This window comes from Parasulfitobacter algicola, assembly GCF_013315265.1.
Classification (GTDB): Bacteria; Pseudomonadota; Alphaproteobacteria; order Rhodobacterales; family Rhodobacteraceae; genus Parasulfitobacter; species Parasulfitobacter algicola.
The window spans coordinates 1-54,213 of sequence record NZ_JABUFE010000003.1; the positions used below are offsets into that span (position 1 = coordinate 1).

Sequence of the window (54,213 nt, forward strand, 5' to 3'; positions counted from 1 at the left end):
GCCGAGCTTTGAGAGTTCCCGTGCCCAATGATGGCTGGACCCGCATGCTTCCATCCCAACCAAACATGGTTCTAGTTCATCAAAGAAGGCGACAAGCTGGGAGCGCCGGATCGCTTGATTGAAAACGACGGTGCCATCCGCAGTAATCCCGTGGACTTGAAAAACATGCTTGGCCAGATCGATGCCAACTGTTGTAACTTGCATTTGGTAGCTCCTTTCCTAGCAGTGATACACAACTGCACTATGGCGCATTGTGACGCCGGTTGGAGCAGGAGCTATCCACCACATCGGGTTCGACAGGCCGCACTGCGCTCATCACCAAGCACCAGCAGAGATTTTCATGCCGTGGGCGCGCGCAGCGAGAGTTTGAGAGCTCTCCTATGGGCTCGTTCCAGACCTTCGTCGCGATCTGTGTGAAGGCCAACTTTTCCGATTTTTCAAAATGCGGGTCAATGCTTTGACGTGAAGGTCAAAATCATCTGACGTTCGGCACTAGGGGGCTATTGGCGGAAGGCAGAGGTGTCGAACCCCATCCTTTTCAGGACTCACTGTTTTCGAAACAGGACGCAAGGCCGCTTGCGTTTACCTTCCATGGCGGTAAGCCGAGGTGTCGATCCCCAACGCTTGCGCGTCCAATTGCTTTCAAAACAACGCCCGAGGCCGCTCGGGGTACCCATCCTTGGCGGAGGGCGGTGGTCTCGATCCACATTCCTGATTATGGGAACAGAACGATTAGCAGTCGCCTGCGGTGCCTTACCGCTTCACCCTCCGGGGTGATGATGAACAACTACTTGATGACATTTTATCGTCTCCATTCTGTGCGTTGCTTTTAGAAATCCAATCACTTCCGGTCAACATATTATTTTAGTGAAAGTTTATGGGTTATCATTTCAGCAGGAATAATGATGGCGCATCGTAACGCTTGAGACCCACGCTTGCCCCCGCTATGTGCATGGGCAAGAGGAAAAGACATGCCGCAGTTTTTTGATATTGATGATGCAGAGTTCGAAGCGCGATTTGAAACGCTTTTGAATGCCAAACGTGAAGACAGCCCAGATGTGGATGCAATCGTGGCTGATATTATTGCGGATGTGCGAGCGCGCGGGGACCGGGCGGTTCTTGAATTGACAGCGAAGTTTGATCGCTTGGATCTGACGGCTGACAGGCTTGCATTTTCCGCCGATGAGATCGCGGCAGAATGTGCCAAAGTTAGCGACAAGGATCGTGAGGCGCTGGAACTGGCCGCGGCGCGCATCCGGGCCTATCATGAAAAGCAGATGCCCGATGATCGCAGTTGGATCGATGATATCGGGGCCACGCTGGGCTGGCGCTGGACGCCTGTGTCGGCGGCCGGGCTTTATGTGCCGGGCGGTTTGGCCAGCTATCCGTCATCGGTTTTGATGAATGCCATTCCTGCACAGGTGGCCGGGGTCAAGCGTTTGGCAATCTGCGTGCCCACGCCGGATGGTGTGATAAACCCCCTGGTTTTATTTGCGGCCCGGCTGTCTGGTGTTGATACGATCTATCGGATTGGAGGGGCACAGGCGGTCGCTGCGATGGCTTATGGCACTGAAACGATTCAAGCGGTGGACAAGATCACCGGTCCCGGTAATGCGTTCGTCGCGGCGGCCAAGCGGCGGGTTTTCGGTAAGGTGGGCATCGACATGATCGCTGGCCCGTCCGAGATTTTGGTGATCGCGGATCGCCATAACGATCCCGATTGGATTGCGGTTGATCTGCTAAGTCAGGCCGAACATGACAAAAGTGCGCAATCGGTTTTGATCACGGATGATGCAGATTTCGGACGCGCCGTGGCGACAGCTGTGGACAAGCGTCTTGAAACGCTGGAACGCCGCGCGATTGCCGGGCCAAGCTGGCGCGATTATGGCGCAGTGATCACTGTGCGCGACCTGGATCAGGCGGCCGCGCTGTCAAACCGCATGGCGCCGGAACATCTTGAGCTGTGCGTCGATGATCCCGATGCCCTGTCCGAAAAGATCACCCATGCAGGCGCGATTTTTCTGGGTAAATGGACGCCTGAAGCCATTGGCGATTATATCGGCGGGCCAAACCATGTATTGCCCACCGCGCGCTCTGCCCGGTTTTCCAGCGGGTTGAGCGTGATGGATTTTGTAAAGCGGACAACCCTTGCTAAAATGACCCCTGCGGCACTTCGCGCGATTGGTCCTGCGGCGGAACGGCTGGCACAGTCCGAAAGTCTTGAGGCGCACGGGCTTTCCGTTCGCGCACGCCTTGATCATTTAAACGAAAGCTGAAGCGATGACACGCATAGCCCATATCGAACTGGACGACAGCAATCTGCCGCCCCCCACGCCCGAGATTGATCAGGAACGCAAAGTGGCGATTTTTGATCTGCTTGAGGATAATTCATTCACGCTGCCCAAGCGGGATGATCGGATTGTGGCAGATGGACCCTATCACGTGGGACTGTCGATCAAGGAAAAGCGGCTGGTCTTTGATGTGACGACCGAAGCGCATGGAAAAGCGGCGGAATTTCATCTGTCGCTTGGTCCTTTTAAGCAGGTTGTCAAAGACTATTTCCAAATCTGCGAAAGCTATTTTGAAGCTGTGAAAACTATGCCGCCCAGTCAGATCGAAACGATCGATATGGCCCGTCGTGGCATCCACAACGAAGGCGCGCGGATTTTGCAGGAACGGCTGGATGGCAAGGCCGATGTTGATATCGACACCGCACGACGGCTGTTCACATTGATCTGCGTATTGCACTTCGGATCATAACGCGTGAGCACGGAACTTCCCCATTCGATCCTGTTTTGTTGTGATCATAACGCTGTACGGTCCCCTATGGCCGAAGGGTTGATGAAGAAATTCTATGGTCAACAAAGCTATGTCCAATCGGCTGGTGTGAAGGGAGAGATGGAGATTGACGGCTTTTCCATCGCGGTCTGTCAGGAAATGGATGTTGAGCTGTCACGCCATCGTACGCGGTCTTTTGATGAGATGAAAGAATGGGGCGACGATCTGGGATCATTCGATTTGATCGTGGCTCTGTCGCCTGCCAGTCAACGTCGCGCGCTTGAGCTGACGCGGTACTATCACATGAATGTGGAATACTGGCCGATCCTGGATCCGACGGGGCTGGGTGACAGCCGCGCGGCCAAGCTGGACAGCTATCGACAGGCGCGCGATCAGATTATCCAGCGGATGACAGAAAAATGGGGTGCGCCAACCCAATCGGATGTTCAAATCTAAGGCCTGTGTATTTGTAACATCATAGCGCCAGCCCGAGTGTGCAAAGGATACGAGATAAAAGCGGCGCCGCGCAGATGCGCAGCCCCGCTAAATCACAGCATATCTATTGGCACAGAACTTCGTATTTCCAGGCGCCGGTTCTAAGTTGGGCTTCGTTTAACGTAATTTCATCCGGTGAACGGCTTAGAAAATACGTGTCCTGATGCGGCATGCGTAGGCCATGGGTTTCGCCGGGTGGGATGCTATAGCCCACATATTCTTCACCGGGCGGTGAGATCAGGCTCACGGTTTCAGGCGCGGTATAGGATATGGCATCCACGTACAGCGTGCGCGGGCTGTTATTTTCCACGATCACCCAGAAACGTTTGGTGGTGTCATCATTTGTGGCCATGTGGCCTTTGTTGATCTTCATTGGTTGCTGTTCACCTATTGGTAGACGAAAGGATTTAGTTCCCACGCTGCAATCATTTGTGCTGTAAACCGCCAGTGTTTCTGCTGCGATATTCAAGTCGAAATACATATAGTACCCCACAGCGCCGATAGATCCGATGATCAGGCAAAGCACGCGTACAAACTGTGCCCGCAATATTTTTGCAAAAAGCAGAAAGATCAGAAAAATTCCAACGGGCACCGCGTAAAACAATGCGTAATATGTATAATCCTCAACAATCATCTGGAAAGCCTTTTGGTATCTTTTAACAAGGCTTTAAATCATGGCTGAATATTTCCAGAAACTCTATCGGTATCAGGTCAAACCGCGTTAGACTGTTGCCGATCTGTCAATTTCGTCCTGACGAAGCGCATATTTGGCGGCAAATTTTCGGCGCGCAGACACAAGGCGCGGATCGTCAGGCGACAGGCCAAGCGTTCGGATGAACTCAATCCTTTGTTGCGTCTTCAAAGCGTCACGATCGATCGCAGTACCGAACGCGCGATCAATAATCTCGCCCCCGGGTGACACGTGAAACCAGCGCCCGAAATCGCGAAAATGATGTTGATTGTGCAAGGTGGTCACGTGCCGCTCGATCTGTGTTTTGGGCACGGTCAGATGGGCTGTCATATGAAACCATTCATAGCCAAGAAAGGTCAGCACACCACCGACAACAACAGTGGCCACCGCGATCTGAAGCGGCAAAGGCAGGCCGGCGGTCGCAAGGGCGATGTAGACAAAGCTAAGATTCAGCGCCAGCACAGGCAACGCGATCCAGATCGGAACAAAGAACAACCCTTTGTTTGTGGGAAAATCATGGTGGCCATAGTGGGCCTGATACAGCAGATCAAACGCCCATTGCCTGCGTGGCGGGGGCAGATGAAAGATAAAGCGGTGCAATGCATATTCGTTGATCATCTGCATGCCAACGCCAAGGGGCACCAGCATCCACACCCACCATGGTGCGGTCATGCCCAGAAAGATCAGCCCCGCACCCAATGCGAGCATCATCGCAATGATTGATTTGTGTGACAGCATAAGGGCGATACGTTGCATTCGTTTTCTTTTCTATCTGTGTGTTTTGAACAGCGTATCAGCAGCAGCACCTGCCATAAAGATAACGTTGCGGAATGTTTATATTGGCCAGCCCGTAAGGTCCTTGTTGCCAAACAATGGTCTGTTGACCCTTGACCTTCTGGGCGGGGCTGTCAAAACGCTGAAATGGGAACGGGTATACTGACCATTGATCTTGGCGCGGTGACTGAAAACTGGCGCGCGCTGGACCGGATGACCGGGACCGGTACGGAAACGGCTGCGGTGGTTAAGGCGGACGGCTATGGGTTGGGTGCGGGCCGTGTGGCGCGTGCTTTGGCGCAAAGTGGTGCGCGGCGTTTCTTTGTTGCTGTGGCCGAAGAAGGGGCCGCCGTGCGGCAAGCCCTGGGCCCTGGGCCCGAGATTTGCATTTTTTCCGGCCATATGCGCGGTGATACCGATATGATCGGTGATCTGATGCTGACGCCGATGTTGAATTCGATGGATCAGCTGACCCGCCATTTTGAGGCATTGCCGGGCCATCCTTTTGGTCTGCAGCTGGACAGCGGTATGAATCGTCTGGGGATGGAGCCTGCTGAATGGGCCGCCGTTCGTGATGTTGCGATGTCGCAAGCCCCGTCCATGGTGATCAGCCATCTTGCCTGTGCTGATGATCCCAACCATCCGATGAATGGCTTTCAGCTGGGGGCGTTTCGCGAAATGACAGCTGATCTCACATGCACCAGATCGCTGGCGGCAACAGGCGGCTGTCTGTTGGGCAAGGCGTATCATTTCGACCTGACGCGTCCTGGTATCGGTCTTTATGGTGGTGCACCGTTTTCGGACGCGGCTGCCGTGGCACATCTGGCGCTGCCCATCATCCAGATACGCGATTTGATGTCGGGCGAAGCTGTGGGATATGGCAACACCTGGATTGCCGATGACCCTGCACGTATCGCCACTGTGGCGGCAGGCTATGCCGATGGGTTGATCCGGGCGATGGGCAACAAAGGGTTTTTATATGCTGGTGATGTGGCCTGTCCGATTGTGGGGCGGGTGTCGATGGACCTGATCACCGTGGATATCACTGAATTGCGGGAAATCCCTTCGCATTTGGATATTTTAGGTCCATATCAAAGTGTGGATGATCTTGCGACACAGGCCGGGACGATAGGATATGAGATCCTGACTTCGCTTGGGGCGCGGTATAACAGGCGGTATGTCGGATGAACTTGGTACTTTCCCCCTTGGCGACGGTGGGCCGGAAAACACTTGGCATGCTGGCAGGCATCGGGCGGTTCATTATGTTCCTGTTCGAAACCATCAGCCATTTCTTTCGCCCGCCATTTTATGTGGGTGAATTTTTTCAGGCGCTTTTGTCGATTGGCTATTTCTCACTTCCGGTTGTGGGTATGACGGCGCTGTTTACAGGGGGCGCCTTGGCCTTGCAAATTTATGCAGGTGGTGCGCGTTTCAACGCCGAGGCCGTCGTGCCACAGATCGTTGCCATTGGTATGGTGCGCGAATTGGGACCTGTCATGGTGGGTCTGATGATTGCTGCGCGCGTCACGTCGTCTGTGGCTGCAGAAATTGCCACGATGCGCGTGACAGAACAGATCGATGCACTGGTGACACTGTCGACCAACCCGATGAAATATCTGACCGCGCCGCGTGTCCTGGCTGCTGTGATCGTAGTGCCGATCCTGGTGGGCATTGGCGATATCATCGGGATCGCAGGCGGGTTTTTGGTTAGTACCGAAACGCTAGGCTTTAACTCCGCCACGTATTTGCGCAACACGGCTGATTTTCTGGAAACGACCGATATCGTGTCATCGTTGATAAAAGGGGCCGTATTCGGTGGGATTGCCGCTTTGATGGGCTGCTATTATGGCATGAATTCCGGTCGGGGTGCCCAAGGTGTGGGTCGTGCCACCAAATCATCCGTCGAAGCGGCGGCCGTGTTGATACTGGCCGCCAACTTCGCCCTGACAGCATTGTTGTTTTCCGCATGATCAAACTGGATAAAATTCACAAAGCCTTTGGTGACAATCAGGTTCTGCGCGGTGCAACGCTGCATATTCCAAAAGGCGAAAGCATGGTGATTATCGGCGGGTCCGGTACGGGCAAGTCTGTGGCGCTGAAATGTGTTCTGGGCCTTGTGACGCCTGATGCAGGCACGATTATGGTGGATGGTCAGGATGTGACGACGGCAGATCGCGATGCGTTTCTGGCGAGATTCGGGATGCTGTTTCAGGGGGCTGCCCTTTTCGACAGTTTGCCGGTTTGGCAGAACGTTGCTTTTCGCCTGCTGCGCGGCAGTCTGAAACGGCCAAAGGCCGAAGCGCGTGAGATCGCCATTGAGAAACTGCGCCGCGTTGGCCTGAAAGCTGATGTAGCAGATCGGTTGCCGGCTGAATTGTCTGGCGGTATGCAAAAGCGTGTTGGTCTGGCCCGCGCAATTGCTGCAGACCCCGAAATTATCTTTTTCGATGAACCCACAACGGGCCTTGATCCGATCATGGCGGGTGTGATCAACGACCTGATCCGCGAGATTGTGGTTGAAATGGGTGCTACGGCGATGACGATCACCCATGATATGACGTCGGTGCGTGCGATTGCTGACCGTGTGGCGATGCTGCATGACGGGGTGATCCAATGGACGGGTACCGTGGCCGAGATGGACCAGACCGCTGACCCCTATGTCCAGCAATTTATACATGGTAAAGCCGATGGTCCGATTGAGGCGGTTCGCTAGGGCCGCTTGTCGCACCCTTGCGGGCGCTTCTCGCGAAGAAAACCCGACCAGGGTTTGATAAGCGTTGCGTTAATCGGATGGAAAATCTTGACACAGTTCAGACCGCCTGCCACTTGAGCCGATATGTATATTCAAACCACACTGCAGGGATGGATCCTGCGTATAATGAACCTGTCATTGCTTATCCTTTTCCCCGTCGCCTGGTTCGCACCATTGATGCGTGCGGGTCTTTTGCCGTTGTTTGGATTGTCTGAAATCAGCGTGATATCGGGGCTTCAGACGCTATGGGACAGTGATGTGTTTCTGGCGCTTATGGTCACGGCGTTCGCGCTGTTCGCCCCTTATCTGAAAACCATCGGTCTTGGCTTGATCCAGTTCCGGTTACTGGACCGGCGCGCTTTGCCGTTTGTCAGTTATCTGGGTAAACTGGCAATGGCTGATATCTTTCTGGTCGCCCTTTATGTAGTCGTTTTCAAAGGTGTTGGCGTTGGTAAAATCGAAATCGCATGGGGGCTTTATTTGTTCACATCCTGCATTGTGATATCGGTTGTTCTGTCGATCTTGCAGGATCGGATGGATAAAAAAGCGGCCCCTTTGGACACAGATACATAAATGGCGAAATCCCCCAGCTTTACCTGCACCGCTTGCGCGGCCAGCTATACCAAATGGTCAGGGCGGTGTGAAAATTGTGGCGAATGGAATTCAATCGTTGAAGAAAAGCCGCTGACGGCGGGACCGTCGTCAAAGTCTTTGGGCAAGGCACGTGGTCGTACGATTGAGTTGACAGATTTATCCACCAAAGAAACACCGCCCGAACGCACTTTGGCGGGCGTGGATGAACTGGACCGCGTGTTGGGCGGCGGTCTTGTTCAGGCATCGGCCATACTTGTGGGGGGTGATCCAGGCATCGGTAAATCAACGCTTTTGTTACAGGCCGCCGCCCGGTTTGCGCGGAATGGACTGAAGGTCATTTATGTTTCAGGCGAAGAAGCCGCTGCACAGGTTCGCATGCGCGCGGATCGACTGGGGCTGACGGAAAGCCCGGTCAAGCTGGCCGCAGAAACCAATTTGCGTGATATCCTGACCACACTGGATGCTGAACGCCCTGATTTGGCGATCATCGACTCGATCCAGACCATGTGGGCCGATCACGTTGAGGCCGCACCGGGATCGGTCAGCCAGGTGCGCACCGCAGCCCATGAGCTGACGACATTCGCCAAACAGCGCGGGATCGCGGTTGTGATGGTGGGGCATGTCACCAAGGACGGTCAGATCGCAGGCCCCCGTGTCGTGGAACATATGGTTGATACGGTTTTGTATTTCGAAGGCGAACGGGGCCATCAGTTCCGTATCCTGCGTGCCGTCAAGAACCGCTTTGGGCCTGCCGATGAAATCGGTGTGTTCGAAATGACAGGCAAAGGTCTGGCCGAGGTCAAGAATCCATCGGCTTTATTTTTGTCAGAACGGGGCAATCCCGCGCCTGGATCAGTGGTTTTTGCCGGGATCGAAGGCACGCGACCTGTATTGTGCGAATTTCAGGCCCTTGTGGCGCCATCACCGCATTCGCAAGCACGTCGGACAGTCGTTGGTTGGGATGGTGGACGGTTGGCCATGATACTGGCGGTTCTTGAATCCCGGTGCGGCATTCCTTTTACTGGCTTGGATGTTTATCTGAACGTGGCAGGTGGGTTGCGTATTGGTGAACCGGCGGCAGATCTGGCTGTTGCGGCTGCTTTGCTGTCTGCGCGAGAAGACGCCACTTTACCGGCTGAGTGTGTCCTTTTTGGCGAAATTAGCCTGTCAGGGGCCCTAAGACCCGCGGTTCAAACCGAAAATCGGTTGAAAGAGGCGCAAAAACTTGGTTTCACATCTGCTATAGCGCCTACCAGTGCCAAACCGGTGGCTTTGTCCGGCATCGCTGTTCGACAGTTTGATGATTTGACAGGTTTTGTAAGTGACGTATTTGGCGCACGGTAGCGCAGGGGCGAAGGAGCGAGGGGCATGGAAGGTTTTACATTAGTGGACGGCGGCGTTGCCGTTGTGATCATATTATCCGCCATTTTGGCGTATTCGCGTGGTTTTGTGCGCGAAACCATGGCTATCTTGGGGTGGATCGGTGCGGCCATTGCTGCGTTTATCTTTGCGCCGGATGTTGAACCCCTGATCAAGGAAGCCCCGATTGTCGGTAGTTTTATTGGCGATAGCTGCGAATTGGCAATCACAGTCGCTTTCGCGACAGTTTTTGCGGTGGCGCTTGTGATCTTTTCGCTGTTCACGCCGCTTCTGTCCGGCATGATACAGCGGTCAGCATTGGGCGGGTTGGACCAAGGGCTTGGTTTTCTGTTCGGTGCACTTCGCGGTGCACTTCTTGTTGCGATTGCGTTTTTTATCTATGATGTTGCCTTGCCCAATCAAGAGATTGCAATGATTGATGAATCCCGGTCTGCGCAGGTTTTTGCATCGGTAACAGGCCGCATTGAAGATCGTGATCCGGAACAGGCATTGGGTTGGGTTACACAGCAAGTTCAGCAGCTTGTCGGTGATTGTGGTGCCGGATCAGATCCTGTTGTCACACCAGAACCAGTACCAGCCGAGGTTATACCGCAAAATACACCTGAGCCAGCGCCAGAACAACCGGCCGAAGAAAACCCAGTTATTATTATTGAATAATCCGGATGCTTGAAAAGCCAAAGGCCGATGCATATCGCATTGGCCTTTGTCTTAAAACACCATGAAAAGGGTTGGGACCATCGCCACACCAAAAGCAGGTGGCACGACCTTTTTCAGATAGAGGCGATAGGGCAACGCGGCTTGCCCCGGACCTGGATACCAGCGGATCAGCTGAATAACGGTCACGACGAACAAGCTCCAACCCGTTACGGCGTACCACGATAAGACTGTGCTTTTTCCTATGGCTCCGGGCGAAATATCAGGCGTCTGCGTCAGATATTCCTGAAAAAAGCCAAGCCCCAGAAAACAAGCGGCAATGCACCATAAAAATAGTGTGGGCCAACGGAATGGCATAAGGGCCAGCAACAGAAAAAAGATCGTTTGAAGAAGAATGGGCATGGAAAATATATATCTATGATGTGCAGTTCTTTATGGATTATCAGTCAAAATATGTTTTCTCTAGGCAAAACAACAATCTTACGGCATATTAATAAAGATTAATAAGGCCGTTTGCTTTTGATCCTGCTGTCTTGCGACTTTGATTACATAAAAGAAAACGGTCTATGCTGTCATCGACGACTTATGCCTATGCATGTGGGGGGTGCAGGTCGTTGTGTAAAAATGGGCTATGAAAAGAAATGACCATCGGAAGACTTATCCTGAATTGTCTCGCGGCACCTTTTGGCGCGTTCCTTATTCTTTTTTATGCGGTACCTTACGTACTGCTTTTGTTGGCGGCGATATATTTCGCCCCTGTGCTGCAACTGCCGGAAAGTACCAGCCTTGCAATGGCTGATATGGCGGCAGGACCGGTTGCATCTGTTGTGGGCAACGAAGCCCCGGTTGTGACTGCAAGTGTTATCCAAACGGCGATAACAGCGTTGATCCTTGGGTTTTTAACGCTTTTGCTGGTGTTCCAACTGCACAGGCTTGCTGGTCGGATTGTGGATATCGGCGGCTATTCCATGATGTCGAATTATATCGTTCCGGCACGGTCTTGGATGGCGACATCGGGTTTGATGTTGATCATTCTGGGCGCTGTGGTTGCTGTTGTACTGAGCGTTGATACCGAGATTTTGGCGATTAATGAATTGCAGCAGCAGATAACGGTCGTGCCGCAAACGCTGGTGGCGTATCTGATATCAGGTCCGGTACAGGGGCTTTTTCTGATTACGGCGTTGTTTTTCGGACTGACAGGTGTGTCAGGTATCAAGCGGGCTGGATATCTTGAAGGGATACGAACCTTTTCGCGTGGATTTTCGGCACTTTTGATCATGTCATTTGTCTTTACGGTCCTAATTGCAACGGCTGGTTTTTTCTTTCAGACCTATGTGCTGCCAGCCTTGGGCTTTACGTCTGTTCCGCGGACTTGGGTGCTGATGGGTGAGGTTGCGCTGTTATGGGCGACGATGTCGTTTGTCAGTGCGGCTTGGTTCAAGCGGATGAGTGTTCGGGTCTATAACAACACCGGATCTGACATGAAACGCCGCCTGTATCAGGGGTATGTTGGCTGATTTTTGTTATGAAGCAACCAAGTGGCTGGGCCATTTGCTGAGTGCGAAGTGCAACACCAGCATCATCCCCGCCCATAGCAAAAGGGTCAGCGGATAACTGAACAACGCGTCCGCAACGGCAATCATACCCATCAAAGTGCCATATCCAGGCGCGAATAAACTGCCTCCGACGGCGGCCCCAATGATGGTTGCCAGAACGGCACCCATAGCAGATATCAACAGGGCATGACGACTATTGCGCCCAAAAGCCCATGCCGAGGCCAGCCCACCTGTGCAGCCACCGACGAACGCAGCCAGTAGAAAGCGCGATGTCTCAGGCAGATAAAATGCTGACCAAACTTCATGCAGCACATACATGATTAATCCGAAACACAGCCCGATCAGGCCCATAGCCAGACTAATGGTAAACGTGCGCATTTGTTTGAAATAGGTCGTCATGATCTGTCCCCTTTTGCAGAAAGACTGCCCCTAGGGTTTGCAGAGACCCGCCAGCATTTGTGCAGGGTTTGTGCAAATTCATTACTCATTTTAACCCATCGTACATCCGTGACTTGTGTGTGCGGGGCTGTGAAGCTAATGGTGAAAAGTCTGGATCCAAACCCCCAGACGACGGAGATTTTATGTTTACGATTGCGGGCAACCGCTAGTTCCTGAAAACTGGAACACCTGAAACCAAAGACCGTTCACGCAATTGGCTGAACGGCCTTTCGTCTTGTTCGTATAAAATCGAGACATTCAATGAACATCTCAAAACATGAGCAGCGTGTTTTGCATGTTTTGGCGCAAGGTGGTGCAATCCATTATGAACGCGCCAAGAACGGTAAAATACGCAAAATTATATGCTTCACTCGCGACGGTCATGTGCTGACCGACTGCACGATGAACATATTCCAACGTTTGCGAAAACGGCGTTTTGTCAGGTCTGAAAACAGCAAACCTTACCGTGTGACACGGCTGGGGATCGTTTGTGTTCGATCACAGGCCGACAATCGCTGAAAATGAAATCAAAGAAAGAAAAGCAATGATAATTAGATTAACCACATCGAATGATATTCCAGCCTTGCAACAGGTTTTGGATGGTACGGAACTGTTTCCCAGTGATATGCTGCCCGATATGCTTGCCGGTTTTTTGACGGTTGCGGACAGCCCCAATATTTGGCTGACGTGTGAAGACGCAGGTCAGCCAGTGGGCTTTTGTTATGCTGTTCCGGAAGATCTGGCTGATGGCACATGGAACATGCTTGCGATTGCTGTTTTACCGTCGTGCCAAGGGCGCGGTTTCGGGGGTGCTGTTGTTCAGCATCTTGAAGACGTATTGCGGGGCCGCCGCGCGCGCATTCTGATCGCAGACACATCTGGAACCGATGAGTTTGCGCAGACACGCGCGTTTTATCAAAAGAGCGGTTATGCCGAAGAAGCGCGCATTCGCGATTTTTGGGCCGCTGGTGATGATAAAGTTGTCTTCTGGAAATCGTTGACAGACTAAACCATACGAATGCGCCTTGCCCGAACGTCGTGGGCAAGGCGCGCTTTTAGGCTATTGTGTTTGCATGTTCTTTCAGCACTGATTTCAAATCAAAGGCAGCGCGCATCAGGTGGCGTGTGTAATCGCTGGTGGGGGCATTAAAGATATTTGCAGTGCTACCATGTTCGACGACTTCGCCATTCTTCATGACCATAACGGTGTCAGACAGGGCGCGAACGACAGACAGATCATGACTGATAAAGATATAAGACAGCTCAAGTTCGGTCTGAATATCGCGTAAAAGGGTGATGATCTGTTTTTGCACAGACCGATCAAGGGCTGAGGTCGGTTCATCCAGCACCATCACAGTAGGCCGCAGGATTACTGCGCGCGCGATGGCGATGCGCTGGCGTTGGCCGCCAGAAAATTCATGTGGAAAGCGGCGGCGCACGGCAGGGTCCAGATCGACGGCGCGCAGGGCCTCGGTCGCGCGGCGATCACGGTCTTTGGCGCTGATGCCCGGTTCATGCACCAGCAAACCTTCGGTGACGATTTCGCCCACGGTCATGCGGGGGCTGAGCGATCCGTAGGGATCCTGGAACACCATCTGCAGATCACGGCGATAGGCTTGCATCTGGTGGCGGCTTAGCCCGCTGATGACATTATCTGCAAACACCACACGGCCATCGGATGGTAAAAGCTGCAGGATTGCGCGGCCCAGGGTGGATTTTCCAGAACCCGATTCCCCAACGATACCAAGGGTTTGTCCCTTTTGCAGCGACAGACTGACATCTTTAACTGCTTTCACTTCGCGCAGTTTGCCCCCCAGAAACCCGCCGCCACTGGAAAAGGTCACAACCATATCGTTGGCACTTAGAACCATCGGGGCTGTTTCAGGAACGGGATCTTTCGTACCGTCGGGCTCTGCGCCTAACAGCAGTTTTGTATAGTCCTCGCGGGGGGCATTGAAAATCTGTTCGGCTGGCCCTTCTTCAACCACCTGGCCGGCGCGCATAACGTAAACGCGGTCGGCAAAGGCGTCCACAATCCCAAGATCATGGGTGATAAACAGGATCGACATGCCCAGACGCTTTTGTAGGTCCGCCAAAAGCGCCAGAATTTCGGCTTGAATGGTCACATCCAGGGCCGTTGTTGGTTCATCGGCGATCAACAGGTCGGGGTTATTAGCCAGTGCCATTGCGATCATCACACGTTGGCGCTGTCCGCCGGACAGTTCGTGCGGATAAGCCTTCAGCCGATCTTTCGCATTCGGGATCTGAACCAGTTCCAGAAGTTCCAGCGCACGGTCGCGGGCGGCTTGTTTGGATAGCCCACCATGCACGCGCAAGGGTTCGCAGATCTGAAATTCGATCGAATACAACGGATCAAGTGATGTCATGGGTTCCTGAAAGATCATCGTAATCTTGGCACCGCGAATTTTGTTCAAATCGGATTTTGACATTCCGATCAGCTGTGTGCCGCGATAAATGGCGGATCCGCGTACAGTACCATTATCAGCCAGAAGTCCCATGGTGGCCATCATCGCCTGGCTTTTGCCCGAGCCGCTTTCGCCAACGATGGCGACTGTTTCGCCAGGTATCACTTTCATGTTCACACCGCGCACTGCATCGACCGGCCCATCGGGGGTGTCAAAACTGACATGGATGTCTTTGATGTCTAAAATCGGATCGGTCACGTCAACGGTCCTTTGGGTCAAGTGCATCGCGCAGGCCGTCACCCAGAAAGTTCAAGGCAAACAGCAGAATGGTTAGGGCAAGCGACGGGTAAATCAGCAGATAAGGCGTGCCCTGAATATCGCGTGATCCGTTTGAAATCAGCACACCAAGCGATGTCAGCGGGTTCTGCACGCCAAGTCCCAGAAACGACAGGAACGATTCCAGCAAGATCACCTTGGGCACCATCAGTGTCGTGTAGACGATCACAGGACCAAGTGTATTGGGGATAATGTGGCGTTTGACGATTGAGACGGGTTTGACGCCCAACGCTTCGGCCGCGCTGACAAATTCCCTGCGGCGCAATGACAAGGTCTGGCCGCGCACGATCCTGGCCATATCCAGCCATTCAATGGCGCCCACAGCAATGAACATCAGGAATATGTTATTACCGAAAAAGACGACCAGCAGAATGACGAAAAAGATAAACGGCAGGGAATACAGGATATCAACCACGCGCATCATCACACTATCGACCATGCCGCCGATAAAGCCAGCAATGGCCCCGTAAAGCACACCGATCAAAAGTGCTACGGCCGTGGCGGCCGCCCCAATTAGCAAGGATATTCGAATAGCAATTACAATACGTGCCAGCTGATCACGCCCATTGCTGTCGGTTCCAAAGATAAAGCGGTATCGCTGCACATCCGATTGCATTGTGACGGTCAAATTGTCTGGCGATATCTCGATCACGCGTGTGTTTGCAAACAGATCCGACCGGTCCATATAGCGCGTCACGCGTTCGTCGATTTCGCGGGATGACGTTGCGGTGACAGTCAGGATATCGCCGTCCAATTCGACGCTCTGTGGCTGCAGACGCGCGCGGGTGATCACGCGTTCAGCCGATGGCAGGATATCTTCGGTGGGGGGATAAAGCTGCAGACTGGCCGGTTCGCGGGTAAAGTCGCGATAGCTGTTGTCATAGTCATGCGTGGTCAGCATTGGGCCGAACGTACCGATCAGGATATAGATGATCAGGATGGCCAATGATGCCATTGCGGCTTTGTTCTTTCGCAGACGCAGCCAAGCGGTCGCCCAAAGTGATCGGCTGGTGCCAAGGTCAAGTTCGTCTATCTGGATGTCTGTTTGTGTGTCTGACATTGGGTCACTCATAGCGAACACGCGGATCAAGGGCCGCGTAAAGGATATCGACGATCAGATTGAAGATCAGAACGAAGACGGCGATGACAATCACGGTACCCATCACCAGCGTATAGTCACGGCTAAGGGCGGCGTTCACGAATTCACGGCCAATACCGGGCAGCCCAAACACTTGTTCGATGACGATTGAGCCGGTCAAAAGGCCCGCAGCGGCAGGTCCCAGATAGGACACAGCAGGCAGGCAGGCGGCACGCAGTGAATGGGTCACGACAATCATGCGTGTGGGCAGACCATATGCGCGGGCTGTGCGAACGTGGTCTGATCTAAGGGCCTCGATCATGGCGCCGCGAATTAGCCGGGCGATCACGGCCACTTGTGGCAGGCCCAGGGCGATGACTGGCATCACAAGGTTTGCGGGATGCCCGCCGCCCCACCCCCCTGTTGGCAAAAGGTTCAAGGCCACACCGAAGATCAGCGCAAGGATGGGGGCTACGACAAAATTCGGAACTGTGATGCCAAAGGTTGCGATGGCAATCACGGTATAATCAATCCAACTGTTCTGGCGCAGGGCTGCGATGCATCCTAGAATGCTGCCAAAGACCACGGCCATCAACAGCGCCAAACTGCCCAGAAGCATCGACACCGGCAAACCGTCAGCCAGAAGTTCATGAACCGAAAAGTCACGGCGGAAAAAACTGGGGCCCATGTCGCCTTGCAACAGATTACCCAGATATCGGAAATACTGTTCGTAAAGCGGCTTATCCAGATGGAAGTAAGCGTTCAGGTTAGCCAGAACGGTAGGTTCCAGCGCGCGTTCCGCGTCAAACGGGCCACCCGGTGCGATGCGGATCAGAAAGAACGCAACGGTCACGACCAGAAATAACGTCGGTATCGCGCCCAATAGGCGGCGAAGAATATAGCGTATCATGGGGTTTTGTCCGAAAAAATGGTCCGGGCAAGGGCTGCCCGGACCGGGTTATAGGGGTTATTCAGTGATGCTCATGAAGCGTGTTGGGTGAACATTCTGGATATTGTCTTCCCATCCCTGAAGCTTGTCGGACACAAGCGATAGCGAGGAATAATAAAGAAGCGGCATTTGTGGCATATCGCGCAGAAGCATGGTTTCGGCCTCGGCCAGAATTTGCGCGCGTTCTTCCAGATCAACCGTATTCGCGGCCTTGTCCAGCAGTGCGTCATGTTCCGGATTGTTATAGTTGCCGTAGTTAAAGCCGGGATTGTCCGCGCGGTTCAAAAACAAGAAGTTCTGCGGATCAGAGTAATCGCCGATCCAACCAGCCCGCGCCACATCGTGGATCTTTTCATCGCGCAGCATAGCATAGTGGGCGGATGCATCGCGCTGCTGATAGGTCACGTTGATACCAATCGCTGACCACATATCGGCAATCGCATTGGCCGTATTTTCGTGATTTTCCGAGGTGTTATAGGAGATTTCAACCTCAAGCGGGTTATCAGGGCCATATCCGGCCTCAATCATCAGTTCAAGCGCGCGATCTTCGCGGTCCAGCATAGGCAGATCCGCATATTCCATCGACGGCTGTGGGTCGACATAGTTGCCGATGCCCGGTGGGACCCAGCCTGTCGCAGGAATCATGGCGCCCGCCCATATTGATTCGGCCAGGAATTCGCGATCGATGGACATGCTCATCGCTTGTCGGATGCGCACGTCATCAAACGGTTCACGTGCTGTGTTGATGCCATAGTAATACACGCCAAGATACGGGGCCACACGCACCGCATCGCCAAGGCGCGATTTAAGGTCGTCGATTTGTTCGGCGGCAATGTCGGAACAGCTGTGCACTTCGCCCGCTTCAAAACGACGGGCGCAGTTGGCGCGATCCTCAAACGGGATGTAATTGATCGTTTCGATCGCGACATTTTCTGCGTCATGGAAGTTTTCATTTTTCTGCATAACGATCATATCGTTTGGCCGGAAAGAAACCAATGTGTAAGCACCGTTTGAGATCATGTTACCGGGGCGTACAAAATCATCGCCATGCTGTTCAACACTGGCCTGATGCAAAGGCAGGGCGGTTTGGTGGGTCAGCAGTTCGATAAAGAACGGCGTCGGGCGTTCCAGTGTGATTTCCAGCGTTTTGTCATCAATGGCTTTTGCGCCCAGTTCGACCCCTTCGCCTTCGCCTTTGTTGATCGCCTCGGATCCTTTGATTGGATAAAGAATATTGGCATATTTCGCAGCTGTCGCAGGCTGCATGATGCGGTTGAACGAAAAGACGAAATCACCAGCTGTGACCGGGTCACCGTTGGACCATTGGGCATCTTCGCGAATGTTGAATGTATAAACCAGACCATCGTCTGAGATTGTCCAATCGCTTGCCACACCGGGAATGGTTTCCGCCTTGGTGTTGTAGATTACCAGACCCTCGTACAAATCGCGCAACAAATTCGCTTCAACCACGGTTGAGGTTTTATGCTGGTCCAGTGTTTCAGGGTCGCTGTCATTGCCGCGCATATAGGTCTGCGCTGATATCGCACCAGCGCACGCAACCATGATCGTGGTGACCAGCAGGGTTTTTCTAAGGGGTTGGAAAAGCATTCAAGACATCTCCTCTGTCGGTGTTCTTTTTGCTTGGATTGCACAAGTCGAATGCGAATGGCGGGGATCGTCAATAGCAACATTAACTTTACTTAAGGGAAAGTTGGCGAAATATTGATCAACTGGTGGAATAATGTGCAATTAAGGCGCTTTTGATCCGATGTTCAGCACTTTATGGATTTATCTATCTATATGAAATTAAAAGATATTATGTAAGATTAGCTAGGGGCGCTGTTGGATGCTTAAAGGTTTTCGAGGTTTTGCGACATATTCTTTCGCAACAGCGTAAAGTGCAAAATCGGCAATAATCCGCTTATCATTGATGCTATGGACCTTGGATCAGTCTTTGTGCATCAACAAGGGATGTCACCAGAACTTTCACAGATGCGTCATATTGCGTTAACGGTTTTTCAAGCGGGTGTTGATCGGGCTGATCCGTTCCGTGCCGTGCAAGTAGCGCTGCATTCGCATCCCGCGGCCGAACATCATCTGCAGATTATCGCTGTTGGCAAAGCAGCGATGCGGATGACCCAGGCTGCATTATCCAGAATACCCGCGCCCCTAGGTGTGATCGTTGTTACAAATTATGAAAATGCAGGCGAATTATCCGGTGCTCGGGTGTTCGCGGCGGGTCACCCCGTGCCTGATGAAAACGGTGTAATGGCTGCGGATGCAGTGTGTGATGCATTGCAAAAGGCGCAGGGCAATATTCTGGCTTTAATCAGCGGGGGCGGATCTGCGCTTTTACCTGCACCGGTTCCGGGGATCACCTTGGCTGATAAGCAGGCCGTTAACAGCAGTCTTTTATCGTCGGGTGCTGATATCGAAACAATGAATTTGGTTCGCCAGAACATTTCTCGGTTAAAGGGCGGGGGGTTTTTGCGGCTTGCGGCACCTGCGCAGGTCAGGGCGCTGATTCTGTCAGATGTGGTCAGTGACGATCTGCGTGCGATTGCCAGTGGCCCAACAGCATCGCCGCTTGGCAACCGCATGCAGGCGCGTGCCGCGCTTGAAGAGCTGGAAATCTGGGGTGATATGCCCCCATCAGTACGCGATCACCTATCACAGCCCGATGACATGCAGCCCAATTTGATTGCTGAGAATGATATTATAGGATCCAACCAGATCAGTCTGGATGCGATGGCTGCCCAAGTGCCTGATGCTAGGGTGCTTGCAACGCCATTGACTGGTGATGTCAGGGATGCTGCGGCGCAAATTATTCAGTTTGCAAATGGTCCGGGGGCTTATCTGTTTGGTGGTGAAACGACCGTACGTATCACTGGGCAGGGAAAAGGTGGACGAAATCAAGAGCTTGCCTTGCGTGTGGCCATGCTTGCCGAACAAGCGGGTTGGGATAATTGGGTTTATCTGCAAGGCGGTACAGATGGGCGCGATGGACCGACTGATGCGGCAGGGGGGGTGGTTGATGCAGGCACACTGGACCGTGCACGGACCAATGGGATCGATCCGAACGCTATTTTAGTGAAGAATGACAGCTATCATTTGCTGTCAGCGACAGGCGATCTTTTGATCACCGGGGCCACAGGCACCAATGTCGCCGATCTTGGCGTTTTGATCCGCTGGTAGCTAGACCAGTAATTTCACGGCAATAGCAGGCAGATCTTTGTAATCATGCAGCAGCGCTTCGGGTTCAAGGTCACGAACAGTATCACCCGACGGACCAAATGTGACCAAGACTGACGGAACACCGGCCGCGCGTGCGGTTTTGCGATCCGTATCCGTATCACCAATCAAACAGGATCTTGAAACTGTCCCGCCTGCCTGTTCGACAGCTGCGATAAAAGGCGCAGGATCGGGTTTGCGCACAGGCAAGGTATCTGCCCCGATCATGGATGCAAATTCATTGCGCACGCCAAGCCGCGTCAGCAGCTTTTCGGCCAATCCTGCCGGTTTGTTGGTGCAGATGCCCACAGCAAAGCCGTTTGATTTCAGGGTTTCCACGGCCTGCATTGCGTAAGGGTAAAGGGTCGTGTGGGTATCGATATTATTGTCATAGGCTTTCACAAAAAGCGGTTGTTGACGGTCAATGTCGTCTTCGCCAAATCCGTCGACTCGTGAAAACCCAAGCGCCAGCATGGCGCGACCACCGCGAAAGGCGGTCGCTGCATCATCAACAGGATCCAACAGATTGCCAAGGCCCAAATCCTGAAAACAGGTGTTTGCCGCGGCAATCAGGTCGCGGCTTGTATCGGCCAATGTGCCGTCGAGGTCAAAAATCACTGTGCGCATGGGGCTCCGATCTGTCACGTATGGTAAACAACTGTGATGGCGTGCCCTCTTGCGGGCGGCCCCGGAACCGATAGAACGGCGCAGAGCAGAAAGAAAGAGGCCAATATGTCCACAGCCCTTATTATTCTTGCGGCCGGACAGGGTACGCGGATGAATTCCGATCTTCCCAAAGTGCTGCATCAGGTGGCTGGCGCGCCGCTTTTGGTACACGCGATGAAGTCAGGCGCGTCAGTTGAACCGGAACGTACGGTGATTGTTGCGGGCCATGGAGCTGACGCGGTCAAGGCTGCGGCCAAAAATTGGGACGCGGACGTACGCGTTGTGATGCAAGACGAACAATTGGGCACGGGCCATGCGGTCTTACAGGCGCGTGAGGCCTTGCAGGGCTTTCAGGGCGATGTGATCGTCCTTTTTGGCGACACGCCCTTTATCGCGCCAAACACTTTGGAACAGATGATCAAGACCCGCAGAGATCATGCCGTGGTTGTTTTGGGATTTCAGGCTGCCGATCCGGGTCGATATGGTCGTCTGATTATGGTCGGTGATCAATTAGACCGGATCGTCGAATACAAAGACGCAAGCGATGATCAGCGCGCAGTAACCCTTTGTAATTCAGGGGTTATGGCAGCAGATGCAACGGTTTTATTTGATCTGCTGGATGCGGTAAAAAACGATAACGCAGCGGGCGAATATTATTTGACAGATATCCCTGCCATTGCACGCAGTCGCGATCTGACAACGACTATCGTCACCTGTGACGAGGCTGAAACCCTAGGTATAAATACGCGCGCTCAGTTAGCTGAAGCCGAAGCTGCATTTCAGGCCCGCGCCCGGGCCGACGCGATGGACAACGGCGTAACACTGCAGGCGCCCGATACTGTGATCTTTGCGCATGACACGGTGGTTGGCCGCGATACTATGATCGAGCCCAACGTGGTTTTCGGGCCCGATGTGACAGTGGAAAGCGCGGCGACGATCCGTGCATTTTCACATCTTGAAGGCTGCCATGTATCGCGCGGTGCGATTGTTGGGCCTTATGCACGTCTGCGTCCTGGCACCGAATTGGCCGAAGGCGTGCGTGTTGGAAATTTTGTTGAAGTGAAAAACGCTGAACTGGCGGCAGGGGCCAAGGTTAATCACCTGTCTTATATCGGGGACGCCGAGATTGGCGCAGACACGAACGTTGGCGCAGGCACGATCACCTGCAACTATGACGGTGTTATGAAGCATCGCACAGTGATTGGTGAACGCGCTTTTATTGGATCAAATACCATGCTGGTAGCCCCAGTTGATATCGGGGACGAGGCGATGACAGGCAGTGGATCGGTTATCACTGAAGACGTGGCAGCCGGTGATTTGGCATTGGGGCGCAGCCGTCAAGTGAACAAAACAGGGCTTGCGCGGCGAATGATGAATCGGCTGCGTGCGATTAAAGCAAAGGGATTGAACTGATGTGCGGGATTGTTGGTGTTCTGGGCACGCATGAGGTCGCCCCGATTATTGTCGAAGCATTGAAACGTCTGGAATATCGCGGTTATGACAGTGCGGGCATCGCGACTGTGAATGACGGCGTGCTGGATCGCCGCCGTGCTGTGGGCAAACTGGTGAATCTGTCAGATCTTCTAGTGCATGATCCCTTACCGGGTAAATCCGGGATTGGTCATACACGTTGGGCAACGCATGGCGCACCATCGGTGGGGAACGCGCATCCGCACAAAGCCGGACCGGTTGCAGTGGTACATAACGGCATTGTCGAAAATTTTCGCGAATTACGGTCTGAGTTGGCAGAACATGGCATCGGCTTTGAAACGGAAACCGATACAGAAACAGTGGCCCTGCTGACCCATCATCACATGACACAAGGCATGTCTACGCAGGACGCAGCACTGAAAACAATCGCCCGGCTTGAGGGCGCCTTTGCCCTTTGTTTTCTGTTTGATGGCGAAGATGATCTGATGATTGCCGCGCGCAAGGGGTCGCCCTTGGCCATTGGGCACGGCGAGGGCGAGATGTTCGTGGGATCAGACGCGCTGGCCTTGTCACCGATGACGAACCGCGTGACATATCTTGAGGAAGGCGATTGCGTGATTCTGACACGCACATCGCTCCAGATACGTGATGCCAAAGGCAAACTGGCCAATCGTCCAATCAAGACAATCCAGATTGATGCAGCCCAGGTCGAAAAGGGCGGTCATAAGCATTTTATGGCAAAAGAGATCGCTGAACAGCCCGCCGTAATTGGCGATGCCTTGGGGCACCATATCCAAAACGGTCAGATCGCGCTGCCGGATGTGGATTTCACCAAGATCGACAGGCTGGTGATGGTGGCGTGCGGAACAGCGTTTTATGCTTGCCTGACTGCGAAATACTGGTTTGAACAACTGGCTGGTATCCCGGTTGAGGTCGATATCGCATCCGAATTCCGATACCGTGAACCGCCGATCCCGACGGGCACGGTGGCGTTGTTTGTCAGTCAGTCGGGCGAAACGGCCGACACGCTGGCAGCATTGCAATACTGCGAAGGCCGTGCAGATCAGATCTTGTCGGTGGTTAACGTACCAGAAAGTTCAATCGCGCGGGGCAGTGATGTGGTGCTGCCGATTTATGCGGGAACCGAAATTGGTGTTGCATCGACCAAAGCATTTACCTGTCAGTTGGTGGTTCTGGTTCTGATGGCGTTGAAAGCTGCCCAGGACAAAGGGCGGATGGACGCAGAAACGCTTAACGGTCATTTGACTGATCTGCGTAATCTGCCTGGGCTGATGAACCATGCATTGTCAGGCAACACTGTCATGAAAAAGCTAGCCCGCAAATTGGCCGAGGCGACGGATATCCTGTTTCTGGGTCGCGGACAGATGTACCCATTGGCGATGGAAGGTGCACTGAAGTTAAAGGAAATCAGCTATATTCATGCCGAAGGTTATGCCTCGGGCGAATTGAAACATGGCCCTATCGCGCTGGTCGATAAAAAGACGCCAATTGTTGTCATGGCGCCCAGTGATCGGCTGTTCGACAAAACCGTGTCGAACATGCAGGAAGTCATGGCGCGTGGTGGAAAGGTACTGTTGATCACAGATGCCAAGGGCGCAGAAGAAGCGGGCGACGGAATGTGGGAAACCTTGATCATGCCAGAGGTGCCTGATCTATTTGCGCCCATCCTGTATGCGATCCCCGCGCAACTGTTGGCTTATCATACCGCTGTTGCCAAGGGGACGGATGTTGACCAGCCGCGCAATTTGGCAAAGTCTGTAACAGTTGAGTAAATATCGGAAGTGTTTTTGACCAAATGACATATAACAATATCAGGTGGCTGGTCTTTGCTGGGTTGACCTTTTTTGGATTGATCTTCGCGGTGATCGGGGCCGTGTTTCTTTATAATCAAAATCAGTTCATGAAAGATGCCCGTCTTGTGGAGGCAACTGTTATTGATGTTGAAGTCAGCTATAGCGACGGCACAGAAATGTATCGCCCAACCGTTCGCTATCTTGATGAAACAGGCACGCCGCATGAAGCGGAAACATGGTGGTCTTCGAACCTTTATGATTTCGACATAGGTGAGACAGTCGAAGTCTATTACAATCACGATCACAGCGATAATATTCAGTTTGACAGCTTTTTCGCACTTTGGGGGTTTGGATTGATTTTTCTGATTGTGGGACTTGTTCCTATTCTCATTGGGCTAGGGATTTTTATTGCTATGGGAATTGCTGAAAAACGCCGGATACCCAACCATGGCTAAGCAGTTTGATCAGATTGAAGATACGCATCAGCGCTTTATTGAAGACCAGTATCTGTTTTTTGTGGGCACTGCGGCAACGGATGGACGCGTGAATGTGTCGCCCAAAGGCATGGACAGTTTGCGAGTTCTTGCGCCTAACCGCATAATCTGGCTGAACCTTACGGGCAGCGGGAATGAAACGGCGGGGCATTTGCTGAACAATCCACGCATGACCTTGATGTGGTGTTCGTTCGCGAAACGCCCGATGATCCTGCGGCTGTATGGAACCGCGCGGGCGGTTCATCATTTGGATGATGACTGGCACGCGCTTTACGATCATTTTCCCAAATCTGTTGGCGCAAGGCAGATTTATGATCTGACGGTCGATCTGGTGCAAACATCGTGCGGATATTCCATTCCGTTTTTAGATTATGTGGGCGAGCGGCATGTTTTGCAAAAATGGGGCGAGGATAAGGGCCAAGAAGGCGTGCGTGCACATTGGGCCACGCGGAATACTGAGACGATTGATGGGATGCCGACACATATTATTGAGAAAAATCTAGGCGTTGATGACGCGTGATCCGAATGAACGCGCAGGGCGCGTATTTTTTCTGGCACTTCGTGCGATTTGCCTTCGGCGAGAATATTTTTGCCAAGAAGAAGGTGCTTGGCGCTATTGACCGTAAAGGTGGAAACACTGCGTTTTGACATATTATATCAGCAAGCTGCCCTTGCTGATATGTGTTGTGATTGCTATTTGATTTCGAATTCCGATTAAATTGATCGGATAACGGGCAGGATAATTTGGATACGTCACCCCCTAGATTAGAGATCAAGGATATCACGCGCAGCTTTGGGGGCCGTGCCGTGGTGGATCACGTGTCTTTGACGGTTCAGCCAGGTCAGGTGACCTGTTTGCTGGGCCCATCAGGGTGCGGCAAATCGACAACTCTGCGCATCATTGCGGGGGTTGAGATGCAAGACAGTGGTACAATTCATGTGGATGGTGAGTTGGTTTGCGACACGATATTCCGCATTCCCCCGGAAAATCGTTCTATCGGTTTGATGTTTCAGGACTTTTCCTTATTTCCACATTTAACCGTTGCGGAAAACGTAGCGTTTGGGCTGCGTGGTGCCAAGGCAGAAAAGCGTTCTCGGGTGATCCAGCTTTTGCGGCGGGTAGATCTGGAACGATATATTGATGATTATCCACATCAGTTATCAGGTGGTGAACAGCAGCGCGTCGCTTTGGTGCGTGCTTTGGCGCCGAGCCCAAAGATTATGTTGATGGATGAGCCGTTTTCAGGTCTTGATAATCGTCTGCGCGATGACATTCGTGATGACACGCTTGCCGTTCTGAAAGAAGAAGGCACTGCTGTTTTGCTGGTCACACACGAGCCTGATGAGGCAATGCGAATGGCTGATGAAATTGCATTGATGCGGGATGGTAAAATCGTACAGCAGGGCGCGCCCTATAATCTGTATAATGCCCCAAAAGATCGTGAAGCTGCTGCCTTTTTTAGCGATATCAATGTGATACGTGGTAAGGTGCAGGGTGCATTGACAGAAACGGCATTTGGTCAGTTTCTGGCCCCTGGTGTCGCGGATGGTGCATCGGTTGATATCGTTATTCGGCCCCAACACATCAAAATCGACTTTGATCGTCAGGGGCGCGGTCCAAATCCGACACCACAAGATGGAACGCCAGCCCGGGGTGTCGTTGAACGCGCCCGGTTCATGGGCAATGAAAGTCTGGTCGAGTTTCGGATGGACTTTGATCAGTCCATTTTGCGGGCCACGATTCCATCTGTTTTCTTGCCCAAAACGGGCACGCCACTGTGGTTAATGATCCGCCGGGATCGCTGCTTTGTGTTTCCGGCAAAAGGCTGACGATACGACACATCGGTGTGAAGATGCGGTTTCAGCTTTATCAGACAGTAAAACTGTCGTATTCCAATCATGAACAAGAATCTGCGAGAATAATGCGTTCAAAGCGCATCAAAACATAAATAAATCCCATTTAGTTGCTTTTAACCCAGGTGCCCTGGACCTAAATGTGGACAAGTTGGATAGGTGCGAACATCGCATCTGATACATATTCGGAGGAATAAAGATGATTACACCGCTGTTTATTACCAACATCCCACCCGTGGGTTGGCTGTTGATTGCGGTCGTCATTCTGGTGTTGTTTGGCCGTGGCAAGATTTCATCACTTATGGGCGAAGTGGGCAAAGGCATCACATCTTTTCGCAAAGGGGTAAAAGAAGGCACACAAGAGCTTGAGCAAGCCGATGCGGATGCTGCTAAAGATGTCACCCCTGCTGAAGCTGAGAAAGAAAAGTCCTAAGGCGCTTGGCCCGGACCGGAGAACCCAATGGGGTGGAGTGAACTTATCCTGATCGGGATTGTTGCCCTGATCGTCGTGGGTCCCAAGGATTTGCCCGTGATGTTTCGTGCAATGGGCAAGATGATGGCCAAGGTGCGCAGGATGGCTGGTGAATTCCAGTCAGCCATGAGTGAAGCGGCAGAACAGTCTGGCGCAAATGATATATCGCGTGATTTACGGGGCATGACATCTGCTAAGTCGATGGGATTGGATGCATTGAATGATGCAGCAGACCGGTTCGATAAATGGGAACCCGGTAAACCTAAGCCAACCCAAGATAAACCTGCCGTCAAAACGGAAACAGAAAAGCTGGCTGAAAAACGTGCAACCGCTGCCCAGAAAGCCAAAGAGGTTGCTGCAACTAAAGCATCAGCCAAGGCCGATGCTGACAAGCCAGCGGATGCTGGCGGATCGTCTGAGACAAAATAATGAGCAGCACAGAAGATGAGATTGACGATAGCAGCGCGCCGCTGATCGAACATTTGGCAGAACTTCGCAGCCGGCTGATCCGTGCGGCGATTGCTTTTATTATTTGCGTTTTTGCGTGTTTTTACGTCTGGAACCCGATTTTTAATTTTCTGACGACGCCGATTTGTGCCGCACTTGCAGACCGTGGCCAGGATTGCAGCCTTGTATTGATCAAGTTGCAAGAAGGCTTTTTTGTCGCCATCCGGATATCGCTTTTGGGCGGCTTTGCATTGGCGTTCCCGGTGATCAGTTATCAGCTATGGCGCTTCATTGCGCCGGGGCTTTATAAGTCTGAACGTGGGGCGTTCTTGCCATTCTTGCTGGCGTCACCGTTCATGTTTTTTACGGGGGCATCCTTTGCATTCTTTTTGGTCATTCCGCTGGCCTTTGACTTCTTTCTGAATTTCCAACAACTGACCGCAACCGGCGATGCTGTTGCAGGAACTGATGCTCCAAGCGTATTGTTCCAGGGTTCGATAGCAGAATATCTGTCACTGACGATTACCTTCATCATGGCCTTTGGCTTATGTTTCCAGCTGCCGGTTTTACTAAGTCTTTTGGGCAAAGCAGGTCTGGTGACGGCTAAAGGATTGGCTGTGATGCGCAAATATGCGGTTGTGGCGATCCTTATTTTGGCAGGCATTGTGACACCCCCAGACATTATCACGCAGGTTATTCTGTTTGTGGCAGTCTATGGTTTGTATGAAATATCAATCTGGCTTGTCTCGGGTATCGAAAAACGCCGAAATGCAAGGTTGCGCGAACAGGGTCTATTGGATGACGAAGAAGATCTGGCCGGGGATGAACTTTGAGTGACCCGCTGGACCGGATCGCCGCCGCGTTAGAACGGATCTGCCCGCCCACGGTGGATGTTCCGGATTTTGATGCAGCAGACGCATTTGTTTGGCATGTCGATCCGGACCGGCTGGAGCCTGTACCAAGTGTAAACCGCGTGGCGCTGGATCTGCTGGTGGGTATCAACAGATCGCGTGACACGTTGCTGGCCAATACGCTACAGTTTGCTAAAGGTCTGCCTGCCAATAATGCGTTGCTTTGGGGCGCGCGGGGCATGGGGAAATCGTCGCTGGTCAAAGCAATCCATGCATCAATCGTGGACCAGGGACAGCCTTTAAAAATGGTTGAAGTGCAGCGCGAAGATTTACCATCGATCGGGCGCTTGCTAAACCTGCTACGTGGGACCGAAAGGCAGTTTGTTCTGTTCTGCGATGATCTAAGTTTCAGCCACGATGATCAGCATTACAAATCGCTAAAAGCCGTTTTGGATGGCGGGATTGAAGGACGGCCAGATAACGTCGTGTTGTATGCCACATCGAACAGACGTCATCTGATGCCCCGCGATATGATCGAAAACGAACGCGGGTCGGCTATTAATCCCGCCGAGGCGGTTGAGGAAAAAGTATCCCTGTCAGATCGCTTTGGGTTGTGGCTTGGGTTTCATGCCTGCGATCAGGATCAATATCTGGATATGATCCGTGGGTATTGCGCTGCTTACGGTATTCAAATCGACGATGCGACCTTGCGTGCTGAAGCGGTTGAGTGGCAAGCGACACGCGGCAGCAGATCGGGTCGTGTGGCTTGGCAATATTTCATGGATCTTGCAGGGCGACGCGGAATTCAAATCTGATCAGACGCCCGCGCAATTTTTGTTCACGTCACGTTGCATCGGCGCAGAGTTTTCCAACTATTTAAAACGTATCATCGTTTTGCTGCCACGGCTTCACCAGGTTGCCAAAACGCGTAAATCGACCTTCAAAACTAAGATCCACTGTTCCAATGGGGCCGTGGCGCTGTTTGCCGATAACCACTTCGGCTTTGCCGTGCAGCTGTTCCATTTCTTCTTGCCATTTAGCCATGGCTTCCAGATCGTGATCACCCGGTTTTTCACGTTCTTTATAATATTCTTCGCGGAAGACGAACATCACGACATCGGCGTCTTGCTCAATCGATCCGGATTCGCGCAAATCTGATAGCTGCGGGCGTTTGTCTTCGCGGTTTTCAACCTGACGTGACAGCTGTGACAGTGCCACAACGGGAATATCCAATTCCTTGGCGATGGCTTTCAGTCCCATGGTGATTTCTGAAATCTCATTTACCCGGTTTTCGGATCGTCCGGTGCCGCGTACCAGCTGCAAATAGTCAACCATCAGAACATCCAGACCATGGGTCCGTTTTAGCCGACGGGCGCGGGCGGCCAGTTGGGCGATGGGCAGGGCAGGCGTGTCATCGATGTAAAGCGGACAGGCTTCAAGCGATTTGGCGGCTTCGACAAAGCGCCTGAATTCAGCTTCGGTCATATCACCGCGGCGGATCTGTTCGGACGGCACTTCGGATGCTTCTGACAAGATACGCGCAGCCAATTGTTCGGCCGACATCTCAAGGGAATAGAACCCTACAACGCCGCCATCCACGGCCCCCTCAGACCCATCAGCCAGTTTGCCTTTTTTATAAGCCTTCGCGATGTTGAAAGCGATATTCGTCGCCAGAGAGGTTTTGCCCATCGACGGTCGCCCGGCCAAGATCAACAGGTCTGACCGGTGCAATCCACCCAGCTTTTTATCCATATCAATCAAACCGGTGGAGACACCGGCCAGCCCGCCTTCGCGTTGGTAAGCGGCATTAGCAACATTCACCGCATCAGTGACCGCGCTTAGAAAACTTTGAAAGCCACGTTCAGTTTGACCTTGTTCAGCCAGTGAATAAAGTTGCTGTTCAGCTTCGACGATCTGTTCACGTGGTTCACTGTCAACATCGACCTTAGCTGCTTTCGCGGCAATGTCATTTCCAACACGGATCAATTCGCGTCGCACAGCCAGATCATAGATGATTTGCGCGTAATCACGGGCTGCAAAGGCACTGATCGCAGCGCCGGCAAGACGCGCCAAATAAGCAGGGCCGCCCAATTCAGCAAGACCTTCGTGATCTTCCAGAAAAGCTTTCAGGGTGACGGGCGAGGCCAAGTTATTTTGCGTAATCCGGCGTGCAGCTGTTTCGAAAATTACGGCATGGACGGGATCATAAAAATGTTCGGCACCGATGATCGAAGCGACACGGTCAAAAATTTCATTATTCGTCAGAATGGCGCCCAGCAACTGTTGCTCGGCCTCGATGGAATGCGGCACGGTATCCGCAACTTCACCATCGACAGGTTTGATTGTCGCCAATTCGTTCATTGTTCTGCCCGTCTTTTCATTTGAACGATCTGATAGCAGTTTGGACCCAGTATAATCCATGTGTAAAGGTCTGTGGACTGTACTGTGCGCAAAACTGTTAGTAAAAAATTCGATGACAGTGTTAATCAAATTGTAGCGGTACCGCAGATCTATGGCTACTATATTTTGAATAAAATCGTGATTCTGTGGACAGTTTTATTCACAGGCCCGACAAAGTTATCCACTTCTTTCCGACTGCCATTTACGTGGATCATTCAAAAATATCTCAACCTCGGACAACGTATTCGTATCAAAGGCTTTTTGCGCTTTCGCCTCGGCCAGGACATCCCACCAAGTGCAAAGCGAATGCAATTTGATGCCGTGATCGCCCAAAGTTTTCTCTGTATCGGGGAAAATCCCGTAATAGAAAATCACCGCCGTGTGCCCGCAGGTGGCACCCGTTTCGCGGATCGCATCAACAAAACTCAGCTTTGATCCGCCATCGGTCGTCAGGTCCTCGACCAGCAGCACGCGCTGACCCTCAGACATCGCCCCTTCGATCCGCGCGTTGCGGCCATACCCCTTGGGTTTTTTGCGCACATAGGTCATGGGCAGCGCCATCCGTTCGGCGACCATCGCGGCAAAGGGGATGCCCGCCGTTTCACCGCCCGCGATATTATCAAAGGCCTCAAACCCCGCATCCCGCATGACGGTGACGGTCAGAAAATCCATCAGCGTCGACCGGATGCGCGGATAGCTGATCAGTTTGCGGCAATCAATATACGTGGGCGAGGGCAGGCCCGAGGCCAGCGTAAACGGCTCATCTGCATTGAAGTGCACCGCCTTGATTTCCAGCAGCATCCGCGCAGTCAGGCGGGCCATTTCAGGGGCATCGGGAAAACTTGTGGGGATCATGCGTCAACCTCAATACGCCAGCGCAGGGGAAAACCCGGGTCAAAGACCGTCACGGGGCCGTCGCCGGTGTGGATTTTGTCGGGATAAGCGATCGGATCGCCTTTGATCAGGGTGATCCGGGTGTCGTTCGGGGGCAGGCCATAGAACGCCGGGCCGTTCAGGCTGGCGAACCCTTCCAGCCTTTCCAGGGCGCCCGCGGCCTCAAACACCTCGGCCAGGCAGGACATGGTGTTTGTCGCGGAAAACACCCCCGCACAGCCGCAAGCGCTTTCTTTATTCGGGTCCGTATGCGGTGCGCTGTCGGTGCCCAGGAAAAACCGTGCGTCGCCGCTGGTTGCGGCGGCAACCAGAGCCTGACGGTGGCTTTCGCGCTTGGCCACTGGCAGGCAGTAGTAATGCGGTCTGATCCCGCCCACCAGCATGTGGTTGCGGTTGATGATCAGGTGGTGCGTCGTGATCGTCGCGCCCAGATCGGCCGGGTTGCTTTGCACATAATCCACCGCGTCGCGGGTTGTCACATGCTCCATCACCACGCGCAGCCCCGGTGTGGTGCGGCGGATCGGGTCCAGCACGCGGTCGATGAACACGGCCTCGCGGTCAAAGATGTCGATGTCGGCATCCACGACCTCGCCATGGACGCAAAGGGGCATGCCGATTTCAGCCATCTTCTCTAGCACCGGGCGCACCTTGTCGAAGTCGCGCACACCCGAGGCTGAATTCGTCGTGGCCCCCGCCGGATAAAGCTTGACCGACGTGACCAGCCCGCTGGCGTGGGCGGCGGCGACATCGTCGGGGTCGGTGTCTTCGGTTAGATAGAGCGTCATCAGTGGGGTAAATGTGGCCCCATCCGGCATCGCAGCCATGATCCGGTCGCGGTAGGCGGCGGCGTCAGCACCTGTCACCACGGGCGGTACAAGGTTCGGCATCACAATCGCGCGGGCGAAATGACGGGTGGTTTCAGGCAGAACGCCCTGCAGCATCGCCCCATCGCGCAGGTGAAGATGCCAGTCGTCAGGGCGGCGTATAGTCAGTTCTTGCGTCATGCGGATCGCTTACACAATCTGCGCGCGCAGCACCATGGGGATATGTGCCTAAAAATTATGCAGCGACTTGGAATTGAGCTTGGCAAAACTGGAATTGACACGCTTGGGATTGATGCGTGGTGTATTGGTCGTCACTCTGATTAGGACATGTTTGATACCACATCTCAGATCATGCAGCGCACCAGGGGCCGTGCCAGTGTTGGCGTTGCTTTGCGTGGGATGCAAACAAGATTGCAGCATTTGCATCAGTCAGGATCCGCCAAAGCGATGTTGCCAAATGTGTATTCATCCATGCCTGAGGTTGTTTTTCTGAACACTGCCGGGGGGTTAACGGGGGGTGACAATCTGGAATTCAGCGTCACGGCAGGCAAGGGCACATCCGTTATTGCAACGACGCAGACGGCAGAACGGGTCTATGCAAGTGCAAGTGGTGTGGCCCAAGTTGACGTGACACTCAAAGCGGACGCGGGGGCAATACTGCATTGGTTGCCGCAGGAAACGATCCTTTTTGATCATGGATCGCTGGATCGCAGCACAGATGTGCATTTGGCGAACGATGCGCAGTTTCTGGGCGTTGAGACTATTGTTCTGGGGCGTGCTGCAATGGGCGAGACAGTGGAAAAGATGCATCTGCTTGACCGACGCCGCATTTTTCGCGCAGGTCAACCGATTATGATTGAACCTGTGAAGATCACATCAGGAACCTTGCAGGACCGGCATAATTGCGCCACGCTGGCTTCGGCCCGGGCATTTACGACGATTGTTTTCTGCGCCCAAGGGGCCGAAGATGTGCTGGTCGGTATTCGCGAGGTCCTACCAGATGATTCGGTGGCCGCAGCCTCTGCTTGGGATGGAAAATGTGTGGTTCGGATAATGGCAGATGATGCATTTCCCTTACGTCATGCCACAGCGCGCGTTTTGGAAAAGTTGCGGGTGGCACCGCTGCCTCGTGTTTGGCAAATGTAACAGGATCTAAAATGAATCTGACACCTCGTGAAAAAGATAAGCTGCTGATCAGTCTGGCGGCCATGGTGGCACGCGGACGGCTGGACCGGGGCGTAAAACTGAACCATCCCGAGGCGATTGCGATCATCACGGATTTCGTCGTCGAGGGCGCGCGTGATGGTCGATCTGTGGCTGATCTGATGGAAGCAGGCGCACATGTAATCACGGCTGATCAATGTATGACGGGCATTCCTGAGATGATTCATGACGTACAGGTCGAAGCGACATTTCCAGATGGCACCAAATTGGTTACAGTTCATCATCCCATAAGGTAAGCAAAGGAATTACCCATGCTTGGAAATCTTATCATCGGCGCTTTGGCAGGGTATCTGGTCCCTCATGTTGAACCGCACCTGAAGAAATTTCTGGAACAGGTCGCTTTGGATGAACTGAAGCTGGACCCCAATGAACTTGATCTTTTAACACTTATTTTCATGCTGATCTGTGCGGCTGTCTTATGTGCTTTGCTTGGCATTTACAGTTCGGCGTTTCTACTGGCGCTTGGGGCCGGTCTGGGCCTGTTCGGTAAGCGGATTTACCATTTTGTAAAGGTCAAGGTAATCAAGGCCGACAGAACAAAGAACGACACATGATCCCCGGCCAAGTCTTTCCTGCACAGGGCGATATCACCCTGAACGACGGGGCCGAGGTCATCGTGCTGGTCGTCGCCAATACAGGCGACCGGCCCGTTCAAGTTGGCAGCCACTATCATTTCGCTGAAACCAACCCGGGTTTATCGTTTGATCGTGAAACGGCGCGCGGCATGCGATTGGATATTGCCGCAGGCACAGCTGTACGGTTTGAACCGGGCCAAACACGCGAAGTCCGTTTGGTACCGTTAAGTGGTGCGCGCAAGGTCTATGGTTTCAATCAAAAAGTGATGGGTTCGTTATGAGGTTCTATCTTTTCATCCTTGCTTTCCTTTGCCCCATGGCCCTTTGGGCTGACTGTATGAACACAGCGCGCACTCAACCCGAGATGACGAATTGCGCCAAGACGAACTGGCAGACTGCGGATAATGCGCTTAATAACGCATGGTCGCAGTTGAAACCCGCTTATGACTGCGCCGGGTTGGGGGATGATTTGCTGACAGCTCAACGTAATTGGCTGACATTCCGCGATACGCAATGCATGGCCGAACGTAATTTTTATCGCGGGGGGTCTATTGAGCCGATGATATATTTTGTCTGTCTTGAGCGACTGACAGAACGCCGCACAGAAGATTTGCTGAAAATGATGGGGCCTGCGTGAATTTTGTCGACTGAATCTGAGCCCAAATCGACCTGAAACAAGGAGCGAGAAACATGTGTGATGTCTGTGTTATGAATTCGGTAAAAGAACGAATGCTATCGCGGCGATCCTTTTTTGCGGCAGGTGCTGCCGCGACGGCTGCGGTTGCGACGGCCAACACAACGCCCGCAATGGCTGCGGGACACGCAAGCGTGGTTGATATGACCCATGTGCTGGATGCTGAGTTCCCGACATTCTTTGGTGTGCCGGGTATTTCCTATGATCCGGGAGCAACCTTTGCCGAAAATGGCTATAATCTGTTCAATCTGACGATCAATGAACATACAGGAACCCATGTTGATGCGCCTTTGCATTTTTCGGCGGACGGACAATCTGTTGATGAAATCCCGGTTGAGAACCTGATTTGTCCGCTGTGCGTCATTCACATTCATGCAAAAGCGGCGGATGATCCCGATGCACAGGTGACGCCTGATGATCTGAACGCCTGGATTTCAACCAATGGTCCGATTCCGGATGGTGCTTGTGTTGCAATGCATTCTGGTTGGTCTGAAAAAGTCGCGACGCCTGCGTATCGCGGTGTCGATGATGCGGGTACGATGCATTTTCCTGGGTTCCATATTGAGGCCACGCAGATGCTGCTTGAGGAAACCAATTCCGTTGCCATGGCTGTCGATAGCCTGTCGCTGGATCATGGTCCATCTGGTGATTTTGCAACTCATTATGCTTGGCTGCCTGCAGGGCGATACGGCATTGAAAACCTTGCAGGTCTTGGAAATGTACCCGCTGCAGGTGCAACATTGATTGTGGGTGCGCCAAAGATTGGCGGTGGAACTGGCGGCCCTGCACGTATTTTTGCGATGGTCTGATGGCGACAGTTTCCTTGATCACTGATGATGACGCCAGCGCCGATGTGTTGGACGTTTTCAACGAAATACGTGCGGTGCGTGGCACCAATTACGTGAACAACTTCTGGCGCGCCTTGGCCCATGATCCGGCTTTGTTGCGCGCCACATGGGACCGTTTGAAAACCGTCATGGCCCCTGGCGCCTTGAATCCGATGGTCAAGGAAATGCTGTATGTCGCAGTCTCGACCGTAAACGGCTGCGAATATTGCGTTCATTCCCATACGGCGGCGGCTAAAGCTAAAGGCATGACAGACGAGATGTACGGCGAACTGCTGGCCGTGATCGGAATGGCAAGCCAGACGAATGCGTTGGCGACAGGGCTTCAGGTGCCTGTGGATGAGATATTTGAGGTGTGATGTAATATGTCCTTTTTTAAATCCCAAATAGCTTTGTGAATTAGACGGAGTTTTGTAATGCCCGCAAAAATATCCCGCGCGACTTATGCTGATATGTTTGGCCCCACCACGGGCGACAAAGTCCGGCTGGCCGACACCGATCTGATCATCGAGGTCGAACGCGATCTGACCACCTATGGCGAAGAGGTCAAGTTCGGCGGGGGTAAGGTGATCCGTGATGGGATGGGGCAGTCTCAGGTCACGCGGGCCGACGGGGCGGTGGACACGGTGATCACGAACGCCTTGATCGTCGACCACACGGGCATCTACAAGGCGGATGTCGGCCTGAAAGACGGGCAGATCCACAAGATCGGCAAGGCGGGCAACCCGGATACGCAACCGGGTGTCGACATCATCATCGGCCCCGGAACCGAGGCCATCGCGGGCGAGGGCAAGATCCTGACCGCGGGCGGCTTTGACGCGCATATCCACTTTATCTGCCCGCAACAGATCGAGGATGCCTTGCATTCCGGCCTGACTACGATGCTGGGCGGTGGCACCGGGCCCGCGCACGGCACGCTGGCCACCACCTGCACACCGGGGCCGTGGCATATCGGGCGGATGCTGCAGGCTTTGGATGCTTTCCCAATGAACGTCGGCCTGTCCAGCAAAGGCAACGCCAGCCAACCCGCGGCTTTGGTTGAGATGGTCAACGCCGGTGCCTGCGCCATGAAGCTGCACGAAGATTGGGGCACCACGCCTGCCGCCATCGATTGCTGCCTGTCTGTGGCTGATGATATGGATGTGCAGGTGATGATCCACACCGACACGCTGAACGAAAGCGGCTTTGTCGAAAACACCATCGCCGCGATGAAGGGCCGGACGATCCACGCCTTCCATACCGAGGGCGCAGGCGGCGGGCACGCGCCCGACATCATCAAGGTCTGCGGGCTGGACCATGTGATCCCAAGTTCCACCAACCCGACGCGGCCCTATACAGTGAATACTCTGGAAGAGCATCTGGATATGCTCATGGTCTGCCACCACCTGGATAAGTCCATCCCCGAAGATGTGGCCTTTGCCGAAAGCCGCATCCGCAAGGAAACCATTGCGGCCGAAGATATCCTGCACGACATGGGCGCGTTTTCGATCATCGCGTCCGATAGCCAGGCCATGGGCCGCGTGGGCGAGGTGATCATCCGCACATGGCAGACCGCCCATAAAATGAAGGTCCAGCGCGGGCGTTTGGCTGAGGAGACGGGCGACAACGACAACCTGCGCGTCCGCCGCTATATCGCGAAATATACGATCAACCCGGCGATTGCCCATGGGATCAGCACGCATATCGGGTCGATTGAGGAAGGCAAGCGCGCCGACCTATGCCTGTGGAGCCCTGCGTTTTTCGGGGTGAAGCCCGAGATGGTGCTGATCGGCGGCACCATTGCTTGTGCGCAGATGGGTGATCCGAATGCGTCGATCCCGACGCCTCAGCCCGTCTACACCCGGCCTATGTTCGGGGCTTTTGGGCGGTCGGTCGAAAACTCTGCCGTGACCTTCGTGTCAGGTGCCGCGCAGGCCGCCGATATCGGCGGGCAACTGGGGCTGGCGAAATCCACGCTTGCGGTCGAACGCACCCGCGAGATCGGTAAGAAAGACATGGTCCTGAACGATGCCACACCCGAAGTCGAGGTGAACCCCGAAACCTACGAAGTGCGGGCCAATGGCCAACTGCTGACCTGCGACCCCGCCAAAGAACTGCCGATGGCGCAGCGATATTTTCTTTTTTAAGAGGTGAAGCCAAGGATAATAGGATCGCGTGCGTCTTATTTACATTATGAATATATAGGACATGCATATGATACTAAAATCAATATTTAGACTGACCTCCCTCGTGTTGACCATATGCTGGACAGCATCATCGGCAAACGCATTAAGTTGTGTGTCCCGCCATTTGCTTGCGCAAGCTGAAAACTCTCGTGGTGTGCCTGCTCAGGTCATTGTCATGGGACAAATTGATACGACCGATTGGATCTTTCGCGGTGTCATATTTGAAGAAGACGGTTCTGACGTGCCACTTGATTTTTTCATACCTATTTTTAACCGCCTTCCAACACGTCACAGCGTTTGGGGGACAGGGCCATCCTTACCGCTTGATACAGCTTTCATAGGCCCGGTTTCTTATACTGGTAAAGGCCATTACAAATTTGATCTTGGGTTGTGTGGACCTGATCTGATCAGGGTGCCATCGGCTGAGGTAATTGCAAAGGTCAAGCAATGTCTTGCAACGGGTGAATGTGATGATACATCATGACAAATTATCCAAAGGCTGTTGAATGAATTTCAAATTTGATTTTATTGCTTTGTGCAGTTGTTTGTCTGTTGCGTCATTAAGCCATGCAGAGTGTGTCACTGCGGCTGATATGGCGAATGGGATTATCGTTAAATTAGACGATGGATCGACAGAACACCATCGCACAAAGCGCCCTGACCTTGTCGAAGTTATCTGGACTCCTGCCGAAGAGGATCCCTCGTCTATATTATATGGGAAAGGGATTTATCTATTGCAGATGGTTTCTGTTATTGACGGAGTGACAGATGTATCAAGTCGCGTGACAATTGGTTACGATAAATCCGTTGCTGATCTGGTTGTTTTGCCTTCAAACGGTCAGCTGACTGAGCAGACTTTCAAATATTCTCCGTATACCGGCTTTGTTCGTGAGACGATCACATATATGTTTTCTGATCCTGCTGAAATACAGGTGGCTGGTTGCACATATTTGGCGCAACTGATCAATGTCATTGCTGTTGAAGACAGTACGACGTTCGAACAAAATATTGTTTATGTTCCATCTCTTGGAACAAGTTTTATTACATCCTATAGATCTGATAACGAAGAGTTTTACGATATAAATATCCAAAGCATTACTGCGGCTGAATGATCTTTCTGCGAACACTTTATCTATGCAGGTTGCGCAATGCGGGGATGACAAATTGGCAGTACAAACGACAACAAAGCTGACCTATCTATTAGACGGGGTAGGACACATTTTATTTGTCGGAGCACAGTATGGCTTACATCACAGACACACAGGCCGATCGCGGCACTCATCCCCTTCGCGCTTTTTGGGATATGATGATCCGTGCGCGCGAAGCATCCTTGAATAATCAGGGCCGGGTTGCGCAAATTGAAAAACTGAACGCAAAAACAGATGCCGAGTTGAAAGAAATCGGTATAAATCGCGAAGATATTACGCGGTACGTTTTTCGCGATCTTATCTATATCTAAGCGTATTTTTCAGGCATTGGTTGCAGCTGCTTGAAAATCAACCAGAAAGTGCATTCGCCCTATTGCGATTTTGTTGAAAGTACTGACTTGATAGACATGCGCATTTTTCGACATGGCGACGAAATCACATGACTGTTTTGATCAGACTATTGCTGTCTTTGACCTTTTCACTTTGTACATTGCAAAGCGCTTTGGCACGTTGTGTAACATCAGAAGATCTGCAATCTGGTATTGCTGTGACCCATGAAACGGGTCCTGTTGAAATTTATCGCATGGAAAGCCCTGATATCATTCAAGTTTCCAGTAGAATGCCTGTGGACAACACATCGTTGCATATCTTTTTGTCACACGGAATGTACGAAGTGTCGCGCTATTCCGTACAGGAAGAGCAGTTTGACTTCAGTTCTCGCAGCTTTTCAAACTTTCAAGCGCCAAGCATAAATCTTCCTGTTCCAACTGCAGAAACGACTTGGTCATCACCGATTATTCAGGGATTTACATCATCGGTCCAAAGTGATGCTGATGCAGACCCGCAAGGGCATGAGCTGATCTATCAATTTGGTCAGTTGACAACTTTGACGCTGGTCGACTGCACATATCTGGTCATGCCAGTATCTGTGAAATCTGTATCAGATGCGGGCGCTGAAAAACATGTTCAGCTAATGTATTATTTTCCCGATATCGGTATCAGGCTGATTGTTGGTGACAGGCTGAATGGTGAACCCGCCAATACGCGGGCCTTGATCAGTATTCAGCCCTTGGATTAGGACTTTGATATGACATTTAAAGCGTTGTCGACAAAGGAAAAAGGCAGTTGGCAAAATGCGATTGCGACCGTCACCTTGTCGTATGCAGATCGGATTTTGCGACGTAAGCGGCTGACCTTGGATGATGGACGTGATGTGTTGGTCGATTTGCCCCAGACCGTATCACTGAATCAGGGGGACGTCTTTGTATTGGACAACGGTGCATACGTTGAAGTGCGCGCCGCAGTTGAAAGCCTATTGGAAATAACCGGGGATTTACCGCGTTTGGCATGGCATATCGGCAATCGCCATACGCCCTGCCAGGTTGAGCAGGATCGTCTTGTGATTCAGGACGATAAAGTGTTGCACGACATGCTGGAACATCTTGGCGCAACACTAAAATCCATTCAGGCACCCTTTACCCCTGAGGGTGGTGCCTATGGCCATGGCCGTACAATGGGCCACAGCAACTGATAAGTGGTTATGTCTTGCTTTTAAACAAAACATTCTGCGCGTTTTTATCATCTTCGATTGATTTGCGCTGATCAGAATGCAGGGCGTGCCCCGCCTGAACACCGGGACGTGCGCCGCACAGATCAAGCCAACGCTTCATATTTGGCTTGTCGTCCAATGTCTGTTGCTGACCTTCCCAAAGCACGGCCCAAGGCCAAATCGCCATATCCGCTATCGAAAAGAAATCGCCCGCGACGTATTCATGTTTCGCCAATTGCCGATCCAAAACGCTATAAAGACGGCCGGTTTCAGTGCGATACCGATCTTTGGCATAGGGCAGATCATTGGGTGGATCCATCGCAGGTGCGTATTTTAAGAAATGATGCGCCTGTCCTGCCATGGGACCCAGCCCGCCCATTTGCCACATCAGCCATTGATCTACGGCAATGCGCTCACGTTCAGTCGGACCCCCAAATTGCCCAGTCTTCCGCGCCAGATACTGTAAAATCGCGCCAGACTCAAAAAGTGACACAGGTGTGCCATCGGGACCATCTGGATCAACAATGGCGGGCATTCGATTGTTTGGCGCAATCGCCAGAAAGTCCGGCTTGAACTGATCGCCAGCACCGATATCAACCAGATGCGTGGTATAGGGCAGGCCCATTTCCTCAAGCGCGATAGAGACTTTCCAGCCGTTTGGTGTGGGCCAGTAATACAGATCAATCGGGTCCGCCATCTTATTCCTCACTTTCATTTTTCGCCACGATGACTGTTTTTACGCAAAGGGCAAGGCTTGACCTGTGGCGTCTACAGGGCTATCGAACCACTTGTGGCGATTTGTTTACCGGATTGCGGGCCACGTTAAATATGCCGCTAAAGAGGTCAGGGCTATTGCCCCCGGCGTCTTGAACGGTGGGGGTTTTTTTATGGGCAAAGCCAGCCCGGAGGATGAAGATGAGCGATTGGAAACCACGCACACGCGCCGTACATTCGGGCATTCGCCGCAGCCAGTATAATGAGGTCAGTGAAGCGATCTTTCTGACCCAGGGCTTTGTCTATGACAGCGCCGAAGCCGCCGAGGCCCGTTTTATCGATGCAGGTCCTGATGAATTCATCTATGCCCGCTATGGTAACCCGACCGTACGCATGTTCGAAGATCGGATTGCAGCACTGGAAGGGGCCGAAGATGCGTTTGCAACAGCAAGCGGAATGGCCGCTGTCAATGGCGCGTTGACATCAATGCTGAAGACCGGCGATCATGTCGTATCGGCGCGTGCGCTGTTTGGATCCTGTCTTTATATTCTGGAAGAGGTTTTGACCCGCTACGGCGTTGAGGTTACCTTTGTCGATGGCACCGATCTTGACCAATGGGGCGCTGCGATCCGGCCTGATACAAAAGCGGTTTTCTTTGAATCTATCAGCAACCCGACATTGGAAGTGGTGGATATCAAAGCGATATCAGATCTTGCGCATATGGTTGGCGCAACAGTCATCGTGGACAACGTTTTTGCGACCCCAGTGTTTTCACGTGCGTTTGAATTGGGCGCAGATGTGGTGGTTTATTCTGCTACAAAACACATCGATGGACAGGGCCGTGCATTGGGTGGTGTGATCTTGGGAACGCAGGATTTCATCCGTAAAACTGTCGAACCTTACATGAAACATACCGGCGGATCCCTTAGCCCCTTTACTGCCTGGATGTTACTAAAGGGGCTGGAAACGATTGATTTGCGTGTACGGGCACAGGCGCAAAGTGCGGCAACTTTGGCTGCCAAACTTGAGGGGAATGATAAACTGTCCCGCGTTCTGTACCCTCATTTATCCAGCCATCCGCAGTTCGATCTGGCCAAGGCGCAGATGCAGGCTGGTGGTACCGTATTATCTATTGATGTCAAAGGGGGCCAGGCGGCTGCGTTCAAGGTGTTGAATGCTTTGAAAATATTCACGATTTCAAATAATTTGGGGGATGCGAAATCTATTGTCACACACCCGACAACAACCACACATCAACGTTTACCCGATGACCAAAAACAGCATCTTGGCATCACACCCGGCCTGATCCGTATCAGTGTCGGGTTAGAGGACATTGATGATCTTCTAAAAGATATAAACCATGCTTTGGATGTGATCTGATCGGATATTAGTTTCATATAAAAGTGGAAATTAATGGACGCGACCCCTATGTTACGTCTGGCCAGTTGCAAAAGGGGTGGCCAGGTCCATGAATATCCATTTGTCAGATATTGAGCGTGATCCAACACGAGATGACGCTGAAACAGCACTTGCCCTTTTGCGCCAATGGGCCAGCTCTGCCACACCAACTGAAATTGCAACGCTTGATCCAGCAGTTGAAAAGCTGCTGAAAGGGCAGCCCGTGTCTGATTACCCCGATCTATCGCGCAGCTATCCTGCCGATTTCCAGGCAGATGCAGCATATAAGGCCACATTGCCTGATCTGCAAAATGGTCCCACCAGCCTGATCCGTGGTGCCAGGCAGCAAATCCAGCACGTCGGCATTTCCAACTTCCGACTGCCGATCCGGTTTCATACCCGTGATAACGGCGACATCACCTTAGAAACGTCAATTACGGGCACTGTCAGTCTTGAGGCCGAAAAAAAAGGCATCAACATGTCCCGCATCATGCGGACATTTTACAAGCGCGCAGAGGAAACGTTCAGCTTTGAGGTTATCGAAGCTGCGTTGGACGATTACAAAACCGATCTAGAAAGCTTTGATGCGCGCATTCAGATGCGCTTCAGTTTTCCGGTCAAGGTGCAGTCCTTACGATCCGGGCTATCTGGATATCAATATTACGACATTGCGCTTGAGCTGATCGAACAAGACGGCATACGAAAGAAAATCGTACATCTGGATTATGTTTATTCATCTACCTGCCCATGTTCGCTGGAATTGTCTGAACATGCCCGACAAACACGCGGTCAATTGGCAACACCGCATTCGCAACGGTCTGTGGCGCGCGTATCGGTCGAAGTGGATCACAAGGGTGGTTGCCTGTGGTTCGAAGATCTGATTGACCTGTGCCGTGCCGCCGTTCCCACAGAAACGCAAGTGATGGTAAAGCGTGAAGACGAACAGGCTTTTGCGGAACTGAACGCCGCGAATCCGATCTTTGTCGAAGATGCAGCGCGATCATTTTGCGAACAGCTGCAAAAAGATGTGCGCATCGGTGATTTTCGCGTGATCGCTTCGCATCAGGAAAGCCTGCACAGCCACGATGCGGTGTCTGTATTGACCGAAGGGCAGACGTTTGCAGTGGAAAGCCTGGATCCAAAACTGTTCAATACGTTGTTCCACGTTGGGTGATGAAACGGCGGACTTTTGGGTCAGCCGTCATATCCTTGTACGATAACTAGATCACCATCTGATACAGGATCACGCAAAGCCTTGGCCGCTTGATATTCAGGCGAATTATAGCACGCCATGGCTGTGTCATAATCTGCAAATTCAATGACAACTGTGCGGGTTTTTACAGCGCCTTCCATGATCTCTTGCGCACCACCTCGCACCACAAATCGCGCGCTATATTTGGCAAAAGGCACAGCATTCGCGGCCCGATATGTGTCATAGGCGGCGGGATCACGGACATCCACATGCGCCACCCAATAAGCTTTTGGCATTTCGTTGTTCCTTCTGAATAAAGCGCCTGAATTTACAACAGCTTAAACCATCATTTCCTTGGTCGCGGTCAGTTTCACATCTGGGTAGTCACGTTCGATGCGGTCGATATCCCACTGCAAACGTGTCAGGTAAACAATATCACCGTCATGATCATGACTGATGTGCTGTTTGTTGGCATTGGTAAATTTTTCGACAGCGTCTTTTTCACCTGATACCCACCGCGCGGATGTGAATTGAGATGCATCAAACCGTACAGGCAAGCCGTACTCCAACTCAATCCGGCTGGCCAGAACCTCAAACTGTAACTGCCCTACGACGCCGACGATAAAGCCTGATCCAATGGCGGGTTTAAAGACCTTGGCGGCCCCTTCCTCGGCAAATTGCATCAAGGCTTTTTCAAGATGTTTCGACTTCATCGGATCACCAGCGCGGACACCTTGCAGCAGTTCTGGTGCAAAAGATGGGATACCGGTCACACGGATCGCCTCGCCTTCGGTCAGGGTGTCGCCGATACGCAGTTGGCCATGGTTCGGAATGCCGATGATATCACCGGCCCAAGCTTCTTCGGCCAGTTCGCGGTCGCTTGCCAGAAATAGAACCGGATTGCTGATCGCCATTGGTTTTTTACTACGTACATGGGTCAGTTTCATGCCACGTTTAAAATGGCCTGACGCCAAACGAACAAAGGCCACGCGGTCGCGATGTTTCGGGTCCATATTTGCCTGAACCTTGAACACAAAGCCCGCAACTTTGGTTTCTTCGGGCGCCACTGCGCGCGGCTCTGCGGACTGCGGCTGTGGTTCGGGGCCGAATTGACCGATGCCTTCCATCAACTCTTTAACGCCAAATGAATTAATTGCTGAGCCGAACCAGATTGGCGTCAGTGTCCCGTCCAGAAGCGCCTGCTGGTCCAGGGGCGGCAGCAGTTCGCGCGCCATCTCGATTTCTTCCAGAAAGACTTTAAGCAGGTCGGCGGGCACATGTTCGGCCAATTTCGGGTCATCCAGCCCTTCAATCGCGATGCTTTCGGCAACCTTGTTGCGGTCGGCGCGATCCATCAGATCCAGCCGGTCGCGCAGGATGTCATAGCAGCCGATAAAATCACGCCCGCGCCCGATGGGCCAACTGGCAGGCGTCACGTCGATTGCCAGATTTTCCTGAATTTCGTCAATGATCTCAAAGGTATCGCGGCTTTCGCGATCCATCTTGTTGCAGAAGGTCAAGATCGGCAGGTCGCGCAGGCGGCAGACCTCAAACAGTTTCTGCGTCTGGCTTTCAACGCCCTTGGCCCCGTCGATCACCATCACCGCGGCGTCCACAGCGGTCAGCGTGCGATAGGTGTCTTCGGAAAAGTCACTGTGGCCGGGCGTGTCGACCAGATTAAAGCGGAAGTCCTTGAAATCAAACGACATGGCTGAGGCTGAAACCGAAATCCCCCGGTCCTTTTCCATCTGCATGAAATCTGACCGCGTCCGCCGCGCCTCACCCTTGGCGCGCACTTGCCCTGCCATCTGGATCGCACCACCATACAGCAGAAATTTTTCGGTCAGGGTCGTCTTGCCCGCATCCGGGTGCGAGATGATAGCAAACGTGCGGCGCCGCGCAATTTCCGGCGGCAGCTTTGGGCGGTTTGAGGTACGATCCAACATGAAAGCGCATATAGGCTAAGCAAGACCCATGCGCAATTCAGCATTGTTGGTTACCCGGCATTGCGCAACGATCCAACGACATTGGCCACCACAAAAGCGATCACCGTCGCGCAAACAATGCTGGGGCCTGTGGGTGTATTATAGACATAAGACGCGCGAAGCCCGGCAAAAACAGATACGATCCCAATAAGAACCGCAATAAGTGCCATTATTTCAGGCGTGCGGCTAAGGGGACGGGCCGCCGCGGCAGGGATAATCAACATGGCCGTAATCAACAAGGCGCCAACAATCTTAATCGAAACCGCAACAACAATTGCCATGCACAAGGTCAGGATAAGTTGTTCCTGTGCAGGATTGATCCGACTGGCAAAAGCCAGATCCTGATTTAGCGTCGCGGTCAAAAGTGCCGACCAGCGCCATACGACCAGCCCAATTACTATGGCAACACCAGCCCAGATAACTTTCAGATTGTCTTTGGATACCGATAGAATATCACCGACAAGATAATTCATCGGGTCCAGTTGTGGGCTGCCCAAAACAGCAATCGCCACCAACCCAAAGGCCAGAGATCCATGGGCAAGCACGCCCAACAGTGTGTCGACTGTAAAGGTCGTGCCACTCAGTTTTGACACCATTGAACCCATAATTACACAGACGATCAACACGGTGGCAAAGATCGAAATCGAAAACGCCAACGCCAACGCTACACCTAAAATGGCCGCATGTGCTGTCGCATCCCCGAAATACGCCATGCGCCGCCAAACGATAAAGCATCCCAAGGGCGCAGTTGCCAGTGCAATACCAAGACCCGCAAGCGTGGCCCGCACAATAAAGTCGTCCAGCATTATTCGGCGGCCTCGGTGTGATTGTGGTCATGATTATGATCATGATCGTGACGGTACAGCGCCAGTGCGCCTTGGGTCCCGCTACCAAACAACGCCCGATATTCAGGCGCAGATGCGACCACTGCCGGGGTGCCATGACAGCACACATGCCCGTTCAGGCAAATCACCCGGTCAGAGGCGCTCATCACGACATGTAGTTCATGGCTGACCATCAAAACAGCGCAGTTATAGTTGCTACGGATTTGTTCAATTTGCTGATACATCGCAGCAGAACCGGGTTGATCCAGGCCTGTTGTCGGTTCGTCCAATATCAAAAGCTGTGGCTGTTCCAAAAGAGCACGCGCCAGCAAAACACGCTGGAACTGCCCGCCGGACAGCTGTGACATCTGGTGATCAGCCAAGGTGCTGACGCCGGCATTATCCAAGGCCTTGGCAATATCGTCTGCTTTGCGTTTGCGTGGCAGGCTTAAAAAGCGATTTACCGTGATGGGTAGGGTCGCGTTGATATTCAGCCGTTGGGGAACATAACCAATGTTCAGGCCGGGTTTGTGCCATATCTTTCCACTCGCAGGACGTAGTGCGCCGATCAGCGCGCGCAGCAACGTAGTCTTGCCCGATCCGTTTGGGCCGACGACTGTCAGTATCTCACCTTGTTCAATGCTGAAATCCACATTGTGCAATACAGTCGTATTTCCTATTTTGACCGTCAGTTTGGTGGCCGTTGCCAATGTCATTGTGCGGCATCATCCTTTTGGCAGGACGGGCAAATACCTTCGGCCTCAATCACTGCATTTTCAATTTCAAACCCGATCTCACGGGCGGTGGCACCAAACACCCCCGCTTTGGGTGATGTCTGCATTTCTGCCACCGCATCGCACATCCTGCAAATCATGAAAGCAGGCGAATGATGTTGGCCGGAATGGGAACAGGCTACATAGGCATTCAGCTTTTCAACTTTATGAACAAAATTATGCGACACCAGAAAATCCAAAGCACGATAGACAACAGGTGGTTGCGACCCTAATCCTTCGGCCTTGAGTTGCGCCAAAATATCATAAGCCCCTATAGCTTTGTGCTGCCCAAGCAGAATTTCCAGAACCCGTCGCCGAACTTTGGTTAATTGCAATTTATGTGCTTTGCAGAACTGATCAGCCACATCCAACGCTTCATTTACACAGGATGCATGATCGTGTTTTTCAAAACTTATTCCGCGCGACATTGCGTTTTTCCTGCTTAAAGCCAAAATTATCGTATTGATATATTATAACGGCTTAGATATCTGATTTGAAAGTGTTATAATATAACAGGATTAATATCAATGCGACTGCCTCTTTTTCTTTCTGCCTGTGCAATCAGTCTGCCGCTATATGCGCAAACCCCTGATGTTGTCACAGATATTGCGCCGGTTCATTCACTTGTATCCCGGGTTATGGATGGTATCGGCGCGCCACAGATGATCATTCAACCCAATGCGTCCCCCCATGGCTATGCGATGCGCCCATCCGAGGCGCGCGCGCTGCAAAATGCCGAAGTTATCTTTTGGATCGGGGATGAACTGACGCCATGGCTGGAGCAGGCTGTGTCAAACTTGGCGCCTAATGCAGCATCAATAGCGCTATTAGATCATAGTGAGACAATCACGCATTCTTTCCGGACCGGTGCGACATTTGATACTGGATCTCATGAAGGGCATGATCATAAAGAACATGATGATCACGATCATGGGCACCATCACGATGACGTCGACCCACATGCCTGGCTTGATCCTGTAAATGCGCAGCTTTGGCTGGAACTGATCGCAGATGCTTTGTCAGATGTTGATCCCAAAAATGCAGAGGTTTACCGTGCGAATGCTGCAGCCGGTCAAGGTGAATTGGACGGTCTTATCGCTGATTTGACAGCTGAATTTCAACAGGCGGATATATTGGAATTTGTCGTGTTCCACGACGCCTATCAATATTTCGAAATGCGTTTTGGGCTTTCGGCTACAGGCGCAATTTCACTTGGGGATGCAACAGCACCGGGCATGGCGCGCATTGCGGAAATCCAAAGCACCATCAACGATCAAGGTATCACCTGCGCCTTGTCTGAGCCACAGTTCAATGCCGCATTGATTGCTACAGCCTTTGAAAACACGGATGCTAAAACAGCCCTGATTGATCCGATAGGGGTAAATTTACCCATTGGCCCACAGCTTTACCCCGATCTGCTACGAAATATGGCTGCGGCCATTCTGCATTGTGTTGAATGATTTTTTGGCAATTGGTCTTTGTAAATTGATCCGTTGCCAAAAATCTGCCACAGAGTCATGTATGGTTAACCTTAATGGCTGACACCGTGAAAATACGGGCCCCATTCTGGATCGAGGCAGACAGATGAAGAAAATAGTTTTACTTGCGACGCTTGTCGTTATTTCGTTTCCGTTTTTTGCAGCCACAGCTGATGCAAATACAATAAAACGGGCCTGTATGAAATCGGACCGGGCAGGTGTGAACTCTGCCTTGTGCGGATGTATTCAAAAGGCGGCAGACGCAACGCTAACGCGTCGTGATCAGCAATTGGCATCGAAATTCTTTGCCGATCCGCATATGTCGCAAGAAGTGCGCCAGTCGGATCGTGAAAGCCACGAGATTTTCTGGCAGAAATATAAGAATTTTGGTCAAACCGCACAGGCATATTGCGGGTACTAAACCAGCGATTTCAGCAGACCTTGTGCGGCATCTTCGATGATATCAAGGGCCGTATCAAAGTCGCGTGTGTAATAGGGATCGGGCACATAAGTTGCGCCAAGTGATCCGTACTCAGTCAGTTTGATCACGTTTGTTTTTGTCTGCTTTGGCTGCAATGCTTTGATATCTTTGATATTTTGATTATCCATCCCAATGATCAAATCAAACCGATCGTAATCAGATGCACTGAATTGACGCGCGCGCAGGCTGCTAAGGTCATCTCCGCGTGCCGATGCGGCATTCTGCATCGGGCCATAAGGCGCATCGCCTATGTGCCAACCTGATGTCCCAGCACTGTCAATCTTGCACAGCACACTAGACTGATCCGCAAGGGTGCGAAACACGCTTTCGGCTGTTGGGGACCGGCAGATATTGCCAAGGCAGACAAACAAGATACGATGGGCGGCATTCGACATAGGTTGAAAGCCTAGGCGCAGGATGTGAAATGAACAAGATCGTTATTCTGACTGGTGCAGGGATTTCTGCGGAAAGCGGGTTGGGCACCTTTCGTGATGAAGGCGGGTTATGCGCGGAACACCGTATCGAAGATGTGGCGACCCCAGAGGGGTTTGCGAAAAATCCAAAACTGGTACATGAATTTTATAACAAACGCCGTAATCAAGCCGCCGATGTGATGCCAAATGCTGCCCATGCTGCCTTGGCACGGCTTCAGAAAAACTATCCGGGTGATGTGGTCATCGTGACGCAAAATGTGGATGATCTTCACGAACGCGCCGGTGCTTCGGTTCTGCATATGCATGGCGCTTTAACGGGCGCATTATGTGCCGCATGTGATCATCGTTGGATGGCACCGCCCGAAATGGCGCCTGATGATGTGTGCCCGAACTGTCTGACCCAAGCAACCCGCCCAGATATCGTGTGGTTTGGCGAAATGCCTTATGAAATGGATACAATTGCGGGCCACATGTCTAATGTTGGTCTGTTTGTATCCATTGGCACCTCTGGCAATGTGTATCCTGCAGCGGGTTTCGTACAAGACGCCCGTATGATTGGTGCTAAAACGCTTGAACTGAATTTGGAACCTTCCGAAGGCGCAAGCTTTTTTGATGAAGCCAGAACTGGTCGTGCAAGCGAAATTGTGCCCGCCTGGGTTGAGGAAGTTCTGGTATAGTGCTGCGAACATGTTACCCTTAGAATTGTAAACTGGGAGGACAGAATGAAGCAGATTTATGCAGCCCTTGGTGGCGTCTTACTAAGTACCAGTGCGGTTTTGGGATGGACTTTGGACGGCGATGCCTCGGCCATCAGCTATGTCAGTATTAAAAACGCAGAAACGGCAGAACCTAATTTGCTGCCTGGTCTGACTGGAATGATTGCAGATGACGGTGCTGCACAGATCGACATTGCCTTGTCTAGTGTTGAAACATACATCGACATTCGCAATGAGCGCATGCAGGAGCATTTGTTCAAAGTTGCTACGTATCCGATCGCGAGTCTGAGTGCGCAACTGGATATGGCGCAGTTTGCTGATATGGCAGCGGGTGCAACGATGGATGTGGAATTCCCGGTTACAGTGGCGTCGAATGGGCAAGAGGCAAGCTACGATGTCATGGCAGCGGTCACCCGTGTGGGCGATGACCGCGTTGCGGTCAGTTCGCGTCAGCCTGTGATCTTATATGCTGATGAATTAGGCTATGCCGAAGGTTTGGCAACATTGCAGGAAATCGCAGGGCTTGATTCCATCCAGCTGGCCGTGCCGGTTAGTTTTACATTGGTTTTTGATAACAACTGATTTCGGGCGCTTATCAAACCTTGCCCGGGTTTTTCGCGAAGTAAGCCCGCAAGGGCTTGATGAGCGCCTTAGCATATTCCGCTGCGTCACAGACTTGCGAATGATTTGCAAAAACTCTGCTGGACCTTACATGTAAAGAACCGCATGTAGCGGTGCTTCTTGTAATCATCAAAAGGAGGCTCGCGCGATGAAACATCTTTTGAAGTCCGCAGCCCTCGCCGCCGGTATCGGCATTTTCGCAACCGCAACATTTGCTCAGGATGTTACCCTGCGCTTCCAGCATTTTGTGTCGCCAAAGTCCGCAAATCCCAAGCATTTCATGCAGCCCTGGGCTGAAAAAATCGAACGCGACAGTGGTGGGCGCATCAAGGTCGAGCTGTATCCATTCATGCAGCTTGGTGGTAAAGCACCGTCACAATACGATCTGATCCGTGATGGTGCTGTTGATGGCGGATGGATTATCCCCGGATATCAGCCTGGTCGTTTTCCCGAGGCAGAAGCGCTGGAAATGCCGTTCATGGTCACCAAATCCGCCGAGGAAGCCTCAAAAGCGGCGTGGATTTTCACGCAAAAGCACCTGATGGATGATTTCAATGATATTCATGTTATCGCAGCCCATATGCACGGGCCCGGTATTGTTCATAAAAGAGGTGATACCATTGAAACGATCAGCGATTTTGATGATTTGAAATTGCGTGGTCCGTCACGTCCGGCCACATTGCTGTTAAACAAACTTGGTGCAACGCCCGTTGGTATGGCAGTGCCTGCATTCCCCGAAGCGCTTAGCAAGGGCATTTTGGATGGCGGTGTCATCACATGGGAGATGTCGCCTTCGTTGAAATTGGATCAGTTGACTGACAGTCACACGGATGTCGCCGGGGATAAATCGCTGTATAATCTGTATTTTGTCTGGGCAATGAACAAGGATAAATACAACAGTCTGCCTGATGATCTGAAAGCCGTTATTGATGCCAATTCCGGGTTCATGGCATCTGCGTGGGCGGGACGTGCGCATGACATCGGTGATGTGGATGGCAAGGCGCGTATGACTGAAGCGGGCAATCAGATTGCTGAAATTAGCGCTGATGAGACCGCTAAGATCAAGGCGCTTGGTGATCAGGTGATTTCTGAATGGATCAGTGATGTAACCCGAAAAGGACTGGATGGCGCAGGATTGATTGCCGATGCGCAAGCCGCTGTGCAGGTCACGCGGATGGCCACTGATCCTGATACAAACTAAGACAAAAGACCACCTGAACAGGTGGCCTTTTCATGCCGATGTGCGACGCAGCAATGTAATATGCGTATCGCCATAACGACGCTGATCTATCATTTCAAAACCGTCTGGTGCGTCTTGCGCGCTGTTTTCTTCCCAAACGATCAATGCATCTTGCGTCAGCCAGCCACCCATTAGTGCGGCGTGCAATGCTTTCTGGCCCAAGGATTTGCCATAAGGCGGGTCCAGAAAAATCACGTCATATGGCGCATTTATACAGTCGCCCATACGTGTTGCATCACGGCGAATAAAGGAAGTTTGATCTTCGGCGCGGCAAAGTTTGATATTTTGCTGGATCAGACTGCGGGCCTTGGCACCATTATCAACAAAACTCGCAAATGTGGCACCACGCGACAGCGCCTCTAGCCCCAATGCACCTGTTCCTGCAAAAAGATCCAAGACGCGTGCGCCGTCAATCGGATCGCCCAAAGACATCAGTACACTGAACAGGCTTTCCCGCACCCGGTCCGATGTTGGGCGTAGATGTGCGTTAGCATCGCCCTTACCGACAGAGGCTAACGTAAGACCCCTGTATGTGCCTGCGATGATCCTCATCCTCGTAATAGAGCTTTCATATCGGTATCAGGATTTGAAATTATGTCCGGTGCAGGCGATTTTCCTGCCTCGATCAACCGCTTTCCGATCATGTAATTGCGCGCGTCATTCATCGCATCGACAGCCAAAAGTGTGTTGCCTGCATAATACCAATGGCTTTGGCCGTCGCGCGTATCGCTTGGCCGAACGACAACGGCGTCATACCCAAGGTTAAGCCCGGCAATCTGTAACTTTACATCATATTGATCAGACCAGAACCATGGTTTGGGGTCATAATCGATCTGTGCACCCAACATATTGCAGGCGACTGCTTCGGCCTGATCAATCGCGTTTTGCACGCTTTCCAGTCTGATGCGCGCGCCGCGATAGGGCAGGGATGCACAATCCCCTGCGGCCCAGATAAAGGGATCTGATGTCTGACCTTGCGCATCCACTCGGATCCCGTTTTCAAGTATAAGTCCCGCCTGTTCGGCAAGCTGGGAACACGGCTCAACCCCAACGCCAACAATCGCCATATCGGCCTTGATATAACTGCCATCGGCCAGTTGGACGCCGGTGACCGTATCGTCGCCGGTCAGTGCCTTTAGTCCAACGCCTTCGCGCAGGTCAACGCCATGGGATTGATGCAAAGTCCTGAAATAATCCGATGTTTGGGGGGCGGCGACGCGTTTCAAGATGCGGTCAGCCATTTCGATCAATGTTACGTGCTGACCCTTCTTTGCCGCAACGGCTGCGGCCTCAAGCCCGATATAACCACCGCCCACGATTAAGATTTTTTTACCGGCTTGAAAGCCGGGCATAATCCGATCCACATCCGCCAGGTTTCGCACTGTGTGAACGCCCGAAAGACCACCGCCAATATCATCGGGTAACCTGCGCGGCCGTGATCCAGTGGTCAGAGCCAGCATGTCATAGTGTAAAATCTGATCGCCCAAATCGATGATCTTATCATTTGCATTGATGGCTTTCACGCGGCATCCAAGGCGCAGGGTAATTTTCTGATCTTCGTAAAAATCCAAAGGCCGCAGATAAAGTCGTTCTTTAGGAATATCGCCAAGCAGATAGGCTTTGGACAAGGGAGGACGCTGATAGGGCGGCTCGGGCTCTTCTCCTAGTAGGGTAATGTCGCCGTCAAACCCCTGGGTTCGCAGTTTCGCAACCAGTGACGCCCCGGCCTGACCGGCCCCGATAACTGCAATATGGGTCATTATTATTCCTTATCACTGGTTGCCTGGCCCATGTGACCCTATATCTTGACTATAAGAAAACACAATCAACGAGAGGGATAAGATGGCGATTTCAAAAGGCGATACACTGCCCGAGGCC

64 protein-coding genes, 1 pseudogene and 1 riboswitch (1 of these 66 only partly in view) are annotated in these 54,213 nt (G+C 52.4%); of the genes and pseudogenes, 43 read left to right on the top strand and 22 right to left on the bottom strand.

The window, feature by feature from the left end:
- A pseudogene (locus HRQ87_RS20060) lies at positions 1-204 on the bottom strand (IS110 family transposase); the annotation flags it as partial.
- A gap of 767 nt (positions 205-971) precedes the next feature.
- Here HRQ87_RS20060 and hisD point away from each other — a divergent pair.
- From hisD to HRQ87_RS06045, 3 genes are read left to right on the top strand one after another with little or no spacing between them, the layout of a single operon-like run.
- Positions 972-2,276 carry a histidinol dehydrogenase gene (hisD, locus tag HRQ87_RS06035; protein WP_174136333.1) on the top strand — a complete coding sequence of 435 codons (1,305 nt, stop codon included), beginning with the start codon at positions 972-974 and terminating at the stop codon, positions 2,274-2,276.
- A gap of 4 nt (positions 2,277-2,280) precedes the next feature.
- Positions 2,281-2,760: a UPF0262 family protein gene (locus HRQ87_RS06040; RefSeq protein ID WP_174136335.1), complete on the top strand. Its 480-nt coding sequence runs from the start codon at positions 2,281-2,283 to the stop codon at positions 2,758-2,760.
- A gap of 3 nt (positions 2,761-2,763) precedes the next feature.
- Positions 2,764-3,234 carry an arsenate reductase/protein-tyrosine-phosphatase family protein gene (locus HRQ87_RS06045; RefSeq protein WP_174136337.1) on the top strand — a complete coding sequence of 157 codons (471 nt, stop codon included), beginning with the start codon at positions 2,764-2,766 and terminating at the stop codon, positions 3,232-3,234.
- Between the two features lie 103 nt (positions 3,235-3,337).
- On the opposite strand, the gene HRQ87_RS06050 is transcribed toward HRQ87_RS06045, so the two are convergent.
- Positions 3,338-3,907, bottom strand: coding sequence for a hypothetical protein (locus tag HRQ87_RS06050; protein ID WP_174136339.1), 570 nt, complete (start codon positions 3,905-3,907; stop codon positions 3,338-3,340).
- Positions 3,908-3,994: 87 nt separating this feature from the next.
- Positions 3,995-4,720, bottom strand: a complete 726-nt coding sequence (locus tag HRQ87_RS06055; protein ID WP_174136341.1) for a sterol desaturase family protein — start codon at positions 4,718-4,720, stop codon at positions 3,995-3,997.
- A 165-nt stretch (positions 4,721-4,885) separates the two neighbouring features.
- On the opposite strand from HRQ87_RS06055, the gene alr reads away from it, so the two are divergent.
- From alr to HRQ87_RS06085, 6 genes are all read left to right on the top strand, one after another.
- Positions 4,886-5,926, top strand: coding sequence for an alanine racemase (alr, locus tag HRQ87_RS06060; RefSeq protein WP_174136343.1), 1,041 nt, complete (start codon positions 4,886-4,888; stop codon positions 5,924-5,926).
- Positions 5,923-6,708 carry an MlaE family ABC transporter permease gene (locus tag HRQ87_RS06065; protein WP_174136345.1) on the top strand — a complete coding sequence of 262 codons (786 nt, stop codon included), beginning with the start codon at positions 5,923-5,925 and terminating at the stop codon, positions 6,706-6,708. The genes alr and HRQ87_RS06065 overlap by 4 nt, the downstream gene beginning before the upstream one ends.
- Complete coding sequence (locus tag HRQ87_RS06070) at positions 6,705-7,451, top strand: ABC transporter ATP-binding protein (RefSeq protein ID WP_174136347.1); 747 nt, start codon at positions 6,705-6,707, stop codon at positions 7,449-7,451. The genes HRQ87_RS06065 and HRQ87_RS06070 overlap by 4 nt, the downstream gene beginning before the upstream one ends.
- Positions 7,452-7,574: 123 nt before the next feature.
- Positions 7,575-8,063, top strand: a complete 489-nt coding sequence (locus HRQ87_RS06075) for a paraquat-inducible protein A (RefSeq protein WP_174136349.1) — start codon at positions 7,575-7,577, stop codon at positions 8,061-8,063.
- Positions 8,064-9,428: a DNA repair protein RadA gene (gene radA, locus HRQ87_RS06080; RefSeq protein ID WP_174136351.1), complete on the top strand. Its 1,365-nt coding sequence runs from the start codon at positions 8,064-8,066 to the stop codon at positions 9,426-9,428.
- Between the two features lie 24 nt (positions 9,429-9,452).
- Positions 9,453-10,121, top strand: a complete 669-nt coding sequence (locus HRQ87_RS06085) for a CvpA family protein (protein ID WP_174136353.1) — start codon at positions 9,453-9,455, stop codon at positions 10,119-10,121.
- Positions 10,122-10,172: 51 nt separating this feature from the next.
- Here HRQ87_RS06085 and HRQ87_RS06090 read toward each other — a convergent pair whose 3' ends face one another.
- Entirely contained in the window at positions 10,173-10,520 is a 348-nt protein-coding gene (locus tag HRQ87_RS06090; protein WP_174136355.1) for a hypothetical protein, read from the bottom strand.
- Between the two features lie 239 nt (positions 10,521-10,759).
- On the opposite strand from HRQ87_RS06090, the gene HRQ87_RS06095 reads away from it, so the two are divergent.
- Positions 10,760-11,635, top strand: coding sequence for a hypothetical protein (locus HRQ87_RS06095; RefSeq protein WP_174136357.1), 876 nt, complete (start codon positions 10,760-10,762; stop codon positions 11,633-11,635).
- A gap of 6 nt (positions 11,636-11,641) precedes the next feature.
- Here the strand turns inward: HRQ87_RS06095 and HRQ87_RS06100 are convergent, their stop codons facing one another.
- Positions 11,642-12,073, bottom strand: a complete 432-nt coding sequence (locus tag HRQ87_RS06100; RefSeq protein ID WP_174136358.1) for a hypothetical protein — start codon at positions 12,071-12,073, stop codon at positions 11,642-11,644.
- Between the two features lie 300 nt (positions 12,074-12,373).
- Between HRQ87_RS06100 and HRQ87_RS06105 the strand changes: the two genes are divergently transcribed.
- Positions 12,374-12,631: a YjhX family toxin gene (locus HRQ87_RS06105; protein WP_174136360.1), complete on the top strand. Its 258-nt coding sequence runs from the start codon at positions 12,374-12,376 to the stop codon at positions 12,629-12,631.
- A 25-nt stretch (positions 12,632-12,656) separates the two neighbouring features.
- Positions 12,657-13,121, top strand: a complete 465-nt coding sequence (locus HRQ87_RS06110; RefSeq protein WP_174136362.1) for a GNAT family N-acetyltransferase — start codon at positions 12,657-12,659, stop codon at positions 13,119-13,121.
- A 46-nt stretch (positions 13,122-13,167) separates the two neighbouring features.
- On the opposite strand, the gene HRQ87_RS06115 is transcribed toward HRQ87_RS06110, so the two are convergent.
- Genes HRQ87_RS06115 through HRQ87_RS06130 form a run of 4 tightly spaced genes read right to left on the bottom strand, consistent with a single transcriptional unit; the run spans position 13,168 to position 18,509 of the window.
- A complete protein-coding gene (locus HRQ87_RS06115; RefSeq protein WP_343035153.1) occupies positions 13,168-14,796 on the bottom strand; it encodes an ABC transporter ATP-binding protein in 1,629 nt (542 codons plus the stop codon).
- A 1-nt stretch (position 14,797) separates the two neighbouring features.
- Positions 14,798-15,934 carry an ABC transporter permease gene (locus tag HRQ87_RS06120; protein ID WP_174136366.1) on the bottom strand — a complete coding sequence of 379 codons (1,137 nt, stop codon included), beginning with the start codon at positions 15,932-15,934 and terminating at the stop codon, positions 14,798-14,800.
- Between the two features lie 4 nt (positions 15,935-15,938).
- Entirely contained in the window at positions 15,939-16,862 is a 924-nt protein-coding gene (gene oppB, locus HRQ87_RS06125; protein ID WP_174136368.1) for an oligopeptide ABC transporter permease OppB, read from the bottom strand.
- 57 nt (positions 16,863-16,919) lie between these two features.
- The gene (locus HRQ87_RS06130; protein WP_174136370.1) at positions 16,920-18,509 is read right to left on the bottom strand and encodes a peptide ABC transporter substrate-binding protein; all 1,590 of its coding nucleotides are present in this window, start codon (positions 18,507-18,509) and stop codon (positions 16,920-16,922) included.
- A 363-nt stretch (positions 18,510-18,872) separates the two neighbouring features.
- On the opposite strand from HRQ87_RS06130, the gene HRQ87_RS06135 reads away from it, so the two are divergent.
- Positions 18,873-20,096 carry a glycerate kinase type-2 family protein gene (locus tag HRQ87_RS06135; RefSeq protein ID WP_174136372.1) on the top strand — a complete coding sequence of 408 codons (1,224 nt, stop codon included), beginning with the start codon at positions 18,873-18,875 and terminating at the stop codon, positions 20,094-20,096.
- Here the strand turns inward: HRQ87_RS06135 and HRQ87_RS06140 are convergent, their stop codons facing one another.
- Entirely contained in the window at positions 20,097-20,759 is a 663-nt protein-coding gene (locus tag HRQ87_RS06140) for an HAD-IA family hydrolase (protein ID WP_174136374.1), read from the bottom strand. It abuts the gene before it with no gap.
- Between the two features lie 105 nt (positions 20,760-20,864).
- Between HRQ87_RS06140 and glmU the strand changes: the two genes are divergently transcribed.
- From glmU to HRQ87_RS06185, 9 genes are all read left to right on the top strand, one after another.
- Positions 20,865-22,211, top strand: a complete 1,347-nt coding sequence (glmU, locus tag HRQ87_RS06145; RefSeq protein ID WP_174136376.1) for a bifunctional UDP-N-acetylglucosamine diphosphorylase/glucosamine-1-phosphate N-acetyltransferase GlmU — start codon at positions 20,865-20,867, stop codon at positions 22,209-22,211.
- Positions 22,211-24,022: a glutamine--fructose-6-phosphate transaminase (isomerizing) gene (gene glmS, locus HRQ87_RS06150; RefSeq protein ID WP_174136378.1), complete on the top strand. Its 1,812-nt coding sequence runs from the start codon at positions 22,211-22,213 to the stop codon at positions 24,020-24,022. The genes glmU and glmS overlap by 1 nt, the downstream gene beginning before the upstream one ends.
- 23 nt (positions 24,023-24,045) lie before the next feature.
- Positions 24,046-24,498: a DUF3592 domain-containing protein gene (locus HRQ87_RS06155; RefSeq protein WP_174136380.1), complete on the top strand. Its 453-nt coding sequence runs from the start codon at positions 24,046-24,048 to the stop codon at positions 24,496-24,498.
- A complete protein-coding gene (locus HRQ87_RS06160) occupies positions 24,491-25,057 on the top strand; it encodes a pyridoxamine 5'-phosphate oxidase family protein (RefSeq protein ID WP_174136381.1) in 567 nt (188 codons plus the stop codon). Before HRQ87_RS06155 ends, HRQ87_RS06160 begins: the two co-directional genes overlap by 8 nt.
- Positions 25,058-25,281: 224 nt before the next feature.
- Positions 25,282-26,367: an ABC transporter ATP-binding protein gene (locus HRQ87_RS06165; protein WP_174136384.1), complete on the top strand. Its 1,086-nt coding sequence runs from the start codon at positions 25,282-25,284 to the stop codon at positions 26,365-26,367.
- A gap of 223 nt (positions 26,368-26,590) precedes the next feature.
- Positions 26,591-26,824, top strand: a complete 234-nt coding sequence (tatA, locus tag HRQ87_RS06170) for a twin-arginine translocase TatA/TatE family subunit (RefSeq protein ID WP_174136386.1) — start codon at positions 26,591-26,593, stop codon at positions 26,822-26,824.
- Between the two features lie 27 nt (positions 26,825-26,851).
- A complete protein-coding gene (gene tatB, locus HRQ87_RS06175; RefSeq protein WP_174136388.1) occupies positions 26,852-27,292 on the top strand; it encodes a Sec-independent protein translocase protein TatB in 441 nt (146 codons plus the stop codon).
- Positions 27,292-28,143 carry a twin-arginine translocase subunit TatC gene (tatC, locus tag HRQ87_RS06180; protein ID WP_174136390.1) on the top strand — a complete coding sequence of 284 codons (852 nt, stop codon included), beginning with the start codon at positions 27,292-27,294 and terminating at the stop codon, positions 28,141-28,143. Before tatB ends, tatC begins: the two co-directional genes overlap by 1 nt.
- The gene (locus tag HRQ87_RS06185; protein WP_174136392.1) at positions 28,140-28,976 is read left to right on the top strand and encodes an ATP-binding protein; all 837 of its coding nucleotides are present in this window, start codon (positions 28,140-28,142) and stop codon (positions 28,974-28,976) included. The genes tatC and HRQ87_RS06185 overlap by 4 nt, the downstream gene beginning before the upstream one ends.
- 61 nt (positions 28,977-29,037) lie before the next feature.
- On the opposite strand, the gene HRQ87_RS06190 is transcribed toward HRQ87_RS06185, so the two are convergent.
- The 3 genes from HRQ87_RS06190 to pyrC all read right to left on the bottom strand — a co-directional run bounded on the left by HRQ87_RS06190 (position 29,038) and on the right by pyrC (position 32,459).
- Positions 29,038-30,522: a replicative DNA helicase gene (locus HRQ87_RS06190; RefSeq protein ID WP_174137159.1), complete on the bottom strand. Its 1,485-nt coding sequence runs from the start codon at positions 30,520-30,522 to the stop codon at positions 29,038-29,040.
- Positions 30,523-30,738: 216 nt separating this feature from the next.
- Positions 30,739-31,416, bottom strand: coding sequence for an orotate phosphoribosyltransferase (locus HRQ87_RS06195; protein WP_174136394.1), 678 nt, complete (start codon positions 31,414-31,416; stop codon positions 30,739-30,741).
- On the bottom strand, positions 31,413-32,459 hold the full coding sequence (gene pyrC, locus HRQ87_RS06200) for a dihydroorotase (RefSeq protein ID WP_174136396.1): 1,047 nt from the start codon (positions 32,457-32,459) through the stop codon (positions 31,413-31,415). The genes HRQ87_RS06195 and pyrC overlap by 4 nt, the downstream gene beginning before the upstream one ends.
- 147 nt (positions 32,460-32,606) lie before the next feature.
- On the opposite strand from pyrC, the gene HRQ87_RS06205 reads away from it, so the two are divergent.
- The 13 genes from HRQ87_RS06205 to HRQ87_RS06265 all read left to right on the top strand — a co-directional run bounded on the left by HRQ87_RS06205 (position 32,607) and on the right by HRQ87_RS06265 (position 40,461).
- On the top strand, positions 32,607-33,425 hold the full coding sequence (locus HRQ87_RS06205; RefSeq protein ID WP_174136398.1) for an urease accessory protein UreD: 819 nt from the start codon (positions 32,607-32,609) through the stop codon (positions 33,423-33,425).
- Positions 33,426-33,436: 11 nt separating this feature from the next.
- On the top strand, positions 33,437-33,739 hold the full coding sequence (locus HRQ87_RS06210) for an urease subunit gamma (protein ID WP_174136400.1): 303 nt from the start codon (positions 33,437-33,439) through the stop codon (positions 33,737-33,739).
- Between the two features lie 15 nt (positions 33,740-33,754).
- The gene (locus HRQ87_RS06215; protein ID WP_174136402.1) at positions 33,755-34,057 is read left to right on the top strand and encodes a hypothetical protein; all 303 of its coding nucleotides are present in this window, start codon (positions 33,755-33,757) and stop codon (positions 34,055-34,057) included.
- Entirely contained in the window at positions 34,054-34,359 is a 306-nt protein-coding gene (locus HRQ87_RS06220; RefSeq protein WP_174136404.1) for an urease subunit beta, read from the top strand. Before HRQ87_RS06215 ends, HRQ87_RS06220 begins: the two co-directional genes overlap by 4 nt.
- Positions 34,356-34,715 (top strand): lysozyme inhibitor LprI family protein, encoded by a 360-nt coding sequence (locus HRQ87_RS06225; RefSeq protein ID WP_174136406.1) that lies wholly within the window; start codon positions 34,356-34,358, stop codon positions 34,713-34,715. The genes HRQ87_RS06220 and HRQ87_RS06225 overlap by 4 nt, the downstream gene beginning before the upstream one ends.
- A 53-nt stretch (positions 34,716-34,768) precedes the next feature.
- Positions 34,769-35,581: a cyclase family protein gene (locus HRQ87_RS06230; RefSeq protein WP_174136408.1), complete on the top strand. Its 813-nt coding sequence runs from the start codon at positions 34,769-34,771 to the stop codon at positions 35,579-35,581.
- Entirely contained in the window at positions 35,581-35,976 is a 396-nt protein-coding gene (locus HRQ87_RS06235) for a carboxymuconolactone decarboxylase family protein (RefSeq protein ID WP_174136410.1), read from the top strand. The genes HRQ87_RS06230 and HRQ87_RS06235 overlap by 1 nt, the downstream gene beginning before the upstream one ends.
- Positions 35,977-36,033: 57 nt before the next feature.
- Positions 36,034-37,743: an urease subunit alpha gene (gene ureC / locus HRQ87_RS06240; RefSeq protein WP_174136412.1), complete on the top strand. Its 1,710-nt coding sequence runs from the start codon at positions 36,034-36,036 to the stop codon at positions 37,741-37,743.
- Positions 37,744-37,894: 151 nt separating this feature from the next.
- Positions 37,895-38,266 carry a hypothetical protein gene (locus HRQ87_RS06245; protein WP_174136414.1) on the top strand — a complete coding sequence of 124 codons (372 nt, stop codon included), beginning with the start codon at positions 37,895-37,897 and terminating at the stop codon, positions 38,264-38,266.
- A 22-nt stretch (positions 38,267-38,288) separates the two neighbouring features.
- Complete coding sequence (locus HRQ87_RS06250) at positions 38,289-38,894, top strand: hypothetical protein (RefSeq protein ID WP_174136416.1); 606 nt, start codon at positions 38,289-38,291, stop codon at positions 38,892-38,894.
- A 128-nt stretch (positions 38,895-39,022) separates the two neighbouring features.
- Entirely contained in the window at positions 39,023-39,241 is a 219-nt protein-coding gene (locus HRQ87_RS06255; protein ID WP_174136418.1) for a hypothetical protein, read from the top strand.
- A 128-nt stretch (positions 39,242-39,369) separates the two neighbouring features.
- A complete protein-coding gene (locus HRQ87_RS06260) occupies positions 39,370-40,008 on the top strand; it encodes a hypothetical protein (RefSeq protein WP_174136420.1) in 639 nt (212 codons plus the stop codon).
- A 9-nt stretch (positions 40,009-40,017) separates the two neighbouring features.
- Complete coding sequence (locus HRQ87_RS06265) at positions 40,018-40,461, top strand: urease accessory protein UreE (protein WP_174136422.1); 444 nt, start codon at positions 40,018-40,020, stop codon at positions 40,459-40,461.
- Positions 40,462-40,468: 7 nt separating this feature from the next.
- On the opposite strand, the gene HRQ87_RS06270 is transcribed toward HRQ87_RS06265, so the two are convergent.
- Positions 40,469-41,176 carry a glutathione S-transferase N-terminal domain-containing protein gene (locus tag HRQ87_RS06270; protein ID WP_174136424.1) on the bottom strand — a complete coding sequence of 236 codons (708 nt, stop codon included), beginning with the start codon at positions 41,174-41,176 and terminating at the stop codon, positions 40,469-40,471.
- 83 nt (positions 41,177-41,259) lie between these two features.
- Positions 41,260-41,338: riboswitch (SAM riboswitch) on the top strand.
- Between the two features lie 56 nt (positions 41,339-41,394).
- Here HRQ87_RS06270 and metZ point away from each other — a divergent pair.
- Positions 41,395-42,573: an O-succinylhomoserine sulfhydrylase gene (gene metZ, locus HRQ87_RS06275; protein ID WP_174136426.1), complete on the top strand. Its 1,179-nt coding sequence runs from the start codon at positions 41,395-41,397 to the stop codon at positions 42,571-42,573.
- An 88-nt stretch (positions 42,574-42,661) separates the two neighbouring features.
- Entirely contained in the window at positions 42,662-43,765 is a 1,104-nt protein-coding gene (gene folE2, locus HRQ87_RS06280; protein WP_174136428.1) for a GTP cyclohydrolase FolE2, read from the top strand.
- A 20-nt stretch (positions 43,766-43,785) separates the two neighbouring features.
- Here folE2 and HRQ87_RS06285 read toward each other — a convergent pair whose 3' ends face one another.
- The 5 genes from HRQ87_RS06285 to HRQ87_RS06305 are packed head-to-tail and all read right to left on the bottom strand — an operon-like array spanning position 43,786 to position 47,793.
- Positions 43,786-44,079, bottom strand: coding sequence for a DUF1330 domain-containing protein (locus tag HRQ87_RS06285; protein WP_174136430.1), 294 nt, complete (start codon positions 44,077-44,079; stop codon positions 43,786-43,788).
- Between the two features lie 42 nt (positions 44,080-44,121).
- Positions 44,122-45,729 carry a peptide chain release factor 3 gene (locus HRQ87_RS06290; protein ID WP_174136432.1) on the bottom strand — a complete coding sequence of 536 codons (1,608 nt, stop codon included), beginning with the start codon at positions 45,727-45,729 and terminating at the stop codon, positions 44,122-44,124.
- A gap of 50 nt (positions 45,730-45,779) precedes the next feature.
- A complete protein-coding gene (locus HRQ87_RS06295) occupies positions 45,780-46,574 on the bottom strand; it encodes a metal ABC transporter permease (RefSeq protein WP_174136434.1) in 795 nt (264 codons plus the stop codon).
- Positions 46,574-47,308, bottom strand: coding sequence for an ATP-binding cassette domain-containing protein (locus HRQ87_RS06300; RefSeq protein WP_174136436.1), 735 nt, complete (start codon positions 47,306-47,308; stop codon positions 46,574-46,576). Before HRQ87_RS06300 ends, HRQ87_RS06295 begins: the two co-directional genes overlap by 1 nt.
- Positions 47,305-47,793 carry a Fur family transcriptional regulator gene (locus HRQ87_RS06305; RefSeq protein ID WP_174136438.1) on the bottom strand — a complete coding sequence of 163 codons (489 nt, stop codon included), beginning with the start codon at positions 47,791-47,793 and terminating at the stop codon, positions 47,305-47,307. Before HRQ87_RS06305 ends, HRQ87_RS06300 begins: the two co-directional genes overlap by 4 nt.
- A 99-nt stretch (positions 47,794-47,892) precedes the next feature.
- On the opposite strand from HRQ87_RS06305, the gene HRQ87_RS06310 reads away from it, so the two are divergent.
- The gene (locus HRQ87_RS06310; RefSeq protein WP_174136440.1) at positions 47,893-48,825 is read left to right on the top strand and encodes a zinc ABC transporter substrate-binding protein; all 933 of its coding nucleotides are present in this window, start codon (positions 47,893-47,895) and stop codon (positions 48,823-48,825) included.
- Between the two features lie 124 nt (positions 48,826-48,949).
- Positions 48,950-49,264 (top strand): hypothetical protein, encoded by a 315-nt coding sequence (locus tag HRQ87_RS06315; protein ID WP_174136442.1) that lies wholly within the window; start codon positions 48,950-48,952, stop codon positions 49,262-49,264.
- Here the strand turns inward: HRQ87_RS06315 and HRQ87_RS06320 are convergent.
- Entirely contained in the window at positions 49,261-49,719 is a 459-nt protein-coding gene (locus HRQ87_RS06320) for a low molecular weight protein-tyrosine-phosphatase (RefSeq protein ID WP_174136444.1), read from the bottom strand. The genes HRQ87_RS06315 and HRQ87_RS06320 overlap by 4 nt on opposite strands.
- A 29-nt stretch (positions 49,720-49,748) precedes the next feature.
- Between HRQ87_RS06320 and HRQ87_RS06325 the strand changes: the two genes are divergently transcribed.
- From HRQ87_RS06325 to HRQ87_RS06335, 3 genes are all read left to right on the top strand, one after another.
- Positions 49,749-50,435, top strand: coding sequence for an NAD-dependent deacylase (locus HRQ87_RS06325; protein WP_174136446.1), 687 nt, complete (start codon positions 49,749-49,751; stop codon positions 50,433-50,435).
- Positions 50,436-50,480: 45 nt separating this feature from the next.
- Positions 50,481-51,056 carry a YceI family protein gene (locus tag HRQ87_RS06330; protein WP_174136448.1) on the top strand — a complete coding sequence of 192 codons (576 nt, stop codon included), beginning with the start codon at positions 50,481-50,483 and terminating at the stop codon, positions 51,054-51,056.
- Between the two features lie 187 nt (positions 51,057-51,243).
- The gene (locus tag HRQ87_RS06335) at positions 51,244-52,296 is read left to right on the top strand and encodes a TRAP transporter substrate-binding protein (protein WP_174136450.1); all 1,053 of its coding nucleotides are present in this window, start codon (positions 51,244-51,246) and stop codon (positions 52,294-52,296) included.
- Between the two features lie 30 nt (positions 52,297-52,326).
- On the opposite strand, the gene rsmD is transcribed toward HRQ87_RS06335, so the two are convergent.
- Together rsmD and HRQ87_RS06345 are read right to left on the bottom strand one after the other, a co-directional pair.
- Positions 52,327-52,887: a 16S rRNA (guanine(966)-N(2))-methyltransferase RsmD gene (rsmD, locus tag HRQ87_RS06340; protein WP_174136451.1), complete on the bottom strand. Its 561-nt coding sequence runs from the start codon at positions 52,885-52,887 to the stop codon at positions 52,327-52,329.
- A complete protein-coding gene (locus HRQ87_RS06345) occupies positions 52,884-54,095 on the bottom strand; it encodes an NAD(P)/FAD-dependent oxidoreductase (RefSeq protein ID WP_174136453.1) in 1,212 nt (403 codons plus the stop codon). The genes rsmD and HRQ87_RS06345 overlap by 4 nt, the downstream gene beginning before the upstream one ends.
- A gap of 82 nt (positions 54,096-54,177) precedes the next feature.
- Between HRQ87_RS06345 and HRQ87_RS06350 the strand changes: the two genes are divergently transcribed.
- Positions 54,178-54,213: the 5' portion of a peroxiredoxin gene (locus HRQ87_RS06350; protein ID WP_174136454.1), read on the top strand. Its footprint extends 453 nt past the window's final position; the window shows 36 of its 489 coding nt (coding positions 1-36); it begins with the start codon at positions 54,178-54,180; the stop codon falls past the right edge of the window.

What these genes read in the sequence shown, in the direction of transcription:
- HRQ87_RS06205 (WP_174136398.1), top strand. Translation starts at nt 32,607, where the DNA reads ATGTTTGATACCACATCTCAGATCATGCAGCGCACCAGGGGCCGTGCC.
- HRQ87_RS06265 (WP_174136422.1), top strand. Translation starts at nt 40,018, where the DNA reads ATGACATTTAAAGCGTTGTCGACAAAGGAAAAAGGCAGTTGGCAAAAT.
- HRQ87_RS06320 (WP_174136444.1), bottom strand. Translation starts at nt 49,719, where the DNA reads ATGTCGAATGCCGCCCATCGTATCTTGTTTGTCTGCCTTGGCAATATC.
- HRQ87_RS06140 (WP_174136374.1), bottom strand. Translation starts at nt 20,759, where the DNA reads ATGCGCACAGTGATTTTTGACCTCGACGGCACATTGGCCGATACAAGC.
- glmU (WP_174136376.1), top strand. Translation starts at nt 20,865, where the DNA reads ATGTCCACAGCCCTTATTATTCTTGCGGCCGGACAGGGTACGCGGATG.
- HRQ87_RS06215 (WP_174136402.1), top strand. Translation starts at nt 33,755, where the DNA reads ATGCTTGGAAATCTTATCATCGGCGCTTTGGCAGGGTATCTGGTCCCT.
- ureC (WP_174136412.1), top strand. Translation starts at nt 36,034, where the DNA reads ATGCCCGCAAAAATATCCCGCGCGACTTATGCTGATATGTTTGGCCCC.
- HRQ87_RS06195 (WP_174136394.1), bottom strand. Translation starts at nt 31,416, where the DNA reads ATGATCCCCACAAGTTTTCCCGATGCCCCTGAAATGGCCCGCCTGACT.
- HRQ87_RS06055 (WP_174136341.1), bottom strand. Translation starts at nt 4,720, where the DNA reads ATGCAACGTATCGCCCTTATGCTGTCACACAAATCAATCATTGCGATG.
- HRQ87_RS06230 (WP_174136408.1), top strand. Translation starts at nt 34,769, where the DNA reads ATGTGTGATGTCTGTGTTATGAATTCGGTAAAAGAACGAATGCTATCG.
- HRQ87_RS06160 (WP_174136381.1), top strand. Translation starts at nt 24,491, where the DNA reads ATGGCTAAGCAGTTTGATCAGATTGAAGATACGCATCAGCGCTTTATT.
- HRQ87_RS06090 (WP_174136355.1), bottom strand. Translation starts at nt 10,520, where the DNA reads ATGCCCATTCTTCTTCAAACGATCTTTTTTCTGTTGCTGGCCCTTATG.
- HRQ87_RS06260 (WP_174136420.1), top strand. Translation starts at nt 39,370, where the DNA reads ATGACTGTTTTGATCAGACTATTGCTGTCTTTGACCTTTTCACTTTGT.
- tatB (WP_174136388.1), top strand. Translation starts at nt 26,852, where the DNA reads ATGGGGTGGAGTGAACTTATCCTGATCGGGATTGTTGCCCTGATCGTC.
- HRQ87_RS06120 (WP_174136366.1), bottom strand. Translation starts at nt 15,934, where the DNA reads ATGTCAGACACACAAACAGACATCCAGATAGACGAACTTGACCTTGGC.
- HRQ87_RS06290 (WP_174136432.1), bottom strand. Translation starts at nt 45,729, where the DNA reads ATGTTGGATCGTACCTCAAACCGCCCAAAGCTGCCGCCGGAAATTGCG.
- HRQ87_RS06070 (WP_174136347.1), top strand. Translation starts at nt 6,705, where the DNA reads ATGATCAAACTGGATAAAATTCACAAAGCCTTTGGTGACAATCAGGTT.
- HRQ87_RS06345 (WP_174136453.1), bottom strand. Translation starts at nt 54,095, where the DNA reads ATGACCCATATTGCAGTTATCGGGGCCGGTCAGGCCGGGGCGTCACTG.
- HRQ87_RS06210 (WP_174136400.1), top strand. Translation starts at nt 33,437, where the DNA reads ATGAATCTGACACCTCGTGAAAAAGATAAGCTGCTGATCAGTCTGGCG.
- HRQ87_RS06295 (WP_174136434.1), bottom strand. Translation starts at nt 46,574, where the DNA reads ATGCTGGACGACTTTATTGTGCGGGCCACGCTTGCGGGTCTTGGTATT.
- pyrC (WP_174136396.1), bottom strand. Translation starts at nt 32,459, where the DNA reads ATGACGCAAGAACTGACTATACGCCGCCCTGACGACTGGCATCTTCAC.
- HRQ87_RS06065 (WP_174136345.1), top strand. Translation starts at nt 5,923, where the DNA reads ATGAACTTGGTACTTTCCCCCTTGGCGACGGTGGGCCGGAAAACACTT.
- HRQ87_RS06310 (WP_174136440.1), top strand. Translation starts at nt 47,893, where the DNA reads ATGCGACTGCCTCTTTTTCTTTCTGCCTGTGCAATCAGTCTGCCGCTA.
- HRQ87_RS06135 (WP_174136372.1), top strand. Translation starts at nt 18,873, where the DNA reads ATGTCACCAGAACTTTCACAGATGCGTCATATTGCGTTAACGGTTTTT.
- tatC (WP_174136390.1), top strand. Translation starts at nt 27,292, where the DNA reads ATGAGCAGCACAGAAGATGAGATTGACGATAGCAGCGCGCCGCTGATC.
- HRQ87_RS06235 (WP_174136410.1), top strand. Translation starts at nt 35,581, where the DNA reads ATGGCGACAGTTTCCTTGATCACTGATGATGACGCCAGCGCCGATGTG.
- HRQ87_RS06085 (WP_174136353.1), top strand. Translation starts at nt 9,453, where the DNA reads ATGGAAGGTTTTACATTAGTGGACGGCGGCGTTGCCGTTGTGATCATA.
- HRQ87_RS06285 (WP_174136430.1), bottom strand. Translation starts at nt 44,079, where the DNA reads ATGCCAAAAGCTTATTGGGTGGCGCATGTGGATGTCCGTGATCCCGCC.
- folE2 (WP_174136428.1), top strand. Translation starts at nt 42,662, where the DNA reads ATGAATATCCATTTGTCAGATATTGAGCGTGATCCAACACGAGATGAC.
- HRQ87_RS06100 (WP_174136358.1), bottom strand. Translation starts at nt 12,073, where the DNA reads ATGACGACCTATTTCAAACAAATGCGCACGTTTACCATTAGTCTGGCT.
- HRQ87_RS06325 (WP_174136446.1), top strand. Translation starts at nt 49,749, where the DNA reads ATGAACAAGATCGTTATTCTGACTGGTGCAGGGATTTCTGCGGAAAGC.
- oppB (WP_174136368.1), bottom strand. Translation starts at nt 16,862, where the DNA reads ATGATACGCTATATTCTTCGCCGCCTATTGGGCGCGATACCGACGTTA.
- HRQ87_RS06270 (WP_174136424.1), bottom strand. Translation starts at nt 41,176, where the DNA reads ATGGCGGACCCGATTGATCTGTATTACTGGCCCACACCAAACGGCTGG.
- radA (WP_174136351.1), top strand. Translation starts at nt 8,064, where the DNA reads ATGGCGAAATCCCCCAGCTTTACCTGCACCGCTTGCGCGGCCAGCTAT.
- HRQ87_RS06335 (WP_174136450.1), top strand. Translation starts at nt 51,244, where the DNA reads ATGAAACATCTTTTGAAGTCCGCAGCCCTCGCCGCCGGTATCGGCATT.
- HRQ87_RS06105 (WP_174136360.1), top strand. Translation starts at nt 12,374, where the DNA reads ATGAACATCTCAAAACATGAGCAGCGTGTTTTGCATGTTTTGGCGCAA.
- HRQ87_RS06330 (WP_174136448.1), top strand. Translation starts at nt 50,481, where the DNA reads ATGAAGCAGATTTATGCAGCCCTTGGTGGCGTCTTACTAAGTACCAGT.
- HRQ87_RS06130 (WP_174136370.1), bottom strand. Translation starts at nt 18,509, where the DNA reads ATGCTTTTCCAACCCCTTAGAAAAACCCTGCTGGTCACCACGATCATG.
- HRQ87_RS06040 (WP_174136335.1), top strand. Translation starts at nt 2,281, where the DNA reads ATGACACGCATAGCCCATATCGAACTGGACGACAGCAATCTGCCGCCC.
- rsmD (WP_174136451.1), bottom strand. Translation starts at nt 52,887, where the DNA reads ATGAGGATCATCGCAGGCACATACAGGGGTCTTACGTTAGCCTCTGTC.
- HRQ87_RS06305 (WP_174136438.1), bottom strand. Translation starts at nt 47,793, where the DNA reads ATGTCGCGCGGAATAAGTTTTGAAAAACACGATCATGCATCCTGTGTA.
- HRQ87_RS06095 (WP_174136357.1), top strand. Translation starts at nt 10,760, where the DNA reads ATGACCATCGGAAGACTTATCCTGAATTGTCTCGCGGCACCTTTTGGC.
- HRQ87_RS06155 (WP_174136380.1), top strand. Translation starts at nt 24,046, where the DNA reads ATGACATATAACAATATCAGGTGGCTGGTCTTTGCTGGGTTGACCTTT.
- HRQ87_RS06225 (WP_174136406.1), top strand. Translation starts at nt 34,356, where the DNA reads ATGAGGTTCTATCTTTTCATCCTTGCTTTCCTTTGCCCCATGGCCCTT.
- HRQ87_RS06075 (WP_174136349.1), top strand. Translation starts at nt 7,575, where the DNA reads ATGTATATTCAAACCACACTGCAGGGATGGATCCTGCGTATAATGAAC.
- alr (WP_174136343.1), top strand. Translation starts at nt 4,886, where the DNA reads ATGGGAACGGGTATACTGACCATTGATCTTGGCGCGGTGACTGAAAAC.
- metZ (WP_174136426.1), top strand. Translation starts at nt 41,395, where the DNA reads ATGAGCGATTGGAAACCACGCACACGCGCCGTACATTCGGGCATTCGC.
- HRQ87_RS06250 (WP_174136416.1), top strand. Translation starts at nt 38,289, where the DNA reads ATGAATTTCAAATTTGATTTTATTGCTTTGTGCAGTTGTTTGTCTGTT.
- HRQ87_RS06255 (WP_174136418.1), top strand. Translation starts at nt 39,023, where the DNA reads ATGGCTTACATCACAGACACACAGGCCGATCGCGGCACTCATCCCCTT.
- hisD (WP_174136333.1), top strand. Translation starts at nt 972, where the DNA reads ATGCCGCAGTTTTTTGATATTGATGATGCAGAGTTCGAAGCGCGATTT.
- HRQ87_RS06300 (WP_174136436.1), bottom strand. Translation starts at nt 47,308, where the DNA reads ATGACATTGGCAACGGCCACCAAACTGACGGTCAAAATAGGAAATACG.
- tatA (WP_174136386.1), top strand. Translation starts at nt 26,591, where the DNA reads ATGATTACACCGCTGTTTATTACCAACATCCCACCCGTGGGTTGGCTG.
- HRQ87_RS06190 (WP_174137159.1), bottom strand. Translation starts at nt 30,522, where the DNA reads ATGAACGAATTGGCGACAATCAAACCTGTCGATGGTGAAGTTGCGGAT.
- HRQ87_RS06110 (WP_174136362.1), top strand. Translation starts at nt 12,657, where the DNA reads ATGATAATTAGATTAACCACATCGAATGATATTCCAGCCTTGCAACAG.
- HRQ87_RS06315 (WP_174136442.1), top strand. Translation starts at nt 48,950, where the DNA reads ATGAAGAAAATAGTTTTACTTGCGACGCTTGTCGTTATTTCGTTTCCG.
- HRQ87_RS06220 (WP_174136404.1), top strand. Translation starts at nt 34,054, where the DNA reads ATGATCCCCGGCCAAGTCTTTCCTGCACAGGGCGATATCACCCTGAAC.
- glmS (WP_174136378.1), top strand. Translation starts at nt 22,211, where the DNA reads ATGTGCGGGATTGTTGGTGTTCTGGGCACGCATGAGGTCGCCCCGATT.
- HRQ87_RS06050 (WP_174136339.1), bottom strand. Translation starts at nt 3,907, where the DNA reads ATGATTGTTGAGGATTATACATATTACGCATTGTTTTACGCGGTGCCC.